Consider the following 57,671-nt stretch of genomic DNA (forward strand, 5'->3'; position numbering starts at 1 on the left):
AGAAATGTACTTACCACCAGGAGGATTTGGTATTCGCGTCGATTCAGCTGTATATCCGGGATATTCAATCCCACCTTTCTATGATTCGATGGTTGCTAAATTAATTGTTCACGGAAAAACACGTGAAGAGGCAATTGCAAAAATGAAGCGCGCACTTAGTGAATTTGTCATTGAAGGCGTACATACAACAATCCCGTTCCATTTGCAATTGCTAGATCATCCTGATTTTGTAAAAGGTGAGTTTAATACGAAATTTTTGGAAGAGCATGAACTTGTGACGCAGTGATACATTAAAGGAGGTTTTTTTCATGGCTGAACATATGTTAGATATGGGTCAAGATACAACTCTTGGTAAAGTAGAAATTGCACCAGAAGTAATTGAAGTAATTGCAGGTATTGCAGCTGCTGAAGTAGAAGGTGTAGCGGCAATGCGCGGTAATTTTGCTACAGATGTTGTTGAGAAGTTAGGTAAGAAAAATCATGGTAAAGGTGTAAAGGTTGAATTAGCAAACGAAGATATTATCGTTGACCTTTATGTTGTAATGTATTTTGGTGTAGCAATTCCAGTTGTTGCACAAAAGATTCAAGACAATATTCGCCAAGCACTCTTTACAATGACAGGACTTGAGCCAAAAGAAGTGAATGTTCACATCGTTGGCGTAACATTCGAAACACAAAAAACAGAAATCGAACCAGTGTAAGAATGAAAAGGTGCCTAGTAACATAGGCATCTTTTTTATCGTTTCATTTCTTCACAAATTACAACCCTCTAATTATTATACTATTTCAAAAAATAAGAAATAAACAAGAAAATGTGTCGTTTTTCCAAAAAACGTACATTGTGATAAGATATGGAACTTGAAGTTAATCTTTTTATTATTTTTCAGCCTTGTAACCCGTGTGTGAAACGATAAATTGTGTTATTATCATTGTATTATAAGGTTGGAAAATCAATGAAAACTGTAAGAGTAAGTGAATTGACGGCTTATAAATTATAATAATATAACAAAGTATAAGGAAAGACTTGAAGCATAAAGGAGAGTTACAATGAAACGTAGGACGGCTAGAGAAAGAGCAATGCAAGCATTATACCAAATGGATATTACAGGTGAATTAGAACCGAAAGTAGCAGTGGAAAACACGCTGGATGAAGGCGAAGAAACAAATGAGTTTCTAGAGTCACTTGTAGTAGGTTTTGTAGAAAATAAAGAAGCAATCGATGAAGCGATTCGTCAAAACTTAAAAAAGTGGAAGCTTGAGCGTATTAGTATTGTTGATCGCAGTATTTTACGTGTAGCTGTGTATGAAATGAAGTACATGGAAGAAATTCCACACAACGTAACAATTAACGAAGCAATTGAAATTGCAAAAACATTTGGGGATGAGGAATCTCGTCGTTTTATTAACGGCGTTTTATCTAATATAAAAGATACACTGTAAATTCTTTAAGGGGGAATCTTAAAATGGTAGCAGTAATCATCAAAGGAAATGAAGTTGCGGAGAAAAAACGAGCACAATTAACAGAAGAAGTTGTGAAGTTGAAAGAGCAAGGTATTGTACCAGGATTAGCAGTTATTTTAGTTGGAGAAGATCCAGCATCTCGTTCTTATGTGAAAGGAAAAGAAAAAGGCTGTGAACAAGTAGGGATTTACTCAGAGCTAATTGAACTTCCTGAAACAATTACTGAGGAACGTTTGCTTGCTGAAATCGATCGCTTAAATGGAGATGACCGTATTAATGGCATATTAGTGCAATTACCTTTACCAAAACATATTGAAGAAAAAGCTATCATTGAAAGAATTTCACCAGAAAAGGATGTAGACGGATTTCACCCAATCAGCGTGGGACGTATGATGACGGGACAAGATACATTCCTTCCATGTACACCGCATGGTATTGTAGAATTAGTAAAAGAAACAAATCTTGATATTTCTGGAAAACATGTAGTAGTAATTGGAAGAAGTAATATTGTCGGTAAACCAGTGGGACAATTGTTTTTAAATGAAAATGCCACTGTAACATATTGTCATTCTAAGACGCAAAATATGAAAGAGTTATCGAAGTTAGCTGATATTTTAATCGTAGCTGTTGGACGACCTAAAATGATAACAGCGGATTATATTAAAGAAGGAGCGGTTGTAATTGACGTTGGTGTTAACCGTTTAGAAACAGGAAAACTTTGTGGTGATGTTGACTTTGACAACGTGTTAGATGTTGCGGGTTACATTACACCTGTGCCAAAGGGTGTTGGTCCAATGACAATCACAATGCTTCTTCATAATACTGTTGAATCTGCCAAACGTGCAGGTGTCGTTTGTAAATAATTTGAGTCGGCTATGAGGAGAGAGAAATGGAGAAGCAATATTTAACCGTTACAGCGTTAACACGCTATATAAAAACAAAAATAGAATATGATCCGCATTTGCAGTCTGTTTGGTTAAAAGGTGAAATTTCCAACTTTAAAAATCATAGCCGTGGCCACATGTATTTTACATTGAAAGATGAAAATGCAAGAATCGCAGCGGTTATGTTTGCGGGCCATAATCGTAATATTAAATTCAAACCTGAAAATGGGATGAAGGTACTCGTGAAAGGGAAAATCTCTGTTTACGAGGCGAGTGGTTCTTATCAAATTTATATTCAAGACATGCAGCCTGACGGAGTCGGGAATTTACATTTAGCGTACGAACAGTTAAAAGTTCGTTTAGAAGAAGAAGGACTTTTTTCTCAAGTTTATAAAAAAGCGATTCCTCCTTACGCTAAAACAATAGGTGTGATTACGTCGCCAACAGGAGCAGCGATTCGTGATATTATAACAACGATTAAACGTCGTTATCCAATTGGGAATGTTATTGTATTTCCGGTACTTGTACAAGGGGAGTCAGCGGCTCCCTCGATTGTACAAGCGATTCGTACAGCGAATGAAATGGGAGAGATAGATGTACTAATCGTTGGTCGTGGTGGAGGTTCTATTGAGGAATTATGGGCTTTCAATGAGGAAATGGTTGCAAGAGCAATCTTTAAGAGTGAAATTCCTATTATTTCGGCAGTAGGCCATGAAACGGATTTTACAATCGCAGATTTTGTTGCAGATTTACGCGCGCCAACACCGACTGCAGCAGCTGAGCTGGCAGCACCTAACATTATAGAGTTACAAGAAAAGGTATTACAAAGAACTTTGAGATTGCAAAGAGCAATGAGAGAGTTAGTACATAAAAAAGAAGAAAAACTACAAGTGTTGCAAAAATCGTATGCGTTCCGTTATCCAAGACAAGTATATGAGCAAAAGGAAGAGCAATTAGATAGAGCGCTAGAACAGCTTGTTTTAGCGAAAGAGCGCTATATTGATAAAAAGGTGAATCAGTTAAAGCAACTTTCATTTTATTTAGAGAAGCACCACCCATCTCAAAAAATTATGCAAACGAAGGTAGCTGTTGAAACGTTGCAAAAGCAATTACAACGTGAAATGCAAACGTTACTTCAAACGAAAGAATTTGCCTTTGTAAGAGCTGCTCAAAAACTTGAAGCGTTAAGTCCGCTTAAAGTAATGATGAGAGGGTACGGGCTTGTATATGATGAAGAGAAGCAAGTGTTAAAAAGTGTGAAAGATGTAAGCCTTGGAGATGCTGTTTCAGTTCAATTACAAGATGGAATACTAGATTGTAGCGTATCAGGCATAGAGGAGCGTGAATTGAATAATGGAAAATAAATTAAGCTTTGAAGAGGCAATTTCGCAACTTGAGCATCTTGTTTCTAAGCTAGAACAAGGTGACGTACCTTTAGAAGAAGCGATTTCTTATTTTAAAGAAGGTATGGAATTATCTAAGCTTTGTGATGAGAAGCTGAAGAATGTACAAGAACAAATGGCAGTTATTCTTGGGGAAGATGGAGAGCTTGAACCGTTTACTGCTTTAGGAGATGAAGCATAGTGACGATTGCTTTTGATACTTTTTTGAAAGAAAGTAAAACTTTCGTAGAAGAAAAACTTGTAAGCTATGCAAATGAATTACAATGTCCAAATGTACTTCGTGAAGCGATGGCATATTCTTTGGAAGCGGGTGGAAAACGTCTCCGCCCGTTACTTTTGTTTGCAACATTACAAGCGTTTGGGAAAGAAAGAAATCTTGGAGTAGGTGCAGCTTGTGCTCTTGAAATGATTCATACATATTCATTAGTTCATGATGATTTACCTTGTATGGATGATGATGATTTAAGAAGAGGAAAGCCCACAAATCACAAAGTATTTGGTGAAGCGATGGCAGTTTTAGCAGGAGATGGCTTATTGACGTATGCTTTTCAAGTTATTATGGCATATGAGCAAAAAGAAATTTCTGCCGAAAAAAAAGTAAGACTTGTACTTGAACTTGCAAAAGCAGCAGGACCAGAAGGAATGGTTGGCGGACAAGTGGCAGATATGGAAGCTGAAGGGAAACGCCTTACGATTGATGAATTGGAGTACATCCATAAACATAAGACCGGAAAACTGCTTGAATTTGCTGTACTTGCGGGTGCGATACTTTCTGATGCGACAGAAGAGCAAGAAGAAAAGTTGCTTACGTTTGCCAAATATATCGGTCTAGCTTTCCAAATTCGAGATGATATTTTAGATGTCGAAGGAACTGAAGAAGAGATTGGAAAACCGATTGGTAGCGATCTTTCTAATGAAAAGAGCACATATACAACGTTGTTTACTGTAGATAGAGCAAAAGATATTTTAGAAGAAACAATTGCAGAAGCAAAAGGTGCGATTAGTTCCTTGCAATTACAAGATGAATATTTACTATCTATTTGTGATTTGATTGCAAAACGTAATAACTAATATAACAGCGTTTTCATTTGTTGAGTCATTCATCATTTTATGATATAAATGTAGGAAAAGGTTTTTCTTTTCTTGTTATTGGCAAAAATATATGTAGATTACATTGCCGTTATCACTTCGTGTTAGCGGCTATTTTTTTCATCGCCTAAAGAAATATGGTTTATAATAGGATTAGGGCGCAATAGACTGGTTAATAGCGGGACAAGACGAAAAATAGAAAAGAGAATTTCTTGTTTTGTGTAAATGTTTTTTATAATATTTGACATGTTGACAGATTATGAAATGAAAGTGAGTGATCCATGTGGATCTAACGCAAATTCAAAACCCTAGTTTTTTGAAAGATATGTCTATCAGTGAACTAGAGGGATTGAGTGAGGATATTCGTAAGTTTTTAATTGAAGAGCTCTCTCAAACAGGTGGACATATTGCACCTAATTTAGGTGTAGTAGAACTCACAATTGCTCTGCACAAATTATTTGATAGCCCGCAAGATAAATTTTTATGGGATGTAGGACATCAATCCTATGTACATAAAATTTTAACTGGACGTGCGAAAGAGTTTGGTACATTAAGGCAATATCAAGGTCTATGTGGTTTCCCGAAACGTTGCGAGAGTGAGCACGATGTATGGGAAACTGGTCATAGCTCGACTTCGTTATCGGCTGCAATGGGAATGGCTCTGGCACGTGATTTAAAGAAAACGAAAGAATATGTTATACCAATTATTGGAGATGGTGCTTTAACAGGCGGAATGGCTTTAGAGGCATTGAACCATATTGGACATGAAAAAACAGACATGATTGTTATTTTGAATGATAATGAAATGTCAATTGCACCAAACGTTGGTGCGCTTCATAATGTGCTCGGTCGTTTACGTACCGCAGGAAAATATCACTGGGTAAAAGATGAATTAGAGTATATATTAAAGAAAATCCCAGCAGTTGGCGGGAAAGTGGCTGCGACAGCAGAGAAAATAAAAGATAGTCTTAAATATTTACTAGTATCTGGTGTCTTTTTCGAAGAGTTAGGCTTTACATATTTAGGTCCAGTCGATGGGCATGATTATGAAAAGTTATTCGAAACGTTGCAATATGCAAAGAAAACAAAAGGCCCAGTGCTTGTTCACGTTATTACGAAAAAAGGAAAAGGTTATAAACCGGCTGAGAGTGACGTTATTGGAACTTGGCATGGAACAGGACCTTATAAAATTGAATCAGGTGACTTCGTTAAGCCGAAAGAAGTTGCACCAGCATGGAGTGCTGTCGTTAGTGAAACAGTACTTAAGCTAGCGAGAGCGGATGAGCGTATCGTAGCAATTACACCTGCAATGCCTGTTGGATCAAAACTTGAGAAATTCCAAAAAGAATTCCCAGATCGTATGATTGATGTAGGTATTGCAGAACAGCATGCTACAACAATGGCAGCAGGTATGGCAACGCAAGGAATGAAGCCATTCTTAGCAATTTATTCAACATTTTTACAAAGAGCATATGACCAAGTTGTTCATGATATATGCCGCCAAAATTTAAATGTTTTCATCGGAATAGATCGCTCGGGATTAGTAGGAGCAGATGGTGAAACGCATCAAGGCGTATTTGATATCTCATTCTTACGTCACTTGCCGAATATGGTGCTTATGATGCCGAAAGATGAAAATGAAGGGCAACATTTAGTTTATACGGCGATGCAATATGAAGATGGACCAATCGCATTGCGTTATGCTCGCGGTAATGGACTTGGCGTTCATATGGATAAAGAATTAAAGGCGATTCCAATTGGTACGTGGGAGACGTTAAAAGAGGGTACACAAGCAGCTATTTTAACGTTTGGTACGACAATACCAATGGCAATGGAAGCAGCTGAGCGTCTTGAAAAAGCTGGGGTTTCAGTGAAAGTAGTGAATGCTCGCTTTATTAAACCAATGGATGAAGCATATTTACATGATCTTCTAGGAAAGAATATACCGATTTTAACGATTGAAGAAGCTTGTTTAATCGGTGGTTTTGGAACAGGAGTAGTTGAATTTGCATCTGAAAATGGTTACCATAGTGCATTAGTTGAACGAATGGGTATTCCAGACCGCTTCATAGAGCACGGAAGTGTAACAAAATTATTAGAAGAAATTGGTTTAACGACAGATGCTGTTATAGACCGTATTCATACAATGATTCCATCAAAACAAAAAAGGGCGTAACAAATGAGCGTAAAAAAAGAAAGAGTAGATGTACTATTAGTAGAGCGAGGACTTATAGAAACGCGTGAGAAAGCAAAGCGCGCCATTATGGCCGGACTCGTATATGCAAATGAGATGAGACTTGATAAGCCAGGAGAGAAAATCTCGCAAGATACTGAGATTACGGTGAAGGGACAAGTTATGCCGTATGTAAGTCGTGGTGGTTATAAACTTGAAAAGGCATTAGAGACATTTCATCTTGATTTACAAGATAAAGTTATGATAGATATTGGTTCATCAACTGGTGGCTTTACAGATTGCGCGCTTCAAAATGGAGCGAAATTATCTTATGCATTAGATGTAGGATACAATCAACTAGCGTGGAAATTACGTCAAGATGAGCGTGTTGTTGTAATGGAACGAACAAACTTCCGTTACGTGACACCAGCAGACTTAGAACGTGGTTTACCTCAATTTGCAAGTATTGATGTTTCATTTATATCATTAAAGCTTATACTGCCAGTTTTAAAAACAATGCTTATGCCTAACGGAGATGTAGCAGCGTTAATTAAACCGCAGTTTGAAGCTGGAAGAGAGCAAGTTGGGAAAAAAGGTATCGTTCGCGATAGAAAAGTACATGAAGCTGTTGTAGAAATGATTGTCGAGTTTGCTTTAAAAGAAGGCTATGATGTGGAAGGTTTAACATTCTCACCAATTACGGGTGGGGATGGTAATATTGAATTTTTAATTCATCTGAAATGGCATGGTGAACGTGAGAATGGCGAAAATCATTCTCCGATTTCTATAGAGCAAGTTGTTACAGAAGCGCATGACGTTCTAAAACAAAAAGGGAAAGGGGAATAACATATGTTGTTCCTCTTTTTGCTGTAATTGTATAATGATTGTAAAAACAATTGTGTACAAGAAACGAATTATAAGTTAACATAAATAAGTGAAGTATACCAATGTTTAAACTATGGTAAGAGATAGTGTGAGGTGCAAATGTATGAACAAAGGTCAGCGCCATATTAAAATCAGGGAAATTATTGCAAACAAAGAAATTGAAACACAAGATGAATTAGTTGATATTTTACGTAATGAGGGATTTAATGTAACGCAAGCAACAGTATCGCGCGATATTAAAGAACTGCACTTAGTGAAGGTGCCATTACATGATGGGCGCTATAAATATAGCTTGCCAGCAGATCAACGATTTAACCCGTTACAAAAATTAAAACGAAATCTAGTGGATTCATTTGTAAAATTAGACACGGCAGGACATATGCTTGTGCTAAAAACATTGCCTGGTAACGCTCATTCACTTGGAGCACTTATTGATCATTTAGAGTGGGATGAGATCATCGGAACCATCTGTGGTGATGATACTTGCTTAATTATTTGCCGTACACCTGACGATACAGGTGTTGTCTCTGATCGTTTCTTAAATATGTTGTAACAAAAAATCTTGTTTGCTTTCCATCGTAAAGTGGAAAGTGAACAAGATATTTTTATTGGTTAAAAATATGAATTTTCAATTGTAATATAATATTTTGTTTGCATAAAGTTAAAAAATAGATGGATTGACCCGTAAAACAAATGTTTGGTACAATGAAGCGGGTTAGAAGAGTATATACATACAAATATATAGCATGATTATTTGAATGAAGAACTGAGAAAATCCTTTAGTAAGGGATTATTTTATAACGAGGTGAATGGGGCATTGTTATCGGAATTATCGATTAGAAACTTTGCTATTATTGAAGCATTAAATATTTCTTTTCAAAAAGGTTTAACGGTTTTAAGCGGTGAAACAGGGGCCGGAAAATCGATTATTATTGATGCAATTAGTTTACTTGTAGGTGGCCGTGGGTCAGCAGAATTTGTTCGATATGGAACAGAAAAGGCTGAGATTGAAGGGCTATTTTATGTTGAAGATGAGAAGCATCCATGTATTGAAAAGGCAGAAGAGTTAGATATAGAAATAGAAGATGGTATGATTATTTTAAAGCGTGATATTGCTGCGAACGGGAAGAGTGTATGTCGTGTAAATGGGAAGCTTGTTACACTTAGCATATTAAAAGAAATTGGGAAAACACTTGTTGATATTCATGGACAGCACGAAACGCAAGATTTAATGAATGAAGAACGACATCTGTTTATGCTTGATCACTTTGATGGGGATCGAATCGTTAAACAATTAGACATATATCAAAACGTATACGCTGACTATGAAAAATTAAAAAAACAATTGAAATCGTTAAGTGAAAATGAGCAACAAATGGCACATCGCTTAGATTTAATTCAATTTCAGCACGAGGAAATTCGCAAGGCGGATTTAAAGATGGATGAAGAAAATGAATTAACTGAGGAACGATTGCAAATTTCTAATTTTGAAAAGATTTATAAAGCGTTAGGTGATGCATATCGTTCTTTAAGTGCCGACGGACAAGGATTAGATAATGTAAGAAGTGCAATGGGGCAAATGGAAAGTATTACACATTTAGATGAAGTGTATCAAGAGAATCATGATTCAATTGCAAATAGCTATTACTTATTAGAAGAGGTTGCCTATCAACTGAGGGAAAAGCTCGATATGATGGAATATGATCCAAATCGTTTAGATGAAATCGAAACACGTTTGAATGAAATTCGTATGCTAAAGAGAAAATATGGAAATAATGTAGAAGAGATTTTAGCGTATGCTGATAAAATTGAACAGGAAATTTTTACGATTGAAAATAAAGACGTTCATATTGAAACGACGAAGAAACAGTTGAAGGAATTAGAAAGTGTTATTATGAAAGAAGCAACGTTGTTAAGTAATATGCGTCATGAGCTTGCAGAACACCTTACAAATGCAATTCATCAGGAATTAAAAGAATTATATATGGAAAAAACGAAATTTGAAGTGAGAATTATGAAGAGAGAAGGAAATGCAGAAGAGCCCCTTGTGGAAGGTGCGCCGGTAAGACTTACGGCGGATGGTTACGATCATGTGGAATTTTATATTTCAACGAACCCAGGAGAGCCGCTAAAACCACTTTCAAAGGTTGCTTCTGGCGGAGAGTTATCTCGTATCATTTTAGCTTTAAAAAGCATTTTTTCTAAGCATCAAGGGGTTGCATCTGTTATTTTTGATGAAGTGGATACGGGTGTAAGTGGCCGGGTCGCACAGGCTATTGCGGAAAAAATTTATCGAGTATCAGTAAACTCGCAAGTACTTTGTATTACGCACTTACCTCAAGTAGCTTCAATGGCGGATTCACATTTATTTATTCGAAAACAAGTAGCGAATGATCGGACAATTACATCAGTTACTGTTTTAACTATGGAGGATAAAGTAACAGAAATAGCTCGAATGATTTCTGGTGTGGAAATCACAGATTTAACGACAGAGCATGCGAAAGAATTACTTACGCAAGCGCATCATTTTAAACAGACAGCAGAGGCTATCCAGTAATGGATAGCTTTTTTTCTCAAATGACGATTTCTTAATTCTTCCGGTTATAAATAAAGCACTGCAAGGAGAGATTAAAAAGTGAAGCCAAGAGGCTGAATGTGGGGTAGGAGCGAGGAGAGTGAACAAGTTGAAATTAGAAAAATTTCGAAAAATAATAGGTCTTTGTCTCCTTGTTTCTTTAGTTTTTATTGGATGTTTTAAACCGCTTCGAACGTTTATTTCATCACCGAAACAACTTGTTGTTTTTGAAGGACAACAATCAGAAATATCATCATTACCAGTTTTCAAAGCTTCATCCACAAATCGTCATGTATTTACAGTGAGTTCGAATGAACAAAAACAAGGACTTATGGTAAATTCTCATCAAAATGGTGAAGCTGATATGGTATTTCAGCTTGCTGGTTTTCCAGTGAAAAAAGTAAATGTGAAAGTGTTAAAAGATTTTAAAGTGATTCCAGGTGGACAATCAATTGGTGTGAAATTAAATACAAAAGGTGTACTTGTTGTAGGCCATCATTTAATTCAAACTGAAAAAGGTAAAATATCTCCTGGTGAAACAGCAGGTGTACAAATTGGAGATATGATTACTGAAATTAATGGTAAAACAATTGAAAGAATGAGTGATGTAGCACCGTTTATTCATAATAGTGGAGAAACAGGTGAACCGCTTAATCTTGTATTGTTAAGAGATGGAAAATATATTCGTACGAAGCTAACTCCACAAAAAGACAACGGTGAATCGTCTTATCGAATTGGCTTGTATATCCGTGATTCGGCAGCTGGAATTGGAACGATGACATTTGTTCATCCAGATTCTATGAAATATGGGGCACTTGGTCATGTTATTTCTGATAATGATACGAAAAAGCCGATTCAAGTCGAAGATGGACAAATTATGCGCTCGACAGTTACATCAATTGAAAGAGGTAGTCATGGGAATCCAGGGGAGAAATTAGCAAGATTCTCACCAGACCGTGAAGTGATTGGCAATATTACAATTAATAGTCCATATGGTATTTTTGGAAAATTAAATACGAATATGAAAAACGGTATAATGGATAAAGCAATGCCTATCGCATTATCTCATCAAGTAAAAGAAGGACCGGCAAAAATATTAACAGTTATTGATCAAGATAAAGTAGAAGCGTTTGATATTGAAGTTGTTAGTACAGTGCAGCAAAAATTCCCAGCCACAAAGGGTATGGTAATAAAAGTAACAGATAAACGTCTATTAGCGAAAACGGGCGGTATCGTACAAGGAATGAGCGGAAGTCCAATTGTACAAAATGGAAAAGTAATTGGTGCTGTTACACATGTATTTGTAAATGATCCAACATCAGGATATGGTGTTCATATTGAATGGATGTTACATCAAGCTGGAATTAATATTTATGATCAAGAGAAAAAAGCGAGCTAATATATATTATTAGCTCGCTTTTTCTGTTGAAAAATTCGTTGAAATTTTGTAAAAGCTCCGCAAGAGGTGTTTTTTGTTGTAAAATAAAAGGAAAGGGTTGAACGTTTCGTTGTATTTCTATGATGGAATGTGTTGCGAAAGGGAATAAATGAACGATAAACATATTTTTTTGTGATTTTATCGGAAAGTAAGAAACTTTAAAAGGGAATTTTCACACAATTGTCGAACAATTCATGTAGCCTAGAAGGATACACATGTCGGAGAATCGATTCGGTAAGGGAGGAAAAGCTGTGGAGAAAATTAAAGTATGTCTTGTGGATGATAATAAAGAACTAGTATCAATGTTAGAGAGCTATGTAGCCGCTCAAGATGATATGGAAGTAATCGGTACTGCTTATAATGGTCAAGAGTGTTTAAACTTATTAACAGATAAGCAACCTGATGTACTCGTTTTAGACATTATTATGCCACACTTAGATGGTTTAGCTGTATTGGAGAAAATGCGACATATTGAAAGGTTAAAACAGCCTAGCGTAATTATGTTGACAGCATTTGGCCAAGAAGATGTGACGAAAAAAGCAGTTGACTTAGGTGCCTCGTATTTCATATTAAAACCATTTGATATGGAGAATTTAACGAGTCATATTCGTCAAGTGAGTGGTAAAGCAAACACTATGATTAAGCGTCCACTACCATCATTCCGATCAGCCACAACAGTAGATGGAAAACCGAAAAACTTAGATGCGAGTATTACGAGTATCATTCATGAAATTGGTGTACCCGCTCATATTAAAGGATATATGTATTTACGAGAAGCAATCTCCATGGTATACAATGATATCGAATTATTAGGATCGATTACGAAAGTATTGTATCCAGATATCGCAAAGAAATATAATACAACAGCAAGCCGTGTGGAGCGCGCAATTCGTCACGCAATTGAAGTAGCTTGGAGCCGTGGGAATATTGATTCTATTTCGTCCTTATTCGGTTATACAGTATCCATGTCAAAAGCAAAACCTACGAATTCTGAGTTTATCGCAATGGTTGCGGATAAGCTGAGACTTGAACATAAAGCTAGCTAATCGTTGTTGTATCAAGATGTTAAGTGTATTTCATAATAAAATTTAATAACCAACGAATTACGTATGTAGGCAATAAAGTACATAGGTAATTGGCGGTTAATTTAAAAACCTTCTATTTATTGGATTGAAATTTTAATTCCAATAGTTAGGGGGTTTTTTGTTGTATGAATAACTTTCAGATGAATGTTGAAAACTTTTTACTTCATTGCGATGCAAAGCATTTAAGTAGGAAAACAATTCGGTCATACGACCAAACGTTGAAACTTTTTGCTTCATATTTAGAAAGAGAACTAAAGATTACGGATGTTGATAAGGTGAAACCTCTTCATATTCGAACGTACATTAAATATTTGCGGGAACGTGGTAAATACACATTTACATCTAATACGGCTAGTGAACAAATTAATTATCCAACACGTAGAACAGATTATGGAAAGACCATTAGTGAAACAACAATTGCTAATTACCTTCGCAATATTAAAGTGTTTTTTAATTTTTTAGAAGCTGAAGGTGATATTGCTAAGAATCCAATATCCAATATTGAATCAATTAAGCCGCAGCGGAAACAAAAGATATTGTTATCCGTAGATGAAATAAAGAAAGTGTTGTATTCAATTGATATAAGTACATTCCATGGGTTTAGAAGTTACGTCATGATTAAACTTATTTTAGATACAGGTATACGTGCAGGAGAATGTTGTAGTATGCAAGCTGAAGACCTAGATATAAAAAATAAAAGTATTCTAATTACGAATCCGAAAAATAAGAAACAACGATATGTTTATTTTTCTAATATTATGGCTAACGATTTAAAGCGTTGGTTGAAGTATAGGGATAGATTTAGTGATGCAGAGTATTTGTTCCCTACGATAAGAGGAACAATGTTAAACGTTAATAATTTTGAAGCGAGTATTAGAAGTATTGGTAAAAAGGTAAGGGTACATTTCACACCTCACCAATTAAGAAATAACTTTGCAAAGTATTACATTCTTAATGGTGGTGATTGGTTTAGCTTGTCTAGAGTATTAGGTCATTCATCAGTCGAAGTAACGCAAAGGGCGTACTTAGACTTTACTGACGATGAAATTAAAAATAAATATCAACGTCATTCGCCATTAGCAAGTATGAAATTTTAAGTCAAAGAAAAAAGTCCCCTATTGCAGTAGGAGACTCAAAGTTAAAAGTTGTGTATTAAAACTAAATACCGGATATTCCGTACATTTAGCACTTGTATTATACCATTTTTGAAAAATGGATAGCAAGGGGCTTAGTTAGTTATTGTCTTTTTACAAGGGTAAGTACAGGGATTTCCGAACGTGGGAATGACCTAACACCACGATAAACACTTGAACAGGTGAGAATCAGCCAACGTCAGAAAATGGGGTTCGTAGGCACGTTAGAAGCTTTCCTCGTTTGCTTGTGTCTAGTCTATGTGGAGAACGCACATAATCAGTTTGGTGGTTGCTTGGTGTACGACGGTACAGGTAGCAACGAATAAGAAAGATACATTAGGTTCCGAGTAATTAAGGATATGTCAGCAGTACAATTCCTTTCCTAAATTTTTCAGCATGTTGGACAAGCATGACATGTTAAAAGTTCGTTGTAGGTGAAAATCTAGTGTTCAAACGAGGTGTTACTATACGGATTCCTTAACCCGATAGACCATGAGAAGTGACAAGGAACGTCTGCTTTATATCGCATTAACTTTTTGTTTTGTGATATAAGGTAGTTATTCTATGCCCTAGCCGTTGTCCTGCTACCCTCATCCCATGATAAAGAACGAGTATTCCAAGTTAATGCTGCTAGGGAAAAAATTTGAAATGAGACAAAGCCATAAAAGATGGTAAAAATGATAATTTATACGGATTGTACAAAGTATAGAATTAAATAATAATATTAAGTTGATACAGGTAAAACATGCCAAGTGGAATTTGTTTAAACGAAGATAGCTAATTACTATAATTAATGGTTATCCAATGATATAATTACTCTCTAGGAGGAGAAATACTATGACTGAGATTTTAAGTGAAAATTTACAAATAGAAGCACATAACCTGGACGGCAGTTTGCTATTTGTAGAGGAAAATATACCTTCTATTATTAAATATATGGGTTCTAAGCGTGCAATTATTCAATATGTAGTAGATGGGATTAAGGAATGCTATACAGGGGGAGTTGTTGTTGACCTTTTCGCAGGTTCAAGCATCCTATCTGGTGCATTGCGTAACCAAGTTCCTATGATATCCAACGATATTCAACAATATTCTGCGATATTAGCGAAAACATATTTATCTAGTTATGAATGGGATAGATATCCAAATATACTTAATGATATTATAGAACAAGCCGAAGAGGTAGTGAATACTTTTAAACAAGCGTATCCTGAGTTGGAATTCGATTACAACAAGGAGTTTACAATAGAAGAATTCAATGAATTAGAACAAGCACAGCAAAAATTGATTGAGAAAGATTTTTGTGAGTTTCCTTATCATTTGTTTGTAAAAAACTATTCAGGGACATATTGGAGTTTTGAACAATGTTTGTGGATTGATGCGATAAGGGGGATTGCGGATGAGTATCGTGATGAACCTGTGTTTTACCCTATACTAGCAAGTTTAATGTATGCTATGTCGTACAATTCCCAAAGTACGGGGCACTATGCACAATATCGAGATGCAAATAAACTTTCTTCAATGAAAGATATTTTAATTTACCGTCGCAAAGATATTCTTTCGTTCTTCGAGAGAAAGTTTTTGGAGTTCCAGCAAACGTTGGGGCAAAATAATCTAGGACATGAGGTTTTTTCTCAAGATTATATGGATTGTTTAGAAGGAATGGAAGTGAATTCGACGGTTTATGCAGACCCACCATATTGTTTTGTACACTATTCTCGTTTTTATCATGCGATTGAAACCCTTGTACGCTATGATTATCCTGAGGTGAAGTTCAAGGGAAGATATCGTATGGACCGCCATCAATCACCGTTTTGTATTAAGACGAAGGTCAAAAAGGCATTTGAATCCATGTTTAAAAAAATAAATGAAAAAAAATCAAATCTGGTATTGAGTTATAGCGATACTGGTATGATTGAGGCAGATGAATTAATTCAAATTGCAGAAAATACGTTTGATGATAATTATTCAATTGAATTTCGCTTGCAGGACTATGCACATAGTACAATGGGGCGTACAGAGGACAAGAGTCGGGATGTATTAGAGTGCTTAATATTAATTAAAAGAAAATAGTCGAATTAAAGCCCTTAGATATGTTGAAACGTCTAAGGGCTGCTTTTATTACTTTCTCTTAGTCCTAGTTCCTTTAGGAATTGGGATAGGAATAACACCGGTTACATCCGGTTCATATAAACTGCTTTTTATTCCAAAAACTAGTATTGGACAACCACCTCCACCGCCTGTATCTAGTTTAGGAAGTAGTTTACCTAAATGGGTGGTAGAAGCACCATACTTTTTGCCAATTCCTAGTGGGTTAAAAATATGTTGTTGTAAATCCTTAGAACGTGTAATTATTACACCTACGCTAATGGTATTGTTTGAATCAAATAATAGTCTAAATTTCTCTAAATCCCTATCAAAAAATGTATCCTTATTGTTCCATTCAATTTCAAGTCCTACACCAGCTTTGAAGCAATCTAACTTATGAGTTTCTGACTTAATAATTTCTCCATCAATTTTTGATTCTATAATAAATTTCTTTTCTACCCAACCTAGCTGTGAAAATGGTTCATCAAAACTACTGGCAACACTTGATTTACTTCCACCACCAACGGTTATCTGGCTTTCTTTTAATGTGAAATTGGTTAATACTTCTATGATTTCTTCCCAATGTTTGGGGAAATCCTCTTTGAGGATTGCACATGCGTGTCTTCGTTCTTCCACCACATAATTATCTCTAATAAATTTTGGTAATAGTTCTTTTCCCAATGAAGTAACCTCCTTTCTGTAGGTGCAATAGAATTATTTTATCACGATTTTAATGGTTGTATCTTTGAAAATTACAATAATAAGTTTTAAAATGGTTTCTATGTATAAAATAACGTAAACAATTATATTCTATGTAAACTTGAAATAATAGGATAAGAAAGTATTAGGAGAAATTCCAAACATAGTTTTAAATAATTTTGATTTTATATAATTAAATGTGACAAACTACCAAAAAATATTGTATTTACTATTGTATAAGACAGGAAAGAAGTTAATACTACGCAACAATATTTATGAAACCTTACGTAATACTAACTATTAGTATTCAGTATCTATGATAAATAAGCTAATAAGCCACATACAGCAAACAAAGGGCGGTAGAAGATGATTAGCAACGCAATAGATTGTAAATCAAAAGATAATTGCGTTAGAGTGCATCTCTTGGTGTTATAAAAAAAGAAAAGTAGAAAATATAGATGCAATTAGTATATGTTAGAACTATTAAAAACAAGTTTAAATATTAAAGAATAACAGGGAGGGTAAAGGCTTTGAAGTTACAAGAACGAATAAAAATGTATCGAATACCGATAATAGGGGTAATGGGACTGTTAGCAATATGGTTTCTCTTTTTCAGAGGTAGTAGCGGTGGAGAATTAACTCAAAAAGAGTTTGAAGACAAGTTAAAAGAAATATCAAACGGTAAAATTACCATTACAGATTCGAAAGCAGAACCTTTCGAAAAAGGTGATGGTACAGGATTATATACCGCTAACTGGAATGGTTTTATGATTTCAACAAGATTAGAGAAGAATGGTAAACTAGCAAACACGTACGCAGTTATAACAAAACAAGCAGGATATATGGATGAAATTGCAATAGGCCAATACCATGACTTAATGCAATATCTAATTCGTATTTCAAACCCAAAACTATCTGTAGACGATGTACAAATGATAGTAGATAATGAATTAAACTTCAACCAACAAATTATGACAGGTGATAAACATACTACATCTAAAGATAACATGTACTATCAGATAAGCGGTGGAGGAGAACCTGTAAACTTCTACTCGTTCTTAATTATGGACGAAGACGGATATAAGAGAGTAAACGGTACAAAGCAATAGGAGTTGGACAGTATGAAAGTAAAATACTTATTAATAGGAGAGTTGGACTGTTTGTAGTATGCTTTCTTTTCTTTAGGGGTAGCGAATAAACTCCTAAAGAGAGGGTATAAGCGTTTTCATGGGATTCTTTTTTATTGGAACGGGAGGAAACTTTATGAACGAAAAGGATTGTCCAGATATACAAAAATTTATGGATAAGGAACTTGGTGTCTTTTTCAAAGAAATGACTACACGTTTTGATAGATTGGAAGAACGTCTTGATAGGCTAGATTCGTTCTTAGATACGTTGAATGATGTTGGAGGAATGTTAAAAGATGTTCGTTCGGATATGGAGGCAATTAAGGAAGACAACAAAGGTATCCCAAAATCATCCTAAGATATGCCGAAATAGTCGTTTGACATTAAGAGTCACATACGTTTGTGATTGTGATTGATATTGTGATTCATGCGGCATAGAATCAGTGTTTTGTGGGTATATGCGGCATAAGGGAGGGTGTTCTATATTTTGTGCTTATTAAAATGGAATATACTTCCTACAAGGGGTTTTCAAATCAATCACAAATATTGTGACTTTAAAAAAGCCAGTGGTATCAAGGATTCGTGATTTGTCATGAAAATTTAACATTTTATTTCTTGTAAAATGGTCACACAGCTTGTGCTATAAGTAAAGAAGAACTTAAACGAAATAAATAAATGTTATTAATGAATTTAAAGCTTTAGCTTTTAAGCTTTGCTTATAATCTTTTTAATGAATAAATCTAACGATATTTCGTTGAAAAGATAAAAGAAGTAGTTCAGACCTAAGGGTCTTCACTAGGCTACGCCAAGTCTGTTTAAAAGAAAAAGATATTTGATAAGTCTCCAACAAACTACAAGATAAATTAGAGGATAAGCCTTTTCGTTTTCTTACTAAATTAATATTTCTTCTTGAAGCCTACGGCGTTTTGTCGTGGGTTCTTTTTTTATGTCTTCATATTTCTCAATTTGTATAAAAAGTTTCATTTTCTTCTTGTTAAATAGGGGTACAGATGGACATAAGAGTAGGGAAAGCTTAGCTACCTTTTCCGTAGTAAAAAAACAAACGGGGGGAATATTCATATGGAACAAAAAGAACTCAAAATCGAAATTATGTTGAATCCAAAAACAGTCGGTATTTTACGTCGAATCAAAGGTGTTACGGCTGTTCAATTAGCTGACAGGATGTTTGTAAGTCATTCGGTAGTAAAGAAAGCCGAATGCGGACAAGTCCCGATTTCGAATATAATGAACGTTCGTTTATGGAAAGCGTTAGCGGGGCTTGGATATTCCGTAGAGGATATTTACGTAATCAATATGTTTGTAGAACAAAAAGGGGGGCGTTGTGGATGAAACAGCGTAAACTTACACCTCAACAATTAGAAGCCCTAACACAAATATTCGAGAGACAAAGGGCGGGCGAAACGTTAACAGCTATCGCAAAAGATATGAAACTAGACCGTCGGACCATTTACAATTGGCGTCAACGTACTGAATGGGTCGAAATGGAAAAGGAATTGCGAAGACGTCTTATTAATGATGCGTACGAATCCGTTATGGAAACGTTAGTTAAAAACGCGGTTTCGGGGAAATCGCCAAAATGGACGGAACTCTATTTAAAATCAACTGGGCGACTTAAAGACGTCGCTGAAATCCAAACCAAACAAGCAATCACAATCAAAGAAGAAGGAATTACGGATGACCTACTTGCGGAACTAGACGCATTATTGAAAGGTTAGTTTGTTTATCTAATGGGAGGAAAATAATTATGACATACAACTTATCACCAATGGAAAAAGTAATGTTAGGTTACGGGGCAATCGAAGACCCGTATGCAGATGAAAAAGAAATTACGGAAGCGGTAACGCATCAACAACGACCTGAAACGAAGACATTCGGGCAAATGCTAACGAATAATCCATATAGTAATGTCAATGCATTTGTAAATATCAGCAATGGATATGCAAAGAGTGTTGGGGAAAACGACCCTGGTCTTCATAAAGATGCTAGAAAGATTCAACGTCTTCAAGCTGAACAAGAAGCAATTGCTGGGCGTATAGCGGCTATTCATGATAAATATGCACAATAAGGGAACTGGGCGGCATTTGCTGTCTGTTCCTCTCTTTTTTTATATACAGAATCATAAGTCTATGAATCGTTAGGACGTTGGATATCTCAAAATGGACGCTGCAAATATCCATGATTTACCCCAAGTGCGTAACAGATTTTATTTTCATATTTGTGTAGCGAAGCAAGAGGAATATATGTCATTACTGGATTTATAAACAATCACAAATAATGTGATTAATACTAGTTGTGAAAACAAAAAAGAACGCGGGGGCATTGTGCCACCTTGCGTCCTTATAAAACAAATTGATTTAAACTATCTTCAATTTCTTCCTCAGTGATTCCAATGTAAGTAAGCGTAATTTGCGGGTGGGAATGATTTAGGATTGCTTGTAGCTTCGCAACGTCTTTGTATTGCTTATAGAACCAGTACCCGAATGTTTTACGCATTGTATGAGTCCCGATTCCTTCAGTGATATCAGCCATTTCAGCCGCCTTGTTAAGTTGTCTGTATGCTTGTGTTGTTGTGATTGGCTTGTCCCCTTTACGGCTTGGGAAAAGCCATTCCGAATTCACTGTATTAGCATAAGCTTGTATTTCGTTGTAAATGTTATCTAGCTTAATTGTACGGGGCTTCTTCGTCTTTCCTTCTTGAATAACAATCTTCTTTTTCCTCTTAACATCGCTAGTTTTTAGCTTCAGTAAATCGCCTACACGTAATCCCGTATTAATTCCAATTAGAAACATAATGTAATCTCGTTCGGAACAATGACGTTTTAACGCCCACTTCATATCTTCAATTTGTTCTTTGCTTCGAATAGGTTGCACGTCCTTGATTTGATTCATAATATATCCGCCCTTTGTATGTATAGTAAAATCAATGATTTGAATGTACGTTTTTTAAAGATATTTATATAATAGCGGTATTTCAAGTTTAAATCAATAGAATTAACAAAATGAATGTATGTTTTTATTTAAAAACGTACATTGGGTTTAGAGGGACAGAAAAGTCACCTTCCTAAAATTAAAAGGGGGGTGAACCATATCCCCCTATGTCTTCGCAAATTAGTGGCGACCTTTATTTTGAAGATGGGCTATTTTAAACAAGGTGGCATCTATTTAACATGAGGGATACATCTTAAAGTAGGTATACCCTTTTAAGGGGGCTGTTTATTTAAGTATAGCTTGTATTAAATAACCTTGTGTGTACAAGTAAATTACGAAGCCGCGAGGTTCTTCTTCTCCATTCTCATAATCATAATCTTCTTATAAGCTATCGTTTGCCTTCCACCATTCCGTAAGCATAACCTTCTAGGGTCTGATACATCATGTGTCTAGCAGTCTTTTACATTACAATCATTATTATTTAATACTATTCTGTACGTTCAAATACTCAACGTTTATGAAACAATTCTACTTATTATGAGTAAAAGTTGATACAACAATGTTTCTTTCGTTTCAAAATATTGTTTCAAAACCTTTCATCATTTCATCTATTTGAATTGCTTTGTTTTGATTATTAAAATTCAATTTCTTCTTTAATTCTTTTTGATTGATGAATTTTTGCCAATCAATTCCTTCAAGCAAAATAAATTCGTAAATTCATTTGAATAAGGAAAACCGACCCGGTAGATGGGGGAAGTGGCATACTTATCTGCGAGTATAAGCTAAAGAGAATACAGGGAATATTATTCATTGGATACGAGAACTTAGCGACTAGTCAAGGCTAGAAAATTTTACAATAAAAAATTAGTTGAGTTTGGGAATCTATGTCTTTGTTTTATCGTATCTACCGAAATTAATAAGCTTCCTAAAGAATAAGAATTCGTACAAAAATAGTGATAAATAAGAGGGGGATTGAATGCTTTTTTAGATAAATTTGAACTGCGTAAGGTGCATATTATTGTATTAGTTTTATCCAATTTTTTTGATGAATATAAAATTGATAAGGTAGAGTAATTTTTAATTAATTACAATTTATGTGTCACGAAATGGATAATAAAAGACCAATAGAAAGTGTAAGGACAAAATCAAACACTTTCGGAGGAATTTTATTATGATAAATTTAATCAAAAATGAAGAAACATTTATTATCAACGTTAATGTTCGTGAATCTTATATGAACCGTGTAGATGTATTAGAAAAAGTAAAAGGATTATTACTTTTACCTAATATAGAAATGGCAACAACAAAGCAGGTTGCGGAGTTCTATGAGATAGAGGATAGTGTTATACGGCATGTAATAAAAGAAAATAAAGAGGAACTATTACAAGATGGTTATAAAATAAATGTAGGTAAGGATTTAGCCCGTGAACTTATTTCACACGCTAAAGTTGAAAGGAAAAGAGGGCATATACTAATTAACGGTGAAATGAGACTTCCATATACCGAGGTGGCACTTTTCCCTAAACGTGCAATTTTGCGTGTCGGAATGTTATTACGAGACAGCCTTGTTGCAAAAGAAGTTCGTACTCAATTATTAAACATGGAAGAGAGAACATCAGATGAGATTAAAGTCGCTGATATTTGCGAAGAACAAGCGTTACAAATTGCTGTGGGAAAAGCCCTAATAACGGGGGATATAAACGGATTGGCACATGCTTCTGAAAAGTTAATTGAGTTTAAAAATCGTCATATTACTGGAATGGAGAACAAGCTACAAGAACAACAAATGGTAATTAAAATATTAGTGAAAGAGGAAGTTCAATATAAAAACCCTAGAACACTTCTTCGTAAACTTGTTAACCATTATTCCAAAGTGGTTCACGGTACTATTAGTACAAACAAAGGTTGGATAGACCTTCGTCATCATCTTGCAAACAAATTAGAGAGAGGAATTAATTTGAAATCTCGAAGAACTAATGCAAGAAAAAGTAATCCTAGGGCTTCATATATAAGTGTTATCCATCCCGAGGAATTTAAAATCATTATTTCTGCAATGGTGGGAATATGTGTAAGTAGTGGTGTGGAAGTTTCTGATATTATGAAAGATGCCTAAAAATAAGAAAACGTCACGATTTAATTCGTGGTTTTCATTCCTTTAGGATATTATTCTTCGAATTTTTTATTTCGATATTTTTAATGGATGAATTCAAGTGAAAATATATATGTAAACTTTATTGGAAGTGAAACTTTAAAGATAAGGTAGAATGGAATAAATATTTAGGCTTAATATAGAGATGTATATACTATGAAAATATAAAAGTTGATGGAGGTTGAGTATGGAGAGAGTAATATATTGTGAGGTGGATTTTGAAGGGTTAGGAGTAACACAAAAGGATTTTTATGAATGTATGATTAAAGAAGGATTCGGGGCAGAACGTGAAACAATTGCACACATAATAAAAGATGATAATCCTAAAAGTATAGAGAAATATATTCTAAGTGAAAATAATGGTTATATGATGAAATTTTTGGTGGATGAGGATTTAGCGGGTTTGTTATCGGGATATAGTTTGGAAGGAGTAGAAAAAGGATTTACAACAATTGATGCGTTTTCAAATAAGCTAAGAGAATTCATAAAATGTTGGTTAGAAGTAGAAGAACAGAATAGAGGAAGGTAAAAAGATGGGGACATTGTTCCTTGTCTTTTTTTATTTCAGTGCCATCCGTCCATAAATAATAATTTTTTAGAGTGTAATGTCACGTTTCATACGTGTAGAGACGAATAGAAAGGGAAGAGGTAGTTCCTTTCTCCTCTTAGACATTCATAAATACAACATTTTTTATGATTTTGTCACAGTAAACTTTTAAAATTATAAAAATCAGTGAGGGACGGCAACATGAAATTATACAAAAGAGAAAAGAAAACACACATTCAAATACAGCAGGAAGATAAGCTAGAACGAATAAAGCGAATTTATGATGATAAAAAAGTAAAGCAGGTGCTTGCCGTAGAAAAAACATGGAATAAGTATGCTTTACTTCGATTGGAAGAAGGAGAGGATGCCTTCCATATCATTTTTAATGATTATTTAATAGGATGGTTAATTCAAACAAATCTCAATAAATTTGAAAATGCATGGAAAAATAAGCGGATTTATCGAGATGATTTTGAAAGTGTATTTTGGGAGAAGTTATGGCATGTGTGTCGAGAACATTCATGGAACGATGAGTATTATCTGTATGAAAAAATCAGAAAGTCATTAGAATGTTCAGGTTATAACCTAGTAAAAGCGAAATTAACGACGGATAAGCGAAGGGCTAATCATCAAAATGTTGACCTTATGGCAGACTTAGAAAAGATGGATTCACCTTTTCGTATTGAGAATGATATAGAAATTAAACTATTAATTAATCAGTATTGTAATGATATTGAAGCGGATTTAATAACAACGTATATTGAAAGTCCTCATTTATCATACAGAGACTTGGGGCGTTTGTATGGGATAAATCACCCTGAAAGAGTAAGGCGAATACTTGATTCTGCAAAGAGGAAGCTAAGGGAGATTATGCATATATAATTCATAAATAAAGTGTTGGCAGTAGGAGTAGTTTTACTGAAGCGGTGTAGGGTATAAAATGTTTAATAATATTAGGGTTTATAGTAGAATAGGGAGTATTGGAATGAAGGAAGAATAAGGAACTTTTAAATTGTTGGAGGCTTACATAGTTGGGGAATTTAAAAAGATTTTTAAGTGATAAGGATAATAGAGATATTGTTTTGTTTTCAATTAATACTTTGACGGCGGTGGTAAGTGTAATTATTGCTGTGATTTCTTTATTTGTAGCATGGCAAGCAAAGGAAATTGCGAATCGACAAATAGAAACTGCAAAGGCTGAAAAAAGTCCCTTAATATATTTTGACATGAATTACGATGAAGATGATAAGGGAAACTTTATTGGCACTAATTTAGAGGTTTCTAATGAAGGTGGATTATTGAGAGAATATGGTGTAGATTTGGTGACGATTTTAGAGTTGCGGATTTCTGACTTTAGTAAGGATAAAGTGGAGAAGACTCTTAAAATACCTATTCATAATTATTATGATATAAGTGGTAAGTCTGGTGCATCTCAAAAGAAACTGGTGACTTATGATAATTTATTTCTAAAAGAAGGAAATCATGCGAAGATTAACCGTGTATTCAGTGAATTTTCTGAAAAGACAAAGTCGTTAAATGATGAAAAAGAAAAACAAACGGGCAAAGCTTTTCTGATTGGATATCCTGAATTGAAGACATATGTGAAAGTATGGTATAAAGACATTTATAATGAGAAGCATATTCAATATTATAGTGTAGATAATATGGGTGCCACTCAAATAAATAATGAAAAAGGAAGAGAAGAGTTTAAAAACAGTGACCTATCTAGTAAAGTACTCGATTTGAAAGACCTTGATGCAGATAAATTATTAAAAATCGTAAGTCAAGATATACGAAAATAAAACAATGATTACAATCTGATATAAAAAGCATTATTTCATTTTATTTGAAGTAATGCTTTTTATTATGTAATTACAAGTGGCAAAGTAAAGTATAACTTACTAAGTTTATTAATAATTAAACATGATTCTAAACAATACGGTAGGGGTATAAAGGGAATAAAAAAATACCGCCTAAGTAGTGATAATCACACAAGGCGGTGAAATTAATAATTAATATAAGTAATTTGTAACGCTATACAGGGTAATAATTAAGATAAATTATATACTTCGTTTACTGCCATAAAAGCTATTTCATATGGATTTTTGTCAATATTCTTTTCAATTAAAGTATTCTTTTCGGCCTTTTTGCAATCGGACGAAAACTCGTCTAGAAGTCCTTTTATTTCAGTATCTAATTTTAATATCATATCAGCACTAAAAGTTAAACCGTATATATTAAAAATAGTAAAGGTATTTAAAAATGCCACGTACATTAATGAAAAGTGAAGCTTTTTTTGTGATTGGTCTTTTTCACTTGTTATTTTACTTATCGCATCTGAAAGTTTTTGTATATCTGTTTCTTTAAATGGTAACCTTTTTTCGTTTATTAATGATATACATAGTAAAGCTGTTCGATTCCAAATAATAACCTTCGCATACGATGATAAAAGTTTTTTTAATTCCGTAGTATTTTCATCTTGGGAATCTGCTTTATTTTCATTATCATTTTTACTTGTTAAGTTCAATCCTAGTTGTTCTAGTTTTGTTGTGAAATCTGAAAAATTTTGTGCATTCATCCCCCGTATAGTAGATAATTCTGTACTGATACCTTTCATTTTGGTATCCATACTATTCATAATAATTTCAAGTTGAACACTTATTTCTTCGATTTTATTACTTGAATTAACTAGGTGGCTAGAGTCTAACTTTTCAGTAATGTCCTTAATCTTTCCAGCAGAGTTTTCTAATTGTTGGACTGAAGATTTGCTAGTGAAATTATCATAGAATGTATAAACAATTGCAATTATAGCTAAAATGATTGATACGATAGTTCCTCCGAAACTCCAATGACTTATTAATTGTCCTGAATCTTTATATTTATATGTATAGTGAGAAATAGCACAAACCATAACTATAATAAGCCAGTAGATTAAATCTTTTTTCTGTACCCAATCGTGCAAACCTGTTTCGGTTTTTAGTTGTTCGGTAGGTTTTTCTTTAAGGATATTACGTGTTACTAGCATTAAAAAAAGAAAAATTATGCCATAAACAAAACTAGGTATATCTAGATATTCAAGCCAAGTTCTCAAAATGTATCCCTCCTGTATGATTCTTCTACTTTATATATCCTAGCAAAAATATAAATGAATGAATATATTAATTTTTTTGTTTGAAAATTAATTGTTATTATAGGAAGAAAGTGATAAACTTTTATTAAGTTGACCTATCAATTTGAGGATGGGCACCAATAAATAGAAGCATTTAATGATAGTTATGAAATATACAATGCCTTGATATAACGGTGGTTATACAGTATCCATGTCAAAAGCAAAACCTACGAACTCTGAGTTTATCGCAATGGTTGCGGATAAGCTGAGACTTGAACATAAAGCTAGTTGAGAGTAAAAGTAGTAAGGGATTTAAGCTTTAGTAAAGCTTAATAATTCTTGAAATTGATACTCGATATCAAATTTAAAACCAATGAACTTTTTATTTAAAGACCAATGAATGTTATAATTCGTTGGTCTTTTTATTTTGTTGAGAAAAAGAGATTATTTGATAGTATGGAAAATAAAACCTATTTTTAGTAATATTACATGTAAGTGAGTTTTTTATAAGGCAATAAAATAGATATAGATAGGGAGAAGGGGAATGGAAAATAAAATTTCAACTTGGCTAGGAATAGTAGCAGCTATGGGAGTTCTTGCTATTGCAGTTACATTTGGAATGTTAGAACTTGCAGATAATCCCGTAGATAAAGAAGTGAGTGCTCAAATAGATAAAAAAGAAGACCAAACAATAGTAGGTAGAGAGGTAGATGGGGTCTTTGTTGATGTGTATGTTACTGAAAATTCTACTGAAAGCGAAGTCATTACAGCCATGCATCGCATGACTCATCAAAAAGTGGTGGCAGAACGAAAATTGGGCTCTATCCCAATGATTCAAAGTAATACTAAAAAATTAAAAGAAATTATAAATAAGAGTAGCTTTGCGAAGAAAAATGAACTTTTAGCAATTGCTGATAGATGGGCGAAAAAAGATTTTAGTAAAATTGTAGAAGATCACAATTATTTCTCAGATGCTCAAGAAGATAGCGTTTGTAAAGCAACTAGAGCAATGGATGCGTTAGAAGAGCAACATTATATTTTAACTACATTCGGGGAGGAAAAAGCGAAAGAACTATACGAATCAGGGGATGCTCCGCACGTTCAATAAAAACAATATAAAGGGCTTCTAGTTTTTTTATGATCGTGTTTTTAGGACGCAATGGGGACTTATAAATAAATGGTCTGCTTTCTTTATGACGTGTAACAAAAAAGAAAAGATGTGATTCATTATTAAATGATGAAGGAACGGCTAAATCACATCGTAGTACATCTGTTAAAGGATTTTAGTAGGAAAGGCATCCGTGATATAATAGAAAATAATAAAAAGTCCTGCAAAACAGGACTGTATTATTCTTCGTCTTTATTTTGTTTTTCTAATTCAACTAGTTTTTGAATTAAAATGTGCTGCGGCATATGCATGAGTTGTTCAAGTGGAACACCTAGTGCTTTTGATAAGCGGACTGCAGTATCTGGAGAGATTTGTAATGGTCTCATAGAAGTACCTCCTTTTTCGTATAGTATAGCATAAGATTGGGGGAGTGAGGATGACTCTTATATTTGCACATCGTGGTGCGGCTGGAACGTACCCAGAAAATACAATGATTTCATTTGAAGCAGCTGAGTCTTTTAGAGCGGATGGAATTGAACTTGATGTTCAATTAACGAAAGATGGAAAAGTTGTCGTCATTCACGATGAAACGGTGGACCGGACAACAAATGGAAAAGGTGCGGTTCGGAATTATGTATATGAGGACTTATGCAAGTTAGATGCAAGTTATAAATTTGGTGATAAAGTAGGTTTTTGTAAAATACCACTTTTAGAAGAGGTATTAGAATGGCTTGAACAAACGAGTTTGCTACTTAATATTGAACTTAAAAATAATAAAATTCCATACAGAGGTTTAGAGGAAGAAGTTATAACGCTTGTACGGAAATTTAGTCTAGAGGATCGTGTTATATTTTCTTCGTTTAATCACTACAGTATGAAACGGTGCCATATGATGGCCCCTGATATTCAAACAGCAATTTTATATCGCGAAGGTTTGCATAGTCCGTGGGCATACGCGAAAAAAATGGGGGCTACAGCAGTACATCCGAATTATCGTTATCTTCAAGATGCAATTGCCGAACTAACGATGGAAAGTGGTGTAGAAGTTCGCCCTTATACAATTAATGAAGAAACGCTTATGCGTAAATATTTTGATATGAATATATCGGCGATTATTACTGATTACCCTGAAACGGCAAGAACGTTATTGCCAATAAAAAAATGAGACCGCGTGTAACGGTCTCATTTTTTTATTTATAAATAGTGGGGTATTCCTATCTTCTAAAGCGAGCTTGTACTTTATTTCGTTTGCGATCTCGGTGCAAGACGAAGCCACCAAAGATATAAAACCCGAGCGCGAAGCAGAGAGCGCCGATTAAAAATTGTAACCACAGTATAGAAATTGGTGGAAATAGAATCCCGAATACAGTATCTCTCATTAACTTTATGCCAAACACAGCTAATGAAATAGGGATGAGTGCTAATAGTAGAGCAACGTAACGCTGCATACATAACGCTCCTTTTCAGATTATTTCGTATATTTTAATGATGTTATACGGAAAGGGGGTTTGTCAAGAGGGTGCTGAACGAGTAAGATAAGGGTGTGAAAAAATTTGCAGAGTTACTTCGAGAGGAAGTGTAATATATGAAACAAAAAGTATTAATTGTTGGTGCAGGTGAAGGCGGGAGCGCGCTGCTGAATCTGTTACAAAGTTCGAATATATTTCAAATTATAGGGATTATTGATATAAATCCGTTGGCAAAAGGACTACAAATTGCTAAGGAATACGGGATTGCAATTGGAGAAAGTGTAACTCCATTTCTTTCTATGCATATCGATGTAATATTTGATATGACAGGTGAAGATGATGTACATAAAGTTTTATTAGAAAAAAAGAAAAAAGACACTCTTCTTATACCAGGTGATATCGCAAAAATTGTTACAGGATTAGCGCATGAGAAGGAAGGGCTAATTGGGCGGTTAGAGGAACAGACGCAACAAGGAGAATTAATTTTAAATTCTACACATGACGGCATGATTGTAATTGATCGAGAGGGACAAGTTCGTCTTTTTAATAAAAGTGCAGAGCGTATTATCGGATATAAAAAAGAAGAGGCGATAGGAAAGTATATTTTAGAAGTCATTCCAACTAGTAAATTACTTCGCATTATACGTACGAAACAAATAGAAGTAAATTATGAACTGACATTAGAGAATGGAAAGAAAATTATTACAACGCGTATTCCAATATTAAAAGAAGGAGGAGAGGTACAAGGGGCATTTGCAATTTTTAAAGATATAACAGAAGTTGTAGATCTTGCGGAAGAAGTTACAGACTTAAAAGAAATTCAAACACTATTAGAGGCAATTATTAACTCATCTGAAGAAGCGATTTCGGTTGTGGATGAAAAAGGAAGAGGTTTAGTCATTAACCCAGCATATACGAAATTAACGGGTTTAACAGAAGAAGATATTATTGGGAAGCCTGCTACAACTGATATTGTAGAAGGCGAAAGTATGCATATGAAAGTACTTCGAACGCGTCGTGCGGTGCGCGGAATACATATGAAGATTGGGCAAAAAAAGCGAGATGTAATTGTAAACGTAGCACCAGTTATTGTGGATGGAATATTGAAAGGAAGCGTCGGCGTTATCCGTGACGTGTCGGAAATTCAAAAATTAACAAATGAATTGAATAGAGCAAGGCAAATTATTCGTACATTAGAAGCGAAATATTCATTTGATGATATTGTCGGAAATTCAGATGAAACAACGGCAGCTATCGAACAGGCGAAGCTAGGAGCGAATACACCAGCAACAGTACTGTTACGCGGGGAATCTGGGACTGGTAAAGAATTGTTTGCACATGCAATCCATAATGGAAGTAATCGAAAATACAATAAGTTCGTCCGTGTAAACTGTGCGGCCATTTCGGAGACGTTGTTAGAAAGTGAATTATTTGGTTATGAGGAAGGGGCGTTTTCTGGAGCGAAAAGAGGCGGGAAACGTGGGTTCTTTGAGGAGGCGAATAACGGTAGTATTTTTTTAGATGAAATAGGGGAGTTGTCTGCAAATACACAAGCGAAACTCCTTCGTGTATTGCAGGAAAAAGAAATTGTAAAAGTTGGTGGAACGAAAGCGATACCTATTAATGTTCGAGTAATTGCAGCGACACATGTGAATTTAGAAAAGGCTATTCTAGAAGGGAAGTTTAGGGAGGATTTATATTATCGATTAAATAAAATTCCAATTCAAATTCCATCTCTTCGTCAACGTAAAGGAGATATACCGACAATTGCGGACAGATTGATTCAAAAAATTAATCAAGATTACGGTCGTAATGTAGAAGGGCTCACTGATTCAGCCGTTTTATATTTACAATCATACGAATGGCCAGGAAATGTGAGGGAACTTGAAAATATTTTGGGGAGAGCTATTATCTTTATGAATTATAACGAGACCTATATTGATGTACACCATTTACCGCCATTACATAACGAAGAGCAGGTGGAGTCAAAGCAATCTCATTTATTACCTGAATTAGAAGAAAAGCCACTTGAACATTTAGTGACAGAGTTTGAAGGGAATATTATTTATGAATATTTGGAGAGATTTGATGGGAATAAAACACAAACTGCAAAAGCGTTAGGAATTTCCGTTCGAAATTTATATTACAAGCTAGAAAAGTATGACCATGCAAAAAATAGCATGCAATAAATTGCGTACCGTGCAATTTATTGCATGGTATACAAAAAGCGACAAAATAAGACAGAATCTTTCGTTATTTTCCAAAGTATTGATTTTACTGCATTTTGAATGCGTTTTCATTATTGGTAAGACCACTTTTAAAAGTTGGCACGGTATTTGCTTTATAAATAGACGAGGGACGACGGAAAGGGTTGATTACAAAATATGAAGTTAGAATACTTAATTGATCAAGCAGCAGGAAAGCCTAAAAAAACTGTGGCTGTAGCAGTAGCTGAAGATCATGAAGTAATTGAAGCTGTAGCGAAAGCAATTAAATTACAGCTAGCTCAATTTCGTCTATATGGAAATCAAGAAAAAATAATGGGGATGCTACAAGAACATGGTTTACAAACTTCAGAACATGTTGAAGTGATTGCAGCAATGTCTAGTGCTGAAGCTGCAGAACTTTCTGTTAAAGCTGTGAGAAATGGTGAAGCAGATGTGCTTATGAAGGGGAACATCCCAACAGCGAATATTTTGAAGGCTGTGTTAAACAAAGAGTGGGGCCTACGTAAAGGTAGCGTACTTTCACATGTAGCAGCATTTGAAGTTCAAAATTACGACCGTCTTATTTTCGTTACAGATGCAGCGATGAACATCGCACCTGACGTAACACAAAAAGCTGCTATTATACAAAATACTGTAGAAGTTGCCCAGGCAATAGGAATCGACTTGCCCAAAGTGGCACCAATCGCAGCAGTAGAAGTTGTGAATCCAGCGATGCAGGCGACAATTGATGCAGCGATGTTAACACAAATGAATCGCCGCGGACAAATTAAAGATTGTATCGTTGATGGACCACTTGCTTTAGATAATGCAGTATCACAAATTGCAGCAGAACATAAAGGCATAGTAAGTGATGTAGCAGGTAAGGCAGATATTTTACTCGTCCCAACGATTGAAGCTGGAAATGTGCTATATAAATCACTCGTATACTTTGCGGATGCAAAAGTAGGAGCAATGATTGCTGGCGCAAAAGCACCGATTGTTTTAACATCTCGTGCTGATTCAGCAGAAACAAAAGTATATTCATTAGCATTGGCAGTTGCGACTGCTTCAAAATAAACCAAAAAGGGTAAAACATTAGGGGGAAACGACAATGACATTAGAAATCTTCGAATACTTAGAAAAATATGATTATGAGCAAGTAGTATTTTGTCAAGATAAAGAATCTGGTTTAAAAGCAATTATTGCAATTCATGATACAACACTTGGACCGGCTCTTGGTGGAACAAGAATGTGGACATATGATTCTGAAGAAGCGGCGATTGAAGATGCATTGCGTCTTGCAAAAGGGATGACATACAAAAACGCAGCAGCTGGTTTAAACTTAGGTGGTGCGAAAACAGTAATTATCGGTGATCCTCGTAAAGATAAGAGCGAAGCAATGTTCCGTGCACTAGGACGTTATATCCAAGGACTAAACGGACGTTACATTACAGCTGAAGATGTTGGTACAACAGTAGATGATATGGATATTATCCATGAAGAAACTGACTTTGTAACAGGTATCTCACCATCATTCGGTTCTTCTGGTAACCCATCTCCAGTAACTGCATACGGTGTTTACCGTGGTATGAAAGCAGCTGCAAAAGAAGCTTTCGGTACTGACAATTTAGAAGGAAAAGTAATTGCTGTTCAAGGCGTTGGTAACGTAGCATATCACCTATGCAAACATTTACACGCTGAAGGAGCAAAATTAATCGTTACAGATATTAATAAAGAAGCTGTACAACGTGCTGTAGAAGAATTCGGTGCATCAGCAGTTGAACCAAATGAAATTTATGGTGTTGAATGCGATATTTACGCACCATGTGCATTAGGCGCAACAGTTAATGATGAAACTATTCCACAACTTAAAGCAAAAGTAATCGCAGGTTCTGCAAATAACCAATTAAAAGAAAATCGTCACGGTGACATCATTCATGAAATGGGTATTGTATACGCACCAGATTATGTAATTAATGCAGGTGGCGTAATTAACGTAGCAGACGAATTATATGGATACAATAGAGAACGTGCACTAAAACGTGTTGAGTCTATTTATGACACAATTGCAAAAGTAATCGAAATTTCAAAACGCGATGGCATAGCAACTTATGTAGCGGCAGATCGTCTAGCTGAAGAGCGCATTGCAAGCTTGAAAAATTCTCGTAGCACTTACTTACGCAACGGTCACGATATTATTAGCCGTCGCTAATCATTCATATATAACTTTTACAAAAGGCGTGGTTACCTCTTATGAGGTTTCCACTTCCTTTTGAATTTATTAGTGGAGGTAGCAACATTGTCTGTAAATCGAATTCTTGTTATTAACCCAGGTAGTACATCCACAAAAATTGGTGTTTTTGATAATGAAAGACCCGTTTTAGAAGAAACGATTCGTCATGACGTAGAACAGATTGGGAAATACAAGCGAATTATCGACCAATATGAGTTTCGAAAAGAAACGATTTTAGAAGTTCTACATTCTCATGGTATTAACATTTCAAAATTAAACGCTGTTTGTGGACGTGGTGGATTACTTCGTCCAATCGAAGGCGGTACGTATACAGTAAACGATGCGATGTTAGAAGATTTAAAAAATGGGTTTAGCGGTCATCACGCTTCAAACCTTGGAGGCATTTTAGCATATGAAATTGCTTCTGGATTAAACATTCCTGCATTTATTGTGGATCCTGTCGTTGTAGATGAGATGGAGCCAGTTGCTCGTATAAGTGGTATTGCTGGTATGGAACGTAAAAGTATCTTCCATGCATTAAATCAAAAAGCAGTTGCTCGTAAAGTAGCCGAACAGTTAAACCACAAATATGAGGATTTAAATTTATTAGTTACACATATGGGCGGTGGTATTACAGTTGGTGCTCATAAAAAAGGAAGAGTAATCGATGTGAATAACGGTTTAAACGGAGAAGGACCATTTAGTCCAGAGCGTGCTGGTACAGTGCCAGTAGGGCAACTAGTAGAAATGTGTTTCTCTGGTGAGTATTACCGAGATGAAATGATTAAAAAGCTTGTCGGACAAGGTGGACTTGTAAGTTTAATCGGTACAAATGATGCGATTAAAGTAGAGAAAATGGTTGAAAAAGGTGATCCTGAAGCAACTCTTATTTATAAAGCAATGGCATATCAAGTTGCAAAAGAGATTGGCGGAGCTAGCGCTGTACTTCACGGGAAAATCGATGCAATCGTATTAACTGGTGGACTGGCATACAGTAAAATTCTTGTCGATGAAATAAAAGAGCGAGTGGACTGGATTGCAGATGTTATCGTACATCCAGGCGAAGATGAGTTAGAAGCGTTAGCAGAAGGAGCACTTCGTGTATTACGTGAAGAAGAAGCTCCAAAAGAATACGTTGTACGTGAAAAAGAAACGGTAGCTAGGGGTTGAGATAATGGCAAAAGAATATGATTTAGTCATCGTTGGCGGCGGTACTGGTGGATATGTTGCTGCAATTCGTGCATCACAACTAGGGTTAAAAACTGCACTAGTCGAAAAAGAAAATCTTGGTGGTACTTGTTTACACAAAGGATGTATCCCTAGTAAAGCTCTTTTACGTAGTGCGGAAGTATATGCAACTGCTAAAAAAAGCGAAGAGTTCGGAGTTATTGCAAGCAATGTAGAACTAAACTTTGCGAAAGTACAAGAGCGTAAAGAGAAGATTGTAACGCAGCTTCATAAAGGCGTTCAACACTTAATGAAACAAGGTAAAATTGATGTGTTTGAAGGTATTGGCCGTATTCTTGGCCCATCTATTTTCTCTCCGATGCCAGGGACAATTTCAGTTGAACTTGCAAGTGGAGAAGAGAATGAAATGTTAATTCCAAAAAATGTACTTATTGCAACAGGTTCTCGTCCAAATTCATTACCAGGTTTAGAATTAGACGGAGAGTACGTAATGTCTTCAGATCATGCCCTAAAAATGGAAACGCTTCCTAGTTCGATTATTATCGTTGGTGGCGGTGTAATCGGTATTGAGTGGGCATCTATGCTTGCTGACTTCGGTGTAGAAGTTACAGTATTAGAGTATGCAAAAACAATATTACCACTAGAAGATCAAGACGTTTCAAAAGAAATGCAACGTCTATTTAAGAAAAAAGGTATTAAAGTGGTAACTGGTGCAAAAGTATTACCAGAAACATTGGTAAAAGATAATGGAGTAACAATCCAAGCTGAACACAACGGTGAAAATAAAGAATTTAAAGCAGAAAAAATGCTTGTATCTGTAGGAAGACAAGCGAATACGCAAAATATTGGCTTAGAGAACACAGATATCGTTGTGGAAAAAGGATACATTCAAACAAATGAGTTTTATCAAACGAAAGAATCGCATATTTACGCAATTGGAGATGTAATCGGTGGCCTGCAACTTGCTCATGTTGCTTCTCATGAAGGAATTGCTGCAGTAGAACATATTGCAGGGAAAGAAGTTACACCAATTGATTACTCTATGGTATCAAAATGCGTATATAGCAGTCCAGAAGTTGCTTCTGTCGGTTTAACAGAACAAGAAGCGAAAGAAAAAGGCTATAAGTTAAAAGTAGGTAAGTTCTCATTCCGCGCAATCGGAAAAGCACTTGTATACGGAGAATCAGATGGTTTCGTAAAACTTGTAGTTGATGAAGAGACAAATGACATTCTTGGTGTTCATATGATTGGACCACATGTAACAGATATGATTTCTGAAGCGGGTCTTGCAAGAGTACTTGATGCAACACCTTGGGAAGTAGCACATACAATTCATCCGCATCCATCATTATCTGAGGCGATTGGTGAAGCAGCACTTGCTGTAGATGGAAGAGCGTTACACGCATAAAAATGTGGATTTAGGAGGTTATGAAAAATGGCAGAAGTAAAAGAAAAGCGCCATGAAGAGCTTGGCTTAAGTGATGAGCAAGTATTAGAAATGTTCCGTACGATGTTACTTGCACGTAAAATTGACGAACGTATGTGGTTATTAAACCGCGCTGGTAAAATTCCATTCGTAATTTCTTGTCAAGGACAAGAGGCTGCACAAGTTGGAGCGGCGTTCGCTCTTGATAGAGAGAAAGATTATGCATTACCATACTACCGGGATATGGGTGTTGTACTAGCATTTGGTATGACAGCTAAAGAGCTTATGTTGTCTGCTTTTGCGAAAGCTGGAGATCCAAACTCTGGTGGTCGTCAAATGCCTGGTCACTTCGGTCAAAAGAAAAATCGTATTGTTACAGGTTCATCTCCAGTAACAACACAAGTACCACATGCAGTTGGTATTGCACTAGCTGGAAAAATGGAGAAGAAAGATTTAGTAACGTTCGTTACATTTGGAGAAGGTTCTTCAAACCAAGGTGACTTCCATGAAGGGGCAAACTTTGCTGGTGTACACAAACTACCTGTTATTTTTATGTGTGAAAATAACAAATATGCAATCTCTATTCCAGTTGAAAAACAATTAGCATGTAAAAACGTATCAGATCGTGCGATTGGTTACGGTATGCCTGGATATACAATAGACGGAAACGATCCACTTGCAGTATATAAAGCTGTAAAAGAAGCAGCAGATCGCGGTCGTCGTGGTGAAGGACCAACTTTAATTGAAACAGTATCATATCGTTTAACAGCACATTCTAGTGACGATGATGATCGTGTTTATCGTGATAAAGAAGAAGTAGAAGAAGCAAAGAAAAAAGATTCAATTATAACATTCGCAGCTTATTTAAAAGAAGCTGGTGTGTTAACTGAGGAATCCGAAAAACAAATGTTAGACGAAATTATGCATATCGTAAATGAAGCAACAGAATATGCAGAAAATGCTCCGTATGCAGCACCTGAAGATGCATTGAAGCACGTATACGCAGAATAGGGGGGAACGTTTCATGGCTGTAATGTCTTATATTGATGCTATTACATTAGCAATGCGCGAAGAAATGGAACGCGATGAGAAAGTATTCGTTTTAGGAGAAGATGTTGGTAAAAAAGGTGGCGTGTTTAAAGCGACACACGGTTTGTATGATCAATTTGGTGAAGATCGTGCGCTTGATGCACCGCTTGCAGAATCTGCAATTGCTGGGGTAGCAATTGGTGCAGCAATGTATGGTATGCGTCCAATCGCTGAAATGCAGTTTGCTGATTTCATCATGCCAGCAGTAAACCAAATTGTTTCTGAGGCAGCAAAAATTCGTTATCGTTCTAATAATGATTGGACTTGTCCAGTTACAATCCGTGCACCATTTGGCGGGGGTGTTCACGGTGCATTGTATCATTCACAATCTGTAGAAGCGATGTTTGCAAACCAACCAGGTTTAAAAATCGTTATCCCTTCTACACCATATGATGCAAAAGGCTTATTAAAAGCAGCCATTCGTGATGAAGATCCAGTATTATTCTTTGAACATAAACGTGCATATCGTTTAATTAAAGGTGAAGTACCGGAGGATGACTACGTATTACCAATCGGAAAAGCAGATGTAAAACGTGAAGGTGATGATATTACAGTTATCACGTACGGATTATGTGTTCATTTTGCTCTTCAAGCGGCTGAAAAGTTAGCACAAGATGGCATCTCTGCACACATTCTTGATTTACGTACTGTATATCCATTAGATAAAGAAGCAATCATTGAAGCAGCTTCTAAAACAGGTAAAGTTCTTCTTGTAACAGAAGACAATAAAGAAGGAAGCATTATGAGTGAAGTGGCAGCAATTATCGCTGAAAACTGTCTATTTGATTTAGATGCGCCAATCGCACGTCTTGCAGGTCCAGACGTTCCAGCAATGCCATATGCACCAACAATGGAAAAATTCTTTATGGTAAATCCAGATAAAGTTGAAAAAGCAATGCGTGAACTTGCGGAATTTTAATCGGGGGGACTATACATGGCTGTAGAAAATATTACAATGCCTCAGCTCGGGGAGAGCGTTACAGAGGGCACAATTAGTAAATGGCTCGTTAATGTTGGCGATCACGTAAATAAGTATGATCCGCTTGCAGAAGTAATGACTGATAAAGTAAATGCTGAAGTACCATCTTCTTTCACGGGTGTTGTGAAAGAGTTAATCGCTGGTGAAGGTGATACGTTAGCTGTAGGTGAAGTAGTTTGTGTTATTCAAGTAGAAGGCGCAGATGAAGTAGCAGCAACAGCTGTTGAGGAAAAAACAAAAGAAGAATCAAAGGCAGAAGTAGCTACGTCTGAAAAAGCACCGAAAGTAAAACAACCAACTGATGGAAAACCACGTTTTTCACCAGCTGTGTTAAAGCTTGCAGGTGAGCATAACGTTGATTTAGATCTAGTAGAAGGTACGGGAGCAAACGGCCGTATCACTCGTAAAGATATTTTAAAGCTAGTGGAATCTGGAAATATCCCACAAGCAGGTGCGGCGAAGAAAGAGGAAGCTGTAGCGGCAGTAGTAGAAGCTCGCCCAGAAGCACCAAAAACAGCACCAGTAGCGCAAAAAGTAGAAGCTGCGAAACCAGTTTCTGTACCTACAATGCCTGGAGATATCGAAATTCCAGTAACAGGTGTGCGTAAAGCAATCGCAGCAAACATGTTACGTAGTAAACACGAAGCACCACATGCTTGGATGATGATTGAAGTAGATGTGACAAACCTTGTGTCATACCGTAACTCAATTAAAGGTGACTTTAAGAAGCGTGAAGGCTTTAACTTAACGTTCTTTGCTTTCTTCGTAAAAGCAGTAGCACAAGCGTTAAAAGAGTATCCTCAAATTAATTCAATGTGGGCTGGCGATAAAATTGTTCAGAAGAAAGATATTAACCTTTCTATCGCTGTTGCAACAGAGGAAGAACTATTTGTACCAGTAATTAAGCAAGCGGACGAGAAAACAATTAAAGGTATCGCTCGTGAAATTACAGAACTTGCAGGAAAAGTACGTACGAAATCGTTAAAAGCAGACGAAATGCAAGGTGGAACATTTACAATTAATAACACAGGATCATTCGGTTCTGTTCAATCTATGGGTATTATTAATTACCCGCAAGCAGCTATTTTACAAGTTGAATCAATTGTAAAACGCCCAGTAATTATGGATAATGGAATGTTCGGTGCTCGTGATATGGTTAACTTATGTTTATCACTTGATCACCGAGTACTTGATGGTTTAATTTGTGGTAAGTTCTTAGGACGTGTTAAAGAAATTTTAGAAAACATGTCAGAAAACAATACATCTGTATATTAATAAAAAGCTCGCTTATGCGAGCTTTTTATTATCTTATTTCTTCATCTACATCCTACTATATGTATAAATATCTTTCCCAGTAATCTTACAATAAACGATTATGTATTAGGAATTTACGAAAATACATTGCTGATATATGGTATATGGATATAAAATAAGAAAAGAATAATTTTTTTGGCAAATCTTACTGACGAAACTGTAGTATAATATATTGTATTGTATGAAAAAGAGAGTTATTCTATATAAGTGTTTTATAGATAATGTGTAATCAGTCGTCAAAACATGAAGAATGTTGACTCCTGGTTTTTTATTTTTGCCGTAACAATGTTTCAGGAGGATGTCATGAAAAGAAGTACCGAGTTTCTAAAAAGTTTAGATGTAAAATTAATTTTAATTTTGTGTGCACTATGTGTGACGAGTATAGCTGCTATATATAGCAGTCAGCAAACGGGACAGTATGGAGCTGCAAACTTTGCTATGAAACAAGGTGTTAACTACATAATTGGGGTTGTATTGTTACTTCTTGTTGCAAGCATCGACTTAGATCAATTGCAAAAATTATCTTGGCCACTTTATATTGCCGGGTTTGGTTCACTTATTCTTTTGAAAATACTACCGGTTTCCACCTTCACACCTGAAAAATTAGGTGCAAAAAGATGGTTCGTTTTTCCAGTACTTGGACAAATTCAGCCGTCGGAGTTTTTCAAAATTGCATTGCTTCTTGTAGTAGCAAGCATAGCTGTGAAACATAATGCGCAGTATATGGCGAGGACATTCCAAACGGATTTAAAATTAGTAGGTAAAATTATGCTAGTTTCTCTTCCGCCTATGGCTGTTGTATATAGCCAACCGGATACAGGTATGGTGTTCTTATATGCTGCTGCTATTGCATGTATTTTATTTATGTCAGGTATTCAAAAGAAATTGATAGCATTATGTACAGTTATTCCGTTGACCATATTATCTGCTTTAATATTTATTTTCTTTAAGTATCCAGATTTTTTCTATAATAAGTTAGTTACTTTACTAAAACCTCACCAACAGTCGCGTATTGTAGGTTGGTTAAATCCATTTGAAAATGCAGATCAAGGTTATCAAACACAACAATCGATTTTAGCTGTAGGTAGTGGAGGAATGGAAGGTAAAGGATACGGTGGAGGAAGCGTCTATATCCCAGAGAAGCATACTGACTTTATTTTCGCTACAATTGCCGAAGAAGGTGGATTTATCGTAGCAGCCTTAGTTGTCTTCTTGTTCCTATTACTACTATATCGAACAATTATTATTGGTTATTCCGCTGATAATTTATTTGGTACATTATTATGCGCTGGATCAATCGGTATATTAACAGTTCAAATATTCCAAAACATCGGTATGATCGTTGGATTAATGCCTGTAAAAGGTATTGCATTACCTTTCTTATCGTATGGGGGAAGTTCCTTATTCTCAAATATGATTATGATGGGGCTCATATTATCGGTACGGAAAACTTATAAAAAATATATGTTTTCAGTTAAGTAAAAAAAGCTGGTTCGTTTTTAAACGAACCAGCTTTTTTTACATATATGCTCATAAACGTTGCAAACTAAACAGGATAGCAGTTTGAGACGGGTAAGGAGTGCAAAGTGATGCATATGCATATTTTTGAAGGAGCACGACATCTTTCTACTAGTGAATGGGTTATTCGGGCTATTATAGCATACATATTTTTAATATTAGTTGCGAAAGCGATGGGGCAAAGGTCTATCGCACAACTTCGTTTTTTAGATGTTGTATTAGTGTTATTGCTTGGTGGGAATATTTCTAACGCATTGTCTGATGAAAAAGTAGGGTTACTGGGATCGATGATTACAACGTTCATACTTGTTGTACTTCATATTATAAGCTCAGTGTTAATGCTGAAATGGGATAGATGGAGACGCTTTTTAGAGCCTGCACCTATTATTCTTATACACAATGGTTCCATTGATTTTAGCAATTTGAAAAAGGCGAGAATTACCTTGGAATATTTGTTTTCGGAACTTCGTATGCGAAATGTGAGCGATATTCAAACGATTAAATTAGCGTTATGGGAAGCAAACGGTGTCGTTTCTATATTTCGGTATCCAGAATATGAAGCAGTTTCGCGGCTTGATCTTAAAGTGGCGGGAAAAAAATCTCCAGTTTCTTTTGTATTAGTAAAGGATGGGAGGATACAGAAAGATGTTCTTGCATTATTAGGAAAAACAGAAGCGTGGGCGAGAGAATTTCTAGAGGAGAGTACAGAAGTCGAATCTATTATGTTAGCTACAGTAGATGAATCACATAAAATAAATATTTTGTTAAAAAAATGAAAAATATACGCATTTTGTCGTTTCGTACATATGATACAATAGTGTGGACAACGAAAAAGGAGGCGATACGGTGGGATATGTAGAAGAATTACGAAAAATAGTTGGTCATCGCCCTTTAATTTTAGTTGGTGCTGTTGTACTCGTTATAAATGAAAATGGATATGTTTTATTGCAGCAGCGGACAGAGCCGTACGGAAAATGGGGGCTACCTGGCGGGCTAATGGAGCTTAGTGAATCACCAGAAGAAACAGCTTATCGTGAAGTATATGAAGAGACAGGAATAAAAGTGAAGAACTTGCGACTAATCAATGTATTTTCTGGAGCGAACTACTTTACAAAATTAGAAAACGGTGATGAATTTCAATCTGTAACAACCGCCTATTATACGGATGAATACGAAGGGGATTTTGTTATGAATAAAGAAGAAGCAGTTCAGCTTAAATTCTTTTCAGTAACAGAACTACCTGACTATATTGTAGGATCGCATAAAAAAATGATTGCTGAATATATGAAGATTATGGAAAAAAAGATATAATAATAGTGAAAGAAATACAAAAACACAGCTCTGGTTGGTAGTCCAGACGCATGATTTCATGTCAGTAACCTTCCCCTCCGGGATGTCCCGTATTTCTAATCTTTTAAAGGAGGGGCTGTCAATGGATTTGACAGTATATCACGATGGCCAATTTTTTGTTGGAATCATTACATGTAAAGAAAAAGGGAAATTGTATGGGGCGAGGTATATTTTTGGGGCGGAACCGTCAGATGAAGAAGTGCTTATGTTTGTGAATGGTTCACTTTTAGAGCATTTTCAGCACTTTGCAAAATGTGGTGTAGAAGTTAAAGAAAAGCAGCGTCCTAAAAACATAAAGCGTATCATACGACAAGCAGCAAAAGAAACAACTATTAAACGTTTTACTAAGGCGCAAGAGGCGATTAGTTTATCTTATGAATTGCATAAACAAGAAAAGAAACTGCAGTCTAAAGAGAAGCGAGAAGCTGAAAAAGAAAGAAGACGTTTAATGAAAGTACAAAAAGCAAAGCAAAAACATCGTGGTCATTAAAGAAAAGGTGTTAGAGCAAGAGCTCTAACACCTTTTCTATACTTAAATACAAGTAAACTTACTTGTATTTCATAAACATTAACTGGTAAGATACAAATAGGTAGTTTTAGAGGAGGGAAAAGAGTGATTAATTTTAACTTTTTTATGAATGATGTTGTCCGCCAAGCGCGTGAAGAGATTGTCTCTGCTGGATATACAGAATTGACGACGCCAGAAGCGGTAGAAGAAGCGTTTAAAAGAAATGGAACAACACTTGTAATGGTAAACTCTGTATGTGGTTGTGCAGGTGGTATTGCTCGTCCTGCTGCTGCGCATTCCGTACATTATGATAAACGTCCTAACCACCTTGTAACGGTGTTTGCAGGTCAAGATAAAGAAGCGACAGCAAGAGCGCGTGAATATTTCGAAGGGTACCCACCTTCTTCTCCATCATTTGCTTTATTAAAAGATGGAAAAATTGTAACGATGGTAGAGCGTCATGAAATTGAAGGTCATGAACCGATGCAAGTTATTGCGAAATTACAATCGTATTTCGAAGAGAATTGTGAAGAACTATAAAAAATAAGAGAAAAGGCGGCACGTCCACAATCAAGTGGATGTGCCGCCTTTTTTATTTATTATTAAAATTTCTGAGATATGCATAGTTATGTTATTTTATGCATCATTTTATACATAACAAACAGCATTTGTATTGTTATATTATTTATTTTTATTTTATATATTGCATAAAAATAAAAGTGCTGATACAATACAAACATCGAATAAATATTCTATTAAACTTTTAAATATACATTATTAGGGGGAAGAAAGATGAAGAAGTTAGTATCAATATCGTTTGCACTTATTTTAATTGTAAGTATATTCAGCGCTTGTAGTAATGGGGAATCGAAAGAAACAAAAGGAAATAAAAAAGTACTCGTAATGGGAACTTCAGCAGATTATAAACCTTATGAATATGTAGATGCGTCAAAGAGCGATGAAATTATTGGCTTTGATGTTGATGTTGCTAAATATATCGGAAAAGAACTTGGGTATGAAGTGAAAGTGAAAGATATGGATTTTGGTGGTTTATTAGCATCTCTTAGTTCAGGAAAAGTTGATTTCGTAATGGCAGGTATGACGCCAACTGCAGAGCGTAAAAATAATGTTGATTTTACAGATATTTATTTTGTTGCGAAAAATATGGTCGTTTCTAAAAAGGATTCTAACATTAAATCTGTAGAGGATTTAAAAGGGAAAAAAGTAGGGGTACAAACAGGGTCTATTCAAGAAGAGAAAGCTGCAGAATTTAAAAAACAAGTAGATTTCCAAGTTGAGGGACGTGACCGTATACCAGAAATCGTACAAGAAATTAAAGCTGGTCGTTTTGACGCTGCAATTATAGAAGATACAGTTGCTAAAAATTATTTAGAGAAAATGAAAGATTTACAAGGAATTGAAATTAAAGAAGCACCAGAAGAAGTTGGAGCAGCAATTGCCCTTCCGAAAAACAGTGATAAAACAGCTGAATTTAATAAAGTAATTAAAAAAATGCAAGAAAATGGAGAAATGGATAAATTAGTGAAGAAATGGTTTGGCAGCGGAAAATAAGCTGCTTTTCACTTTTCTGTGAGGGGAATGAAAAGAATGAACTTAGATTTTTCGGCGATTACGCCTTCGATACCATATATACTAAAAGGTTTAGAAGTTACTTTGAAAATTGTAGCAGTATCAGCTTTAGCAGGATTTATTTTAGGAACGCTATTAGCACTTTGTAAAATTGCTAGAATACGAGCATTAAATATAGCAGCAGATTTTTATACATCAATTTTTCGTGGTACACCCCTTGTATTGCAATTAATGATTATTTATTTCGGCGTCCCACAAATAATTGGTTATGAAATACCAGCATTTTTAGCTGCTGTACTTGCATTTAGCTTAAATTCAGGTGCATACATGTCAGAAGTAATTCGTGCTGGTATTCAAGCGGTTGATAAAGGACAAACAGAAGCAGCAATGGCTTTAGGGATACCGTACGGAAAAATGATGAGAAATATTATTTTCCCTCAAGCATTAAAAAATATATTACCAGCGCTTGTGAACGAATTTGCGACACTTACGAAAGAATCGGCTGTAGTAACAGTAATAGGCGCGACTGATTTAATGCGTCGTGCTTACATTGTAGGCGGTGAGACATTTAAATATCTTGAACCATTACTTTTTGTTGGACTGATTTATTATATGTTAGTCATTATTCTTACATTAGTCGGGAAGGCAATTGAAGGGAGAATGAAGAAAAGTGATTAAAATTGAAAACCTTCATAAATCATTTGGTAAAAACGAAGTATTAAAAGGAATTACAACAACAATTGAAAAAGGGGAAGTAGTCGCAATTATAGGGCCTTCTGGATCAGGAAAATCAACATTTTTACGTTGTATGAATATGTTAGAAGCACCAACGGATGGTCACATTTGGATTGGGACGGAAGAAGTAACGAATCCGAAAACGAATGTTATGCATGTTCGTGAAAATGTCGGTATGGTATTTCAACATTTTCACTTATTTCCTCATATGACTGTATTAGAAAATATTACGTATGCTCCTATCAATGTAAAAGGGGTAACGAAGCAAGAAGCTGAAAAGAAAGCTGAGAAACTTTTAGAAAAGGTTGGATTAGTAGATAAAAAAGATACGTATCCAAATCGTCTTTCGGGAGGACAAAAGCAACGTGTAGCAATTGCAAGAGCGTTAGCGATGGAACCGGAAGTTATGTTATTTGATGAACCGACATCGGCGCTAGATCCAGAGATGGTGAAAGAAGTGTTAGAAGTTATGAAATCGTTAGTTACGACAGGAATGACGATGGCTATCGTTACACATGAAATGGGCTTTGCAAAAGAAGTGGCAGATCGTGTTCTTTTCTTGGACGGAGGAAAGCTTGTAGAAGATAGTGCGCCAGAAGAATTTTTTGCAGCGCCGAAAAGTGAACGTGCGCAACAATTTTTACAAAAAATATTGTAATATGAAAAGGTTATGTGAATAATAAGTAGAAAAGGATGACATTGTGTCATCCTTTTTTTATACTAGCTGTAAATACGTTTATACATATAGGAGTAATGATATGTTTAAAATTGGATATCGTACAGTAAAAACAGCAATAGGGACAGGTGCGGCAGTTTTTATTGCTCAGTTATTAGGGTTAGAATTTTATAGTTCAGCAGGCATTTTAGTTATTTTATGTGTACAAAATACGAAGCGCAAATCACTTCAAGTGTCGTTACATCGTTTTCTAGCGTGTGTATTATCAATGGCATTCGCGTTTTGTATTTTTGAAACGATTGGCTATACACCACTTGCAATTAGCATATTGTTACTTACATTTATTCCGACTGCAGTAATGCTTAAAATTCAAGAAGGTATTGTCACGAGTTCAGTTATTGTTATGCATCTATATTCATTGAAGCAAATTACATGGCTTATAGTTGGAAATGAAATTGCTATATTAACGATAGGGATTAGCGTGGCGTTATTAGTAAATATGTATATGCCGAGTAGTGAAAATAAGCTAAAAGAGTATCAGGATAAAATAGAGAATAATTTTAAAACGATTTTGTTTGAAATGGTTGTGTATTTACGAAATCGAGAAAGTAGTTGGAGTGGAGCAGAACTCATTGAAACCGAGAATATGTTAAATGAAGCAAGAGATTTATCGTTTAAAAAACTTGAGAATGCATTTATGCGAGAAGATGATTATTACTATCGTTATTTTAATATGCGTATGCAACAATTCGAAATTTTAGAGCGAATGATACCACTAGCAGCTTCTTTATCGTGGACATATGAACAAGCTGACATGATTGCAGATGTTGTTGAAAACATTGGTAATGCTATTAGCCCTGAGAGTACTGGCGTTATTTCCTTAAGGCAGCTTCAAGAAATGAGGGGATTATTTAGAGACATGCCATTGCCAGCTACACGCGAAGAATTTGAGATACGTGCGAAACTTGTTCAACTTGTGTATGAAATGGAACAATATTTACTCATTAAAAGTCGCTTTAAGGGAAAGGATAATATAAAAGAACTTATATAGAAGGTAGGAATTATCTATGCCGTATCTTCTCTCTATCATATTATGTCTTTCTTTATCGCCGATTTGGCCTCTTGGGGATAATCCACGTGCCGGAGATACTTTTATTATTGTAAATAAAGCAACGAATAAATTAGCTTACATTGACGATGGAAAGATTCAAAAGGTTTTTCCAGTAGCGACAGGGAAAACGAATGAATTAACTCCAGAAGGAAATTTTGATGTTGTAATGAAAGCAAAGGATCCGTATTACATTGCGAAGGATATTCCAGGTGGATCGCCAAAAAATCCACTTGGGTCAAGGTGGATTGGATTTAATGCAAGAGGAACTGATGGAAGTAAATATGGAATACATGGAACAAACCAACCGAGTTCAATTGGAAAGTATATTTCACAAGGGTGTATAAGAATGAAGAAAAACGATGTGGAATATTTGTTTGATCGCATTCCAATTGGAACGAAAGTATGGATTGTGAAATCGAAAAAATCATTTCAGCAATTGGCAAAAGAAAAAGGAGCCGTTGCATATGAAAAAGCCAACGAAAAGGTTGGCTTTTTCTATTATAATAAGTTGTCTTGACATGTGTACATAACCGTGCGTTAATGAGAGTATAGAAAGATAAAATTAGATAAAGGGGTTGCTCATATGTACTTGAATCCAAAACTTTCGTATATGCAGTTTTTTATGGGATTTCTATTTGTTATTACATTCATATTGGCAACTTTTAATATATGTTCTTATCTTGTAGCGATTGTATGTATGGCATTACTTAATCTCACTTTTGTTATTGGGGCATTTCAGCAGAAACAATATACAAGTTTTGTAATAGCGCTTGTAATGTCATTTTCCTTTAGTATTGTAGCGATTGTGTTTTATATAAAATAAACCATCTCGATGTCGAGATGGTTTATTTTGTTATGTGTAAAAAGTAAAAAAAGGACGAACACATCGCCCTTTTTACCAAAACATACTCGCGCCAGCAAGTAATGTTGTTACAAGCATAGAAATTAGCATCACATAAACCATAACTTTTTGAGCTTTTTTATGCATCGTTATACCTCCTTGCAAATCAGTACAATTTCATTGTAACGAGAAATGAAATTATGGACAAGGGGAGAGTGAGGACAAAATTCGGGAGGGGATTGCAAAATATAACAGGAAATTTGAGAGTGTGTAGAGAATATAGTAAAAGGGTATATTGTTAATTTTTAGTTGGGCAAGCTGAAGAATGGAGATACGATGATGAAAATATACGAAACAGATCGTTTATACTTAAGGGAAATTGATGAGTCGTATGCTGAAACAGTTCTTCAATATTACGACAGAAATCGTGAATTTTTAAAAGCTTGGGAAGAGTATAGACCGGATGATTTTTTTACGCTAGATTATCAAAAGAAAAAGTTGCAAAAGGATAGAAAAGAGTTCGAAGAAGGGAAAATCATCAGACTATGGATTTTTAAAAAGGGTGATGATACGAAAATAATTGGGTGTATTTCATTTAATTTAATCGTTCGTGGCATTTATCAATCTTGTGTACTCAGTTATAAATTAGATAAAGCAGAGTTAAACAAAGGGTATACGACAGAAGCGCTTAGAAAAGCAATTCAAGTTGCTTTTGGGGAATTTCAGTTACATCGTATAGAAGCTCCGATTATGCCTCGTAATTTAGCATCTATACAAGTAGTAACGAAGATAGGTTTTCAATATGAAGGCGTGTCTAGGAAGATGTTAATGGTAAATGGCGTGTGGGAAGATCATATGCGCTGGGTATTGTTAAATGAGTAATAGAAAGCAGATGGTTATCTAGACATGTAAACCATCTGTTTTTTGTCTTGTATTTCGAAACTTTTGCGAAATTCTGTTATAATTAATAGTGTTACATACATAATGGTAGTGCAGGAGGCGCAGTCTTATGATTAATCAAGAACGTTTAGTAAATGAATTTATGGAATTAGTACAAGTAGATTCTGAAACGAAATTTGAAGCAGAAATCTGCAAAGTATTAACGAAGAAATTCACAGATTTAGGTGTAGAAGTATTTGAAGATGACACAATGGCTGTAACTGGTCATGGTGCAGGTAACTTAATTTGTACTTTACCAGCAACAAAAGATGGTGTTGATACAATTTACTTTACTTCTCATATGGATACAGTAGTTCCTGGTAATGGAATTAAGCCTTCTATTAAAGATGGATATATCGTATCAGATGGTACAACAATTTTAGGTGCGGATGATAAAGCTGGATTAGCATCAATGTTCGAAGCAATCCGTGTTTTAAAAGAGAAAAATATCCCTCATGGTAAAATTGAATTTATTATTACAGTCGGAGAAGAATCAGGTCTTGTTGGTGCAAAAGCATTAGACCGTGAGCGTATTACAGCGAAATATGGCTACGCATTAGATAGCGATGGAAAAGTTGGTGAAATCGTTGTTGCAGCTCCAACACAAGCGAAAGTGAACGCAATTATTCGCGGAAAAACAGCTCACGCTGGTGTAGCGCCGGAGAAAGGTGTATCTGCAATTACTATCGCAGCGAAAGCAATTGCGAAGATGCCACTTGGTCGCATTGACTCTGAAACGACTGCAAATATTGGACGTTTTGAAGGTGGTACACAAACGAATATCGTTTGCGATCATGTACAAATCTTTGCAGAAGCTCGTTCTTTAATCAATGAGAAAATGGAAGCACAAGTTGCGAAAATGAAAGAAGCATTTGAAACAACTGCAAAAGAAATGGGCGGGCATGCAGACGTTGAAGTAAACGTTATGTACCCAGGATTTAAATTTGCTGATGGCGATCACGTTGTAGAAGTTGCAAAACGTGCAGCTGAAAAAATTGGTCGTACACCTTCTCTTCACCAAAGTGGTGGCGGAAGTGATGCAAACGTAATTGCAGGACATGGTATCCCAACAGTTAACTTAGCAGTTGGTTATGAAGAAATTCATACAACAAACGAGAAGATTCCTGTTGAAGAATTAGCAAAAACAGCAGAATTAGTTGTTGCAATTATTGAAGAAGTAGCGAAGTAATGAAATAGAAAAAGCGTGTAAATCAATTGTGATTTACACGCTTTTTATTTTGATTCGATTGCTTTGACAAGACGTATAAGCCAATATAAGAAAACCTATGGAAGTATATACGTTGTTGCTACATGTACTAGACGAAGGAATAATCCTAACGTATTCATATTGAAAATCGGAAGTAGTAAATAATTAATTGCAATGATTAATATAACTACAAGGAATGTATAGTTGAGTTTATCCCGCTATTTGCCGGACAGTAAGCTCCCTATCTCAAAATTCTGCGAAAGTAAAGAAGTTAAGTGGGGGCCCTGCTGCCCGCAAAAACCCGATTGGTGAGGCTGATTAAAGTTTCACTTTATTAGCTGATCTCATCATAATCAGACCCTTTCACATATATATCGATTATAAAAAAGAACAAGTAATTATTATAACTATTGTGCAAAATTTGATATAATGAAAGAACGAACGTTCTGATTAGGGAGTGAGTACTATGCGAGAAATGTATCCGAAAAATGGTCGTGTTATTTTACATGTAGATATGAATTGCTTTTTCGCATCTGTTGAAATTGCTCATGATCCATCATTACAAGGAAAGCCATTAGCGGTTGCTGGAAATGAAAAAGAGAGAAAAGGAATTATTATAACATGTAGTTATGAGGCGAGAGAATACGGAATACGTACGACGATGCCCCTTTGGGAAGCGAAAAGGTTATGCCCGCAATTAGTTGTAAGGCGTCCTAATTTCACATTATATCGCGAAGCTTCATTTCAAATGTTTCAAGTCCTTTCCCGTTTTACAGAAAAGATACAACCAGTCTCAATAGATGAAGGATATTTAGATATTACAGATTGCTACGCACTTGGTTCGCCTCTTGAAATAGCAAAGATGATTCAACAAGCACTATTAACAGAGTTGCAGCTTCCGTGTAGTATCGGAATTGCTCCAAATCTTTTCCTAGCAAAAACAGCTTCTGATATGAAAAAACCTCTCGGTATTACCGTACTTCGAAAACGTGATATTCCAGAAATGATTTGGACACTTCCAGTTGAAGCAATGCATGGGATTGGAGAAAAAACAGCTGAAAAATTAAATGAAATTCATATACATACAATTGAACAGTTAGCGAAGGGAGACGAGCATATCATTCGCGCTAAAATTGGGAAGCACGGTATTGATTTACAAAAGCGTGCAAAAGGTACGGATGATAGGGAAGTGGATCCGAGTCAAATGGGCCAACATAAAAGTGTCGGTAACTCGATGACTTTTTCAAAGGATATGGATGAAGAGAAAGAATTGCTTGATATGTTAGAACGTTTATCAAAATCAGTGAGTAAAAGATTACAAAAGCGAACCCTTGTCAGCTATAATATTCAAATTATGATTAAATACCATGATAGGCGAACAGTAACACGGAGTAAGCAATTGAAAAATGCAATTTGGGAAGAACGCGATATTTTTCAAGCAGCATCCCGTTTATGGAAGCAACATTGGGATGGTGATTCCGTTCGTTTACTAGGTGTTACAGCTACTGAAATAGAGTGGAAGACAGAATCGGTGAAACAATTAAATTTGTTTTCATTTGAAGAGGATGCGAAAAAAGAACCACTACTTGCTGTCATTGATCAAATTAATGATAAGTATGGAACACCGATTTTACAACGAGGTAGTCAACTACTACGTAAGCAAGAGAAGTCGTTTCAACAAAAGTTAGAAAATAAATTTATGTAGAAGGTGTCATGAAGTAGTAAAATCATGACACCTTTCCTATTATACAGGTACCAAGTGATACGAGAGCATTTGTCCGTAACCCAGCCATTCGGTGTCTCCATTGTCTTTCCATTCCAATGCAAGCTCCTACAATAATTGCGATAACTAATCTGAATACAATGTCGTACCATACCATCATGGTCACCTCCATATATAAATATGTGTTATGTTTTTTAGAATGAGCGGGGAATACCCACTCATTCTTATTTTTACAACCAGCTATGAAACTTTTTAATATAAAGCTTTTTTAGGAACTGTGTTAAAAAAGCGTAGCCTAATAGTATTCCTACTAACCAAGGGAAGTAGTTAAGTGGCAATGCTTGCAAACCAACGGCTGCACCAAGTGGTGAGAATGGAATATAAATCCCGATTGCCATAATAAGAGCGGTTAATAAAACGACTGGTGTTGATGCAGTGCTTTGAATAAATGGAATCTTTTGTGTTCTTATCATGTGAACAATTAAAGTTTGTGTTAACAATCCAACGACAAACCAACCGGACTGGAATAATGATTGCTCGCTCGGTGTATTTGCACCAAATACATTCCACATGACTACGTATGTGATAATATCAAATACGGAACTAATTGGGCCGATAGAAATAATGAAGCTTCGTAAGTTTGCAGTATCCCATTTTCGTGGTTTTTCTAGAAACTCTTTATCCATTTTGTCCCATGGAATAGAAAGTTGTGAAATATCATAAAGTAAGTTTTGAATTAAAAGATGAATGGCAAGCATCGGTAAAAAAGGAATGAAAGCACTTGCTACTAACACGCTAAACACATTACCGAAGTTAGAGCTAGCTGTCATCTTAATATATTTTAAAATATTTCCGAATGTAGTACGTCCTTCTAAAATACCTGCTTCTAATATAGTTAAACTTTTTTCGAGTAGAATAATATCGGAAGCTTCTTTCGCAATATCAGTAGCAGTATTAACAGATATTCCGACATCAGCTTCACGTAATGCTACAGCATCGTTAATGCCGTCTCCCATGTAACCTACAGTGTGTCCATTTCCTTGTAATGCGTGTATAATACGAGATTTTTGCATTGGATTAAGCTTCGCAAATACAGTCGTTTCTTCAGCAAGTTTTGCTAATGCTTTATCTGGTAAAGAATCAATCTCGTAACCGAGGATTGGTTCGCCGATATCTAATCCAACTTCTTTACAAACCTTTCTTGTAACAATTTCGTTATCGCCAGTTAAAATTTTCACTTGTACACCATGTTTTTGTAATGCTTGAATTGCAGCTGCTGCAGATGGTTTCGGTGGATCTAAAAAGCCGATATATCCACTGAGAATCATATCAGTTTCGTCTTTTACTGCGTACTCTGTATCATTTATTCTTCTATCTTTTTTATAAGCCACAGCAATAACTCGCATACCTTCACTATTTAGTGTCTCACTTAGTTTTTTGACATTTGAACGTATTTCCTCGGTGAGTGGAACGATTTTTTCATCCACTTCAGTGTAGTTACAAATTGATAAAATTTCTTCTACGGCACCTTTACAAACCATTGTATGTTCACCTGAAATATCCTTTACGATAACTGACATACGCCGGCGGGCGAAATCGAATGGAATTTCATCTAGCTTTTGAAAAGCTGATGGATTAAATTTATTGTTTTCCTCTGTATGCTTAATAACAGCTTTATCTATTAAATTTTTCAATCCAGTTTGATAGAAACTATTTAAATAGGCAAATTGCAAGACGCGATTGCATTCATTTCCCTTGGGATCTAAGTGACGAACAAGGACCACTTTATCTTCTGTTAAAGTTCCGGTTTTATCTGTACAAAGAATGTTCATAGCACCTAAGTTTTGAATAGAATTTAGCTGTTTTACAATTACTTTTTGTTTAGACATGTTAACGGCACCTTTAGCTAAATTAGCAGTTACAATCATTGGTAACATTTCAGGTGTAAGGCCAACAGCGACGGCAATAGCGAAGAAGAAAGCTTCTTGCCAATCTCCTTTTGTGAATCCATTAATGAGAAGGACAATAGGTGCCATAATAAGCATGAATGTAATTAAGAGCCAGCTTACTTTGTTTACACCTTTATCAAAGCTTGTTTCTACACGCTTTCCAATTACCTTATTTGCTAAAGAGCCGAAATACGTATCGGTACTTGTTGAGATGACAACAGCTTTTGCGCTACCACTTACAATATTTGTTCCCATGAAGCAAAGGTTTTCCATATCGAGTGGATTGTAATTTTTTTTCATGTTTTTCGGTAAGATATGCTTATTTTCTGTATGGTAGCAGTGTTCGTATTTTTCTACAGGAAGTGCTTCCCCTGTCAAAGAAGATTGATTAACAAATAAATCTTTAGCGGATACAACACGCACATCAGCTGGAACGATATCACCAGCTGAAAGGGAAATAATATCGCCAGGTACAAGTTCCTCAATTGGAATTTCTGTTGTGTAATTTCGGTTTAAATTCTTTACATTTTTTGTTTCATGTACAAATCCATTTATTCTAAATACGCTCGCAGTTGTTCGAACCATAGCTTTTAACTTATCGGCAGCTTTTTGAGAACGAAATTCTTGGGAAAACCGAATCGTTGCACTAAGTAGGACCATTACAGATACGACAATCGTTCCTTGCATATCATCTGTGAAAAAGGAGAGTGCTCCAAGAGCTAATAAAACGAAAATAAATGGATTTTTAAATGCCAATAGAAATTGAATGTACCACGGCGCCATTTTATTATGAGCTATTTCATTCGGACCATATAAAGAAAGTCTACGAGACGCTTCTTGTTTAGATAATCCACCTTGTGTTGTTTCTAAAAGTTTTAACGCAGAGCTTACATCTTGTGTTGCAACCTCCACTAATAATTCGTTATTTGTTTGCATGCTATCTTGCTCATAAGCATGCTTTGTTTCTTGTCTTTGTAAATTAAACATCGGTAGTTCCTCCTCTGTCATGAAGGAGGAAACAATCTGTTACCTAACTATTTGAAATGGTGAGGAACAGTTTCTTTCCTACCTACATGATGAAATATGAATGTAAAACGTATGGGTATCTGGGCCGAATCATCAATTGCCAACTGTTCCTCACCTCCGTACAATTTAGTAGTTTCTGAATATGCTATGTTTGTTTCATAGTAAGGTGCATATAGACGTAAAAAGACCTTTACTCAAAACGAGTAAAGGTCTGAATTCGCAGTTAAAAGAGTCCACAACAAAGACTGTTAGTAGACATAAATAAAAACAGTTTTTGTGTATGACAAAATACATGCACCTCTCCCTCGTTGAGTTTTAGCACTGTATAGCATAGGTACTGAAACCAGCTACGTTAAAAAAGGCCTTCATTCCGACCTTTCCTGTTGACCCATTGGCGTCTCTCGACATTTTTGGGCAGCAGCGTTTCTCTATACAGGAGCCTCACCTAACAGAGACCATATTCAATTACATGTTGAATGTTAGCAATGGAAAATCGTAGTGTCAATATCTTTTTTATCTGTGTTTTTAAAATATTAAACGGATTTATAATAGATATGTGGGATGAAATGCATGATATTGATTATGAATAATATGGAAAAATATTTTTATAAAAGGGGAATTTGTAATGGGACCACAAAATTTTATTATAAATATTGAGAATCAAAAATGGTTGTTTAATGAGCATGAAGATTTATGTTCTCATGGAGAAATATATTTAAATGTGGCTGGAACGATTATTACGCAGACAGGTATGGATGAGGAATGGGGAATAAGTGAATCAGCTTTAGCTTTGTTACGAACTTTAGATAAAGAATATATTTGTGATATTGAAAATGAAGCGGGGCTTATTTTGCACGGATGTGGCACTATGCTAATGTTAGGATGCCCAATTTCAATTCATTGGACTATAAATCATATAGGTGAAAACGTGATTTTAAAGGACTTTGTCAAAGTTATTTCTACTAATCAAAAGGCTATATACTATGAAGGACTTCATATAGAATTGAATGAAAATGAATATAGAAAACAAATTGTTTCTTTTGCACTACAAGCAAAAGAATTATTTAATAAATCAAGTGAAAAGATAATTTCAAATGAGTTTGAGCGAAGTATGTATACCGACTTTTGGACGGAATATGATCATTTGTTAAATAAGTATAAATAAAAAAGCACTGTAACCAGTGCTTTTTTATTATAGATTACGAGATTGTAGGGTTTTCAAAAATAACAATTTCTGAACTGTTTGTAGTTGAAACACGTTGGGCGTAATATGTTAGAGCTGAAGAAATATATGCTGGTAACGTATCATTTGTATGTGATGTTGTATATTCATGGATTAATTCCTTTAAAGTTGTCCATTCTAATTGTGCTGGGTGATCAGACACGAAAGAACTTACCCAGCGATCAAATGAAGATGAAAAATCAGTTTGTAAACGAAATACTTCTTTCATAATAAAACGCTCCCTTAAAATGTAGTATAATCATTTTACCATAAAACACGAACAATGGCTAAATTTTTTAAGTATAACGTTCGTGTTATATAGTTGTCTAGATGATTGGTTATGTAAATTCAATTTGCCATTTGAAATAACATTCCGTAAGATGAGAGATAGAGTATATTTAGAGCTGGAGGAAAGAAAGTGGAATTTGTATTTTTAGGAACTGGTGCAGGTGTTCCTTCAAAAGGAAGGAACGTTTCAGCAATTGCTTTACAATTGTTAGAAGAACGAGGACAAACTTGGTTATTTGATTGTGGCGAGGCCACGCAACATCAAATATTACATACATCTGTACGTCCGCGCCGCATTGAAAAAATATTTATTACGCATTTACATGGCGATCATATTTTTGGATTGCCTGGTTTATTAGGTAGCCGTTCATTTCAAGGAGGAACTACGCCTTTAACGGTGTATGGACCGAAAGGAATTAAACAATTTATTGAAGTGGCATTATCGGTAAGTACGACACATGTGAAATATCCACTTGAAGTTGTGGAGATAACAGAAGAAGGTACCGTATTTGAAGATAATGAATTTTATGTAGAAACGAAAAGATTGTCACACGGTATAGAATGTTTTGGATATCGTATTGTAGAGAAAGATATACAAGGTGCTCTTTTAGTTGATAAGTTGCTTGAGATGGGTGTGAAACCAGGTCCAATCTTTAAACGTTTAAAAGATGGTGAAGCAGTTGAATTAGAGGATGGCACGATATTACATGGAAATGAGTTTATCGGCCCACCTCAAAAAGGGAGAATTATTACTATCTTAGGTGATACGCGATATTGCGAAGCGAGTAGGGAGCTTGCGCAAGATGCAGATGTACTTGTCCATGAAGCGACTTTCGCAGCAGAAGATGAGCAACAAGCGTATGATTATTTTCATTCTACATCTAAGCAAGCTGCGAGCATTGCACTTCAGGCAAATGCGAAGCGACTAATATTAACTCACATTAGTTCTCGCTATCAAGGAGATACATATAAGGAATTATTGAAAGAGGCTAGAGAGTTGTTTTCTAATACAGAAATAGCGACGGATTTGAAATCATTCCCAGTAGAAAAATGATGATTTTATAAAAAATGGTAACGGCGGGTTACCATTTTTTTATGTCTAAAAAAATTTAAAAATAAAACTGTTATTATTTTATACTTATACTTGGATGATACAGAAAATTAGGATGGTTTGAATATAT

58 protein-coding genes, 2 pseudogenes and 1 riboswitch (1 of these 61 only partly in view) are annotated in these 57,671 nt (G+C 35.4%); of the genes and pseudogenes, 51 read left to right on the forward strand and 9 right to left on the reverse strand.

Annotated features, from left to right (window positions below):
• The 15 genes from accC to ACTFRY_RS03540 all read left to right on the forward strand — a co-directional run.
• Positions 1-286, forward strand: the 3' portion of a protein-coding gene (accC, locus tag ACTFRY_RS03470; RefSeq protein WP_000592870.1) for an acetyl-CoA carboxylase biotin carboxylase subunit. Its footprint begins 1,067 nt before the window's first position; 286 of the gene's 1,353 nt are visible here — the last part of the coding sequence; its start codon lies beyond the left edge, outside the window; it ends in the stop codon at positions 284-286.
• 22 nt (positions 287-308) lie between these two features.
• The gene (locus tag ACTFRY_RS03475; protein ID WP_000807630.1) at positions 309-701 is read left to right on the forward strand and encodes an Asp23/Gls24 family envelope stress response protein; all 393 of its coding nucleotides are present in this window, start codon (positions 309-311) and stop codon (positions 699-701) included.
• Between the two features lie 346 nt (positions 702-1,047).
• The gene (nusB, locus tag ACTFRY_RS03480; protein ID WP_000830247.1) at positions 1,048-1,440 is read left to right on the forward strand and encodes a N utilization substance protein NusB; all 393 of its coding nucleotides are present in this window, start codon (positions 1,048-1,050) and stop codon (positions 1,438-1,440) included.
• Between the two features lie 23 nt (positions 1,441-1,463).
• Positions 1,464-2,324, forward strand: a complete 861-nt coding sequence (folD, locus tag ACTFRY_RS03485) for a bifunctional methylenetetrahydrofolate dehydrogenase/methenyltetrahydrofolate cyclohydrolase FolD (protein ID WP_000226732.1) — start codon at positions 1,464-1,466, stop codon at positions 2,322-2,324.
• A 26-nt stretch (positions 2,325-2,350) separates the two neighbouring features.
• The gene (gene xseA, locus ACTFRY_RS03490) at positions 2,351-3,709 is read left to right on the forward strand and encodes an exodeoxyribonuclease VII large subunit (protein WP_000415249.1); all 1,359 of its coding nucleotides are present in this window, start codon (positions 2,351-2,353) and stop codon (positions 3,707-3,709) included.
• Positions 3,699-3,929, forward strand: coding sequence for an exodeoxyribonuclease VII small subunit (gene xseB, locus ACTFRY_RS03495; protein ID WP_000428423.1), 231 nt, complete (start codon positions 3,699-3,701; stop codon positions 3,927-3,929). The genes xseA and xseB overlap by 11 nt, the downstream gene beginning before the upstream one ends.
• A complete protein-coding gene (gene ispA, locus ACTFRY_RS03500) occupies positions 3,929-4,819 on the forward strand; it encodes a (2E,6E)-farnesyl diphosphate synthase (RefSeq protein ID WP_000150374.1) in 891 nt (296 codons plus the stop codon). The genes xseB and ispA overlap by 1 nt, the downstream gene beginning before the upstream one ends.
• Positions 4,820-5,120: 301 nt before the next feature.
• Complete coding sequence (gene dxs, locus ACTFRY_RS03505) at positions 5,121-7,013, forward strand: 1-deoxy-D-xylulose-5-phosphate synthase (RefSeq protein WP_000366453.1); 1,893 nt, start codon at positions 5,121-5,123, stop codon at positions 7,011-7,013.
• A gap of 3 nt (positions 7,014-7,016) precedes the next feature.
• Positions 7,017-7,856: a TlyA family RNA methyltransferase gene (locus ACTFRY_RS03510; RefSeq protein ID WP_000111874.1), complete on the forward strand. Its 840-nt coding sequence runs from the start codon at positions 7,017-7,019 to the stop codon at positions 7,854-7,856.
• Between the two features lie 142 nt (positions 7,857-7,998).
• Positions 7,999-8,448 (forward strand): arginine repressor ArgR, encoded by a 450-nt coding sequence (argR, locus tag ACTFRY_RS03515; RefSeq protein WP_001032580.1) that lies wholly within the window; start codon positions 7,999-8,001, stop codon positions 8,446-8,448.
• A 264-nt stretch (positions 8,449-8,712) separates the two neighbouring features.
• The gene (gene recN, locus ACTFRY_RS03520) at positions 8,713-10,452 is read left to right on the forward strand and encodes a DNA repair protein RecN (RefSeq protein WP_000947765.1); all 1,740 of its coding nucleotides are present in this window, start codon (positions 8,713-8,715) and stop codon (positions 10,450-10,452) included.
• Positions 10,453-10,570: 118 nt separating this feature from the next.
• Positions 10,571-11,869: a SpoIVB peptidase gene (gene spoIVB / locus ACTFRY_RS03525; protein WP_002000940.1), complete on the forward strand. Its 1,299-nt coding sequence runs from the start codon at positions 10,571-10,573 to the stop codon at positions 11,867-11,869.
• Between the two features lie 290 nt (positions 11,870-12,159).
• A complete protein-coding gene (gene spo0A, locus ACTFRY_RS03530; RefSeq protein ID WP_021727703.1) occupies positions 12,160-12,954 on the forward strand; it encodes a sporulation transcription factor Spo0A in 795 nt (264 codons plus the stop codon).
• Between the two features lie 164 nt (positions 12,955-13,118).
• On the forward strand, positions 13,119-14,090 hold the full coding sequence (locus tag ACTFRY_RS03535) for a tyrosine-type recombinase/integrase (RefSeq protein ID WP_440032134.1): 972 nt from the start codon (positions 13,119-13,121) through the stop codon (positions 14,088-14,090).
• 873 nt (positions 14,091-14,963) lie between these two features.
• On the forward strand, positions 14,964-16,199 hold the full coding sequence (locus ACTFRY_RS03540; protein ID WP_277493737.1) for a DNA adenine methylase: 1,236 nt from the start codon (positions 14,964-14,966) through the stop codon (positions 16,197-16,199).
• Between the two features lie 48 nt (positions 16,200-16,247).
• Here ACTFRY_RS03540 and ACTFRY_RS03545 read toward each other — a convergent pair whose 3' ends face one another.
• Positions 16,248-16,895 carry a BglII/BstYI family type II restriction endonuclease gene (locus ACTFRY_RS03545; protein ID WP_277493738.1) on the reverse strand — a complete coding sequence of 216 codons (648 nt, stop codon included), beginning with the start codon at positions 16,893-16,895 and terminating at the stop codon, positions 16,248-16,250.
• 548 nt (positions 16,896-17,443) lie between these two features.
• On the opposite strand from ACTFRY_RS03545, the gene ACTFRY_RS03550 reads away from it, so the two are divergent.
• The 5 genes from ACTFRY_RS03550 (at position 17,444) to ACTFRY_RS03570 (ending at position 20,126) form a co-directional block, all read left to right on the forward strand.
• On the forward strand, positions 17,444-18,022 hold the full coding sequence (locus ACTFRY_RS03550; protein ID WP_440032137.1) for a hypothetical protein: 579 nt from the start codon (positions 17,444-17,446) through the stop codon (positions 18,020-18,022).
• 154 nt (positions 18,023-18,176) lie between these two features.
• Positions 18,177-18,398 (forward strand): hypothetical protein, encoded by a 222-nt coding sequence (locus ACTFRY_RS03555; RefSeq protein ID WP_410255619.1) that lies wholly within the window; start codon positions 18,177-18,179, stop codon positions 18,396-18,398.
• Between the two features lie 722 nt (positions 18,399-19,120).
• Positions 19,121-19,390 (forward strand): helix-turn-helix domain-containing protein, encoded by a 270-nt coding sequence (locus tag ACTFRY_RS03560; RefSeq protein WP_277493994.1) that lies wholly within the window; start codon positions 19,121-19,123, stop codon positions 19,388-19,390.
• Positions 19,387-19,776, forward strand: a complete 390-nt coding sequence (locus ACTFRY_RS03565) for a phBC6A51 family helix-turn-helix protein (protein WP_254979681.1) — start codon at positions 19,387-19,389, stop codon at positions 19,774-19,776. The genes ACTFRY_RS03560 and ACTFRY_RS03565 overlap by 4 nt, the downstream gene beginning before the upstream one ends.
• Positions 19,777-19,805: 29 nt before the next feature.
• Positions 19,806-20,126 (forward strand): hypothetical protein, encoded by a 321-nt coding sequence (locus ACTFRY_RS03570; RefSeq protein WP_277493993.1) that lies wholly within the window; start codon positions 19,806-19,808, stop codon positions 20,124-20,126.
• Between the two features lie 272 nt (positions 20,127-20,398).
• Here the strand turns inward: ACTFRY_RS03570 and ACTFRY_RS03575 are convergent, their stop codons facing one another.
• Positions 20,399-20,950, reverse strand: coding sequence for a tyrosine-type recombinase/integrase (locus ACTFRY_RS03575; RefSeq protein ID WP_277493992.1), 552 nt, complete (start codon positions 20,948-20,950; stop codon positions 20,399-20,401).
• Between the two features lie 1,210 nt (positions 20,951-22,160).
• Between ACTFRY_RS03575 and ACTFRY_RS03580 the strand changes: the two genes are divergently transcribed.
• From ACTFRY_RS03580 to ACTFRY_RS03595, 4 genes are all read left to right on the forward strand, one after another.
• Entirely contained in the window at positions 22,161-23,102 is a 942-nt protein-coding gene (locus ACTFRY_RS03580) for a hypothetical protein (protein ID WP_277493990.1), read from the forward strand.
• Positions 23,103-23,325: 223 nt separating this feature from the next.
• On the forward strand, positions 23,326-23,667 hold the full coding sequence (locus ACTFRY_RS03585) for a hypothetical protein (RefSeq protein ID WP_440032140.1): 342 nt from the start codon (positions 23,326-23,328) through the stop codon (positions 23,665-23,667).
• Between the two features lie 219 nt (positions 23,668-23,886).
• Positions 23,887-24,567 (forward strand): sigma-70 family RNA polymerase sigma factor, encoded by a 681-nt coding sequence (locus ACTFRY_RS03590; RefSeq protein ID WP_277493988.1) that lies wholly within the window; start codon positions 23,887-23,889, stop codon positions 24,565-24,567.
• A gap of 149 nt (positions 24,568-24,716) precedes the next feature.
• Positions 24,717-25,487: a hypothetical protein gene (locus tag ACTFRY_RS03595; protein ID WP_440032142.1), complete on the forward strand. Its 771-nt coding sequence runs from the start codon at positions 24,717-24,719 to the stop codon at positions 25,485-25,487.
• A gap of 248 nt (positions 25,488-25,735) precedes the next feature.
• Here the strand turns inward: ACTFRY_RS03595 and ACTFRY_RS03600 are convergent, their stop codons facing one another.
• A complete protein-coding gene (locus ACTFRY_RS03600; protein ID WP_440032144.1) occupies positions 25,736-26,776 on the reverse strand; it encodes a hypothetical protein in 1,041 nt (346 codons plus the stop codon).
• Positions 26,777-26,990: 214 nt separating this feature from the next.
• Here ACTFRY_RS03600 and ACTFRY_RS03605 point away from each other — a divergent pair.
• A pseudogene (locus ACTFRY_RS03605) lies at positions 26,991-27,086 on the forward strand (sporulation initiation factor Spo0A C-terminal domain-containing protein); the annotation flags it as partial.
• A gap of 252 nt (positions 27,087-27,338) precedes the next feature.
• Positions 27,339-27,902, forward strand: a complete 564-nt coding sequence (locus tag ACTFRY_RS03610) for a PRK06770 family protein (protein ID WP_086391619.1) — start codon at positions 27,339-27,341, stop codon at positions 27,900-27,902.
• Between the two features lie 239 nt (positions 27,903-28,141).
• On the opposite strand, the gene ACTFRY_RS03615 is transcribed toward ACTFRY_RS03610, so the two are convergent.
• Positions 28,142-28,288 carry a YycC family protein gene (locus ACTFRY_RS03615; RefSeq protein WP_001247671.1) on the reverse strand — a complete coding sequence of 49 codons (147 nt, stop codon included), beginning with the start codon at positions 28,286-28,288 and terminating at the stop codon, positions 28,142-28,144.
• Positions 28,289-28,338: 50 nt separating this feature from the next.
• Between ACTFRY_RS03615 and ACTFRY_RS03620 the strand changes: the two genes are divergently transcribed.
• Positions 28,339-29,067 (forward strand): glycerophosphodiester phosphodiesterase, encoded by a 729-nt coding sequence (locus ACTFRY_RS03620; RefSeq protein ID WP_000172580.1) that lies wholly within the window; start codon positions 28,339-28,341, stop codon positions 29,065-29,067.
• 49 nt (positions 29,068-29,116) lie between these two features.
• Here the strand turns inward: ACTFRY_RS03620 and ACTFRY_RS03625 are convergent, their stop codons facing one another.
• Positions 29,117-29,350: a DUF2627 domain-containing protein gene (locus ACTFRY_RS03625; protein ID WP_001190210.1), complete on the reverse strand. Its 234-nt coding sequence runs from the start codon at positions 29,348-29,350 to the stop codon at positions 29,117-29,119.
• A 137-nt stretch (positions 29,351-29,487) separates the two neighbouring features.
• On the opposite strand from ACTFRY_RS03625, the gene ACTFRY_RS03630 reads away from it, so the two are divergent.
• The 19 genes from ACTFRY_RS03630 to ACTFRY_RS03720 all read left to right on the forward strand — a co-directional run bounded on the left by ACTFRY_RS03630 (position 29,488) and on the right by ACTFRY_RS03720 (position 48,118).
• A complete protein-coding gene (locus ACTFRY_RS03630) occupies positions 29,488-31,560 on the forward strand; it encodes a sigma-54 interaction domain-containing protein (protein ID WP_000810974.1) in 2,073 nt (690 codons plus the stop codon).
• Between the two features lie 195 nt (positions 31,561-31,755).
• Positions 31,756-32,655 (forward strand): phosphate butyryltransferase, encoded by a 900-nt coding sequence (gene yqiS, locus ACTFRY_RS03635; RefSeq protein ID WP_000764670.1) that lies wholly within the window; start codon positions 31,756-31,758, stop codon positions 32,653-32,655.
• 34 nt (positions 32,656-32,689) lie between these two features.
• Positions 32,690-33,790 (forward strand): leucine dehydrogenase, encoded by a 1,101-nt coding sequence (locus ACTFRY_RS03640; protein ID WP_000171357.1) that lies wholly within the window; start codon positions 32,690-32,692, stop codon positions 33,788-33,790.
• A gap of 87 nt (positions 33,791-33,877) precedes the next feature.
• Complete coding sequence (gene buk, locus ACTFRY_RS03645; RefSeq protein ID WP_000115780.1) at positions 33,878-34,981, forward strand: butyrate kinase; 1,104 nt, start codon at positions 33,878-33,880, stop codon at positions 34,979-34,981.
• 4 nt (positions 34,982-34,985) lie between these two features.
• Positions 34,986-36,407 carry a dihydrolipoyl dehydrogenase gene (gene lpdA / locus ACTFRY_RS03650; RefSeq protein ID WP_001051289.1) on the forward strand — a complete coding sequence of 474 codons (1,422 nt, stop codon included), beginning with the start codon at positions 34,986-34,988 and terminating at the stop codon, positions 36,405-36,407.
• A 27-nt stretch (positions 36,408-36,434) separates the two neighbouring features.
• A complete protein-coding gene (bfmBAA, locus tag ACTFRY_RS03655) occupies positions 36,435-37,436 on the forward strand; it encodes a 3-methyl-2-oxobutanoate dehydrogenase subunit alpha (RefSeq protein WP_000852551.1) in 1,002 nt (333 codons plus the stop codon).
• Positions 37,437-37,449: 13 nt separating this feature from the next.
• Positions 37,450-38,433 (forward strand): 3-methyl-2-oxobutanoate dehydrogenase subunit beta, encoded by a 984-nt coding sequence (bfmBAB, locus tag ACTFRY_RS03660; protein WP_000290071.1) that lies wholly within the window; start codon positions 37,450-37,452, stop codon positions 38,431-38,433.
• Between the two features lie 15 nt (positions 38,434-38,448).
• Complete coding sequence (locus ACTFRY_RS03665; protein WP_086391621.1) at positions 38,449-39,768, forward strand: dihydrolipoamide acetyltransferase family protein; 1,320 nt, start codon at positions 38,449-38,451, stop codon at positions 39,766-39,768.
• A gap of 342 nt (positions 39,769-40,110) precedes the next feature.
• Entirely contained in the window at positions 40,111-41,289 is a 1,179-nt protein-coding gene (locus ACTFRY_RS03670; protein WP_000831182.1) for an FtsW/RodA/SpoVE family cell cycle protein, read from the forward strand.
• A 107-nt stretch (positions 41,290-41,396) separates the two neighbouring features.
• Positions 41,397-42,101 carry a DUF421 domain-containing protein gene (locus ACTFRY_RS03675; RefSeq protein ID WP_000550978.1) on the forward strand — a complete coding sequence of 235 codons (705 nt, stop codon included), beginning with the start codon at positions 41,397-41,399 and terminating at the stop codon, positions 42,099-42,101.
• A 70-nt stretch (positions 42,102-42,171) separates the two neighbouring features.
• A complete protein-coding gene (locus ACTFRY_RS03680) occupies positions 42,172-42,636 on the forward strand; it encodes an NUDIX hydrolase (protein WP_000542555.1) in 465 nt (154 codons plus the stop codon).
• A gap of 121 nt (positions 42,637-42,757) precedes the next feature.
• A complete protein-coding gene (locus tag ACTFRY_RS03685; RefSeq protein ID WP_000366585.1) occupies positions 42,758-43,165 on the forward strand; it encodes a YjdF family protein in 408 nt (135 codons plus the stop codon).
• A 144-nt stretch (positions 43,166-43,309) separates the two neighbouring features.
• Positions 43,310-43,723 carry a BrxA/BrxB family bacilliredoxin gene (locus ACTFRY_RS03690; RefSeq protein WP_001979317.1) on the forward strand — a complete coding sequence of 138 codons (414 nt, stop codon included), beginning with the start codon at positions 43,310-43,312 and terminating at the stop codon, positions 43,721-43,723.
• Between the two features lie 252 nt (positions 43,724-43,975).
• Positions 43,976-44,755, forward strand: coding sequence for a transporter substrate-binding domain-containing protein (locus ACTFRY_RS03695; protein ID WP_000737673.1), 780 nt, complete (start codon positions 43,976-43,978; stop codon positions 44,753-44,755).
• A gap of 36 nt (positions 44,756-44,791) precedes the next feature.
• Positions 44,792-45,451 carry an amino acid ABC transporter permease gene (locus ACTFRY_RS03700; RefSeq protein WP_001046915.1) on the forward strand — a complete coding sequence of 220 codons (660 nt, stop codon included), beginning with the start codon at positions 44,792-44,794 and terminating at the stop codon, positions 45,449-45,451.
• Entirely contained in the window at positions 45,444-46,166 is a 723-nt protein-coding gene (locus tag ACTFRY_RS03705) for an amino acid ABC transporter ATP-binding protein (protein WP_000590202.1), read from the forward strand. Before ACTFRY_RS03700 ends, ACTFRY_RS03705 begins: the two co-directional genes overlap by 8 nt.
• Positions 46,167-46,266: 100 nt before the next feature.
• Positions 46,267-47,235, forward strand: a complete 969-nt coding sequence (locus tag ACTFRY_RS03710) for an aromatic acid exporter family protein (protein WP_000472666.1) — start codon at positions 46,267-46,269, stop codon at positions 47,233-47,235.
• 16 nt (positions 47,236-47,251) lie between these two features.
• Positions 47,252-47,812, forward strand: coding sequence for a L,D-transpeptidase (locus ACTFRY_RS03715; protein WP_001146570.1), 561 nt, complete (start codon positions 47,252-47,254; stop codon positions 47,810-47,812).
• Between the two features lie 66 nt (positions 47,813-47,878).
• Positions 47,879-48,118, forward strand: coding sequence for a DUF3894 domain-containing protein (locus ACTFRY_RS03720; RefSeq protein ID WP_000281167.1), 240 nt, complete (start codon positions 47,879-47,881; stop codon positions 48,116-48,118).
• A 72-nt stretch (positions 48,119-48,190) separates the two neighbouring features.
• Here ACTFRY_RS03720 and prli42 read toward each other — a convergent pair whose 3' ends face one another.
• Positions 48,191-48,283: a stressosome-associated protein Prli42 gene (prli42, locus tag ACTFRY_RS03725; protein ID WP_000549040.1), complete on the reverse strand. Its 93-nt coding sequence runs from the start codon at positions 48,281-48,283 to the stop codon at positions 48,191-48,193.
• A 189-nt stretch (positions 48,284-48,472) separates the two neighbouring features.
• Between prli42 and ACTFRY_RS03730 the strand changes: the two genes are divergently transcribed.
• The 3 genes from ACTFRY_RS03730 to ACTFRY_RS03740 all read left to right on the forward strand — a co-directional run bounded on the left by ACTFRY_RS03730 (position 48,473) and on the right by ACTFRY_RS03740 (position 51,987).
• Complete coding sequence (locus ACTFRY_RS03730; protein WP_001987197.1) at positions 48,473-49,018, forward strand: GNAT family N-acetyltransferase; 546 nt, start codon at positions 48,473-48,475, stop codon at positions 49,016-49,018.
• A 127-nt stretch (positions 49,019-49,145) separates the two neighbouring features.
• Positions 49,146-50,264 (forward strand): tripeptidase T, encoded by a 1,119-nt coding sequence (locus tag ACTFRY_RS03735; protein ID WP_000609803.1) that lies wholly within the window; start codon positions 49,146-49,148, stop codon positions 50,262-50,264.
• Positions 50,265-50,748: 484 nt separating this feature from the next.
• A complete protein-coding gene (locus ACTFRY_RS03740; RefSeq protein WP_098616196.1) occupies positions 50,749-51,987 on the forward strand; it encodes a DNA polymerase IV in 1,239 nt (412 codons plus the stop codon).
• Between the two features lie 40 nt (positions 51,988-52,027).
• Here ACTFRY_RS03740 and ACTFRY_RS03745 read toward each other — a convergent pair.
• Positions 52,028-52,162: pseudogene (locus ACTFRY_RS03745) on the reverse strand (MgtC/SapB family protein); the annotation flags it as partial.
• 73 nt (positions 52,163-52,235) lie between these two features.
• Positions 52,236-54,941 (reverse strand): magnesium-translocating P-type ATPase, encoded by a 2,706-nt coding sequence (mgtA, locus tag ACTFRY_RS03750; RefSeq protein ID WP_136986359.1) that lies wholly within the window; start codon positions 54,939-54,941, stop codon positions 52,236-52,238.
• Between the two features lie 331 nt (positions 54,942-55,272).
• Positions 55,273-55,440, reverse strand: a riboswitch (M-box (ykoK) riboswitch).
• Positions 55,441-55,605: 165 nt separating this feature from the next.
• Between mgtA and ACTFRY_RS03755 the strand changes: the two genes are divergently transcribed.
• Positions 55,606-56,145 (forward strand): hypothetical protein, encoded by a 540-nt coding sequence (locus ACTFRY_RS03755; RefSeq protein WP_016118611.1) that lies wholly within the window; start codon positions 55,606-55,608, stop codon positions 56,143-56,145.
• Positions 56,146-56,179: 34 nt separating this feature from the next.
• Here the strand turns inward: ACTFRY_RS03755 and ACTFRY_RS03760 are convergent, their stop codons facing one another.
• Positions 56,180-56,431, reverse strand: coding sequence for a DUF3932 family protein (locus ACTFRY_RS03760; RefSeq protein ID WP_000665709.1), 252 nt, complete (start codon positions 56,429-56,431; stop codon positions 56,180-56,182).
• Positions 56,432-56,620: 189 nt separating this feature from the next.
• Here ACTFRY_RS03760 and rnz point away from each other — a divergent pair, with 189 nt between their 5' ends.
• Entirely contained in the window at positions 56,621-57,544 is a 924-nt protein-coding gene (rnz, locus tag ACTFRY_RS03765; protein WP_098219485.1) for a ribonuclease Z, read from the forward strand.
• The last annotated feature ends 127 nt before the right edge of the window (positions 57,545-57,671 follow it).

The organism is Bacillus cereus group sp. MYBK195-1 (genome assembly GCF_051916605.1).
In the GTDB taxonomy this organism is placed as follows: domain Bacteria; phylum Bacillota; class Bacilli; order Bacillales; family Bacillaceae_G; genus Bacillus_A; species Bacillus_A cereus.

Bases quoted from the DNA above. Each gene is read 5' to 3' on its own strand.
- ACTFRY_RS03475 (WP_000807630.1), top strand. From the start codon at position 309: ATGGCTGAACATATGTTAGATATGGGTCAAGATACAACTCTTGGTAAA.
- nusB (WP_000830247.1), top strand. From the start codon at position 1,048: ATGAAACGTAGGACGGCTAGAGAAAGAGCAATGCAAGCATTATACCAA.
- folD (WP_000226732.1), top strand. From the start codon at position 1,464: ATGGTAGCAGTAATCATCAAAGGAAATGAAGTTGCGGAGAAAAAACGA.
- xseA (WP_000415249.1), top strand. From the start codon at position 2,351: ATGGAGAAGCAATATTTAACCGTTACAGCGTTAACACGCTATATAAAA.
- xseB (WP_000428423.1), top strand. From the start codon at position 3,699: ATGGAAAATAAATTAAGCTTTGAAGAGGCAATTTCGCAACTTGAGCAT.
- ACTFRY_RS03510 (WP_000111874.1), top strand. From the start codon at position 7,017: ATGAGCGTAAAAAAAGAAAGAGTAGATGTACTATTAGTAGAGCGAGGA.
- argR (WP_001032580.1), top strand. From the start codon at position 7,999: ATGAACAAAGGTCAGCGCCATATTAAAATCAGGGAAATTATTGCAAAC.
- ACTFRY_RS03535 (WP_440032134.1), top strand. From the start codon at position 13,119: ATGAATAACTTTCAGATGAATGTTGAAAACTTTTTACTTCATTGCGAT.
- ACTFRY_RS03540 (WP_277493737.1), top strand. From the start codon at position 14,964: ATGACTGAGATTTTAAGTGAAAATTTACAAATAGAAGCACATAACCTG.
- ACTFRY_RS03555 (WP_410255619.1), top strand. From the start codon at position 18,177: ATGAACGAAAAGGATTGTCCAGATATACAAAAATTTATGGATAAGGAA.
- ACTFRY_RS03560 (WP_277493994.1), top strand. From the start codon at position 19,121: ATGGAACAAAAAGAACTCAAAATCGAAATTATGTTGAATCCAAAAACA.
- ACTFRY_RS03565 (WP_254979681.1), top strand. From the start codon at position 19,387: ATGAAACAGCGTAAACTTACACCTCAACAATTAGAAGCCCTAACACAA.
- ACTFRY_RS03570 (WP_277493993.1), top strand. From the start codon at position 19,806: ATGACATACAACTTATCACCAATGGAAAAAGTAATGTTAGGTTACGGG.
- ACTFRY_RS03575 (WP_277493992.1), bottom strand. From the start codon at position 20,950: ATGAATCAAATCAAGGACGTGCAACCTATTCGAAGCAAAGAACAAATT.
- ACTFRY_RS03580 (WP_277493990.1), top strand. From the start codon at position 22,161: ATGATAAATTTAATCAAAAATGAAGAAACATTTATTATCAACGTTAAT.
- ACTFRY_RS03585 (WP_440032140.1), top strand. From the start codon at position 23,326: ATGGAGAGAGTAATATATTGTGAGGTGGATTTTGAAGGGTTAGGAGTA.
- ACTFRY_RS03590 (WP_277493988.1), top strand. From the start codon at position 23,887: ATGAAATTATACAAAAGAGAAAAGAAAACACACATTCAAATACAGCAG.
- ACTFRY_RS03610 (WP_086391619.1), top strand. From the start codon at position 27,339: ATGGAAAATAAAATTTCAACTTGGCTAGGAATAGTAGCAGCTATGGGA.
- ACTFRY_RS03615 (WP_001247671.1), bottom strand. From the start codon at position 28,288: ATGAGACCATTACAAATCTCTCCAGATACTGCAGTCCGCTTATCAAAA.
- ACTFRY_RS03620 (WP_000172580.1), top strand. From the start codon at position 28,339: ATGACTCTTATATTTGCACATCGTGGTGCGGCTGGAACGTACCCAGAA.
- ACTFRY_RS03625 (WP_001190210.1), bottom strand. From the start codon at position 29,350: ATGCAGCGTTACGTTGCTCTACTATTAGCACTCATCCCTATTTCATTA.
- ACTFRY_RS03630 (WP_000810974.1), top strand. From the start codon at position 29,488: ATGAAACAAAAAGTATTAATTGTTGGTGCAGGTGAAGGCGGGAGCGCG.
- yqiS (WP_000764670.1), top strand. From the start codon at position 31,756: ATGAAGTTAGAATACTTAATTGATCAAGCAGCAGGAAAGCCTAAAAAA.
- ACTFRY_RS03640 (WP_000171357.1), top strand. From the start codon at position 32,690: ATGACATTAGAAATCTTCGAATACTTAGAAAAATATGATTATGAGCAA.
- lpdA (WP_001051289.1), top strand. From the start codon at position 34,986: ATGGCAAAAGAATATGATTTAGTCATCGTTGGCGGCGGTACTGGTGGA.
- bfmBAA (WP_000852551.1), top strand. From the start codon at position 36,435: ATGGCAGAAGTAAAAGAAAAGCGCCATGAAGAGCTTGGCTTAAGTGAT.
- bfmBAB (WP_000290071.1), top strand. From the start codon at position 37,450: ATGGCTGTAATGTCTTATATTGATGCTATTACATTAGCAATGCGCGAA.
- ACTFRY_RS03665 (WP_086391621.1), top strand. From the start codon at position 38,449: ATGGCTGTAGAAAATATTACAATGCCTCAGCTCGGGGAGAGCGTTACA.
- ACTFRY_RS03670 (WP_000831182.1), top strand. From the start codon at position 40,111: ATGAAAAGAAGTACCGAGTTTCTAAAAAGTTTAGATGTAAAATTAATT.
- ACTFRY_RS03675 (WP_000550978.1), top strand. From the start codon at position 41,397: ATGCATATGCATATTTTTGAAGGAGCACGACATCTTTCTACTAGTGAA.
- ACTFRY_RS03685 (WP_000366585.1), top strand. From the start codon at position 42,758: ATGGATTTGACAGTATATCACGATGGCCAATTTTTTGTTGGAATCATT.
- ACTFRY_RS03690 (WP_001979317.1), top strand. From the start codon at position 43,310: ATGAATGATGTTGTCCGCCAAGCGCGTGAAGAGATTGTCTCTGCTGGA.
- ACTFRY_RS03695 (WP_000737673.1), top strand. From the start codon at position 43,976: ATGAAGAAGTTAGTATCAATATCGTTTGCACTTATTTTAATTGTAAGT.
- ACTFRY_RS03700 (WP_001046915.1), top strand. From the start codon at position 44,792: ATGAACTTAGATTTTTCGGCGATTACGCCTTCGATACCATATATACTA.
- ACTFRY_RS03710 (WP_000472666.1), top strand. From the start codon at position 46,267: ATGTTTAAAATTGGATATCGTACAGTAAAAACAGCAATAGGGACAGGT.
- ACTFRY_RS03715 (WP_001146570.1), top strand. From the start codon at position 47,252: ATGCCGTATCTTCTCTCTATCATATTATGTCTTTCTTTATCGCCGATT.
- ACTFRY_RS03720 (WP_000281167.1), top strand. From the start codon at position 47,879: ATGTACTTGAATCCAAAACTTTCGTATATGCAGTTTTTTATGGGATTT.
- prli42 (WP_000549040.1), bottom strand. From the start codon at position 48,283: ATGCATAAAAAAGCTCAAAAAGTTATGGTTTATGTGATGCTAATTTCT.
- ACTFRY_RS03730 (WP_001987197.1), top strand. From the start codon at position 48,473: ATGATGAAAATATACGAAACAGATCGTTTATACTTAAGGGAAATTGAT.
- ACTFRY_RS03735 (WP_000609803.1), top strand. From the start codon at position 49,146: ATGATTAATCAAGAACGTTTAGTAAATGAATTTATGGAATTAGTACAA.
- ACTFRY_RS03740 (WP_098616196.1), top strand. From the start codon at position 50,749: ATGCGAGAAATGTATCCGAAAAATGGTCGTGTTATTTTACATGTAGAT.
- mgtA (WP_136986359.1), bottom strand. From the start codon at position 54,941: ATGTTTAATTTACAAAGACAAGAAACAAAGCATGCTTATGAGCAAGAT.
- ACTFRY_RS03755 (WP_016118611.1), top strand. From the start codon at position 55,606: ATGGGACCACAAAATTTTATTATAAATATTGAGAATCAAAAATGGTTG.
- ACTFRY_RS03760 (WP_000665709.1), bottom strand. From the start codon at position 56,431: ATGAAAGAAGTATTTCGTTTACAAACTGATTTTTCATCTTCATTTGAT.